Here is a 56,316-nt window from a genome sequence, read left to right on the forward strand (position 1 = left end):
CGGGCACACTTCCAACTCGCCAGCCGTCTCAAGCTTCGGTCTGCTGCTCAGCTTGCTGCTAAGAGGGAGGCATGACTCATGTTTAAGGAACTTCCGGTTCTGACCAGCGGCGAAGCCGTTGACTTCACCAAGTACGAAGCCAAGTTCAAAGCTCTCGCAGATGCGAAGCGGCTGCAAATCATGTACGAACTCACCCAGAAGGGCAACGTGTGCGTGTGCGATCTGCAGGAGATCGTCGAGATGCCGCAGTCCAAACTGTCCTATCATCTGAAAATCTTGCTCGAAGCCGGGCTAATCGCCCGCGAGACGAGAGGGACTTGGAGCTACTACGAGTTGAATCACGAAGAGGTCAATCGTCTGCTGTCGCCTGAGCTGTGCTGCATCTTCCGCCATGATGCTCCCAGCGACTGCTGTTCTTAAGCCCTATTGGCGGGCTTTTGACTACCTAATTAATCAAGATAATTTGATTAATATTAAATCCGGAGGTTTCGCTTCGATGAATCCGTCAGCGTCCTTGCAGCGAATCTTACACGACATTGCGGCGCTAAGCGCCGATCCGTTCGAAGGCCGGTTATCCGGAACAGCCGGCGCCCGCGGAGCAGCCCGTTATCTGGCGGATGCGCTTGCGCACTCCGGAGCGGTCCCGGTTGGGGAAGACGGCTTCTTCACCGCCATTCAAGTGCCGGCGGCAAGGCTTACAGGCGCGGCAAAGCTAAGAGTGGACGGCCAGGAGCTGAAGCATCGGATCGATTATGCCGAATGGTCGCCTCTAAGCGCCGGAGGCAGCGCGATCGGCCAACTTGCGACAGTTCGGTTCGATGAAGAGATCGATCAGGCATCCTTGGCTGGAAGAATCGTGCTGATTCCGAGCCGGCCGGAAGGCTTTGATGTGGCAGGAACGATCCAGTCGGCCGCAGACATAAGAATTGCCGCTCTGCTGATCGAGAGCGGGCATCCGAAGTCGTTCCACAAGACGGTTATCGGGCGCGAGGCCAATCGGATTCCCGTGCTGCGGGTGCAGCGATCGATTGCTGAACGATACGCAGGTCTTGAAGGCATTCACGTCGAGCTCGATCTGCCGCTTGAGACGTCGACGCTCCCTTGCCAGAATGTGCTGGGCTTCCTCCCAGGCAAAGACACAGGCACAACCCTCTTGCTGTCGGCGCACTATGACCATCTCGGGGACGACCCGGCAGGCTTGCGGTTTCCGGGCAGCATCGACAACGCCTCCGGCGCAGCTGTCATACTGGAGGCGGCAAGACTGCTTGCCGGCGAATCCCATCTCCCCTTTAACATCTTGATTGCCTTCCTGTCCGGCGAAGAATCCGGCATGTGGGGAGCGCGTCAGCTGGCGGCAGATCCTCCGGTCCCCATCACGATGGCGATCAACCTGGACTGTCTCGGGTTTGAACCTGAGCTTAACGCGCTCCGAACTGGTCACGCCGAGCCGGGGCATTGGCTGGGCGACCTCGCCGCGAAGGTGATAGAACTAGAGGGGATTGAAGTGAAGCGGATGGCGGGCGGAGATGACTCTGCGGCATTCCTGGCGCAAGGAATTCCAACCATCGGGCTCGGACAGAAGCCCACATTGGACAGTTCGGTAAGAATTCACACGGCGGAAGACAATCCTGAGCATATCCATGCCAAGCCGCTGGAGCAAGGGCTGGACGTCCTGCTGAAGATCATCCGGCAATTAAACAAAACATCATTTTGAGGAGGAATATCGAATGACGAACTTTATGAAGAGAATCGTTGGCGTGAAGACGGAGAACCAAAGCGCATGCTGCGGAGTCGAGATTAAGGAAGTGTCTGAGGGCAATGCCGAAGCGATCTCCAGCTCCTGCTGCGGCACGGAGACGTCCGCAACCGCTGACTCCGCTTGCTGCGGCACGGACACTTCGGCAAGCAGCGCCTCTTCCTGCTGCGGTTAAGAATCTATGATGCTTGAATAATGGGCGTTCAGTTGTGAATGGGCGCTCTCCTGGAGAGAGGTGCCGATCATGTGGCTGGACATCTTGCAAAGCTTCATATCTATCGCGTTGGAACTAACCATCTTATTCATTGCAGTCTCCTTCCTGATCAGCCTGATTCAAGGCCTTATTCCCTATGAGAAAGTGCAAAAGGGTATCTGTCGGAGCGCAATGCGTTCATCGGCACCGCGGCGGCTCTGCTGCTCGCCTTCGTCACGCCGTTCTGCTCCTGCTCGACGATCCCGATCGTGGTGAACCTGCTGAACAAGAAGATTCGGTTCGGCATCGTCATGGTCTTCTTGTTCGCCTCTCCGATCTTAGACCCGACCATCATCACCCTGATGGGAGCGACGCTGGGGATGAAGGCGGCGGCTGCTTATACGGTCATTACAGCTGTTTTCTCCGTTGTCATGGGTTTCCTGCTGGAGAAGCTTAGCTTCGAATCATCGGTCAAAAAGGTGGTCATGACCGGCTACCAAGACAACCAGTCCCTATTCAGCCTCCGCCAAGCCGCTCGAGAGACGCTTGCCTTAATGAAGAGCGTCTATCCGTATCTCCTGATTGGCGCAGCGATCGGCTCGGTTATCCACGGCCTTGTGCCGACGGATTGGATCTCGGGCTATCTCGGCGGCAGCCAGTGGTGGCTCGTGCCTGCGGCGGCGATCATCGGCATCCCGCTGTACATTCGGCTGCAGGCGATGATTCCGCTGTCCCAAATTCTGATCGCGAAGGGGATGGCCATCGCGCCGGTCATGGCGCTCATGATCAGCTCGGCTGGCGCAAGTCTTCCGGAGATGACGCTGCTGAACTCGATTTTCAAGAGACGTCTGGTCGTTGCCTTCATGGTGTCCGTGTTTAGTATGGCGACCGTGTCGGGTTTGCTGTTCTATGCGATCTAAAGGAATAAGCAGGCGCGCTGCCGAATAGGTGAGCTGGAAAGAGAAGGTCATTCTCACTCAAAGGAGCGTGTCGGCTATTCAAACGTTATTCCGCTACAATTGGCTTATTCGGGAGCGTTGGTACGAGTGGTGCAAGGAGGTTCCGCATGAGGAGCTCATTCGCGAACGGACGGGCGGCGTCGGGAGCATCCTGAAGACGCTGTACCATATCGTCGATGTCGAATGGAGCTGGATGCAAGATATGCAGGGCAAATCATTCCCTCATCGGAGCTTCGATAACTTTAACACATTGGCGGCAATCAGGCAGTTGGATCAGGAACTCCATGAGGATGTCGAGACTTTCGTGAATGCATGGGACGATAGCATGAATAGGCGAGCTCTCCGTGACACGGAGCTGGACGGCAGCATCTCTGTCTACGCGTGGGGGGAAGTGATGCGCCACGTGATCGCGCACGAGATTCACCACATTGGGCAGCTCTCCATCTGGTCGCGGGAGCTAGGCAGGCCGCCGGTGTCCGCGAATCTGATCCGCAACGCGCTGATCTTGCCGGAAGAAGCGAAGTAAACGCTTCTGTGCGCAAGCAGCAACAGCATCTGCAACAACAAGGCTCCCTGACAGCGCCAACGCGCTGCCGGGGAGCCTTGTTAGGATATGGAAGTTCTTCTCGTCCTTCGCTCCGGGCGATAGGCCGTTTGAAGCGTTCTATGACTGTTGTGCCGCCGCATCGCCTGCCAGCATGGCTTCCCGCCAAGCGAGATAAGCCGTATACGCCGATCCGTTGTCAAGCAGCGCCTTGCACGTATATAGCCCTTCCTCAATCGAGCCGACGCGTTCGGCGAGGAAGAGGCGGGCGGCGCCGTTCAGCAGCACCTGGTTCGTGAAGGCCATCTCGGCTTCGCCGCGGAGCACCGCTTCGGACACTGAGAGCTGCTCCGCTGGCGTCCACGCCTTCTCCGGCACCGGCGATTCGATGCCATAGCTCTCCGGATCGACGATCTGCAGACGGAATTCCCCGTTCTCGACGAGATAGACGCGCGTAGGGCGATCGATGAACAGATCCTCGGAGCCCTCCGAGCCCTGCACGATCGCTGCCCGGCGATAGCCGAGCTTGAGGAGCAGGCGGGACAGCCGGTCGAACACGGTATTGTGGTAGATGCCGAACGCCAGGTAGGGAGAGCCGCCATAATCGATCAGCTTCTCCGCCGTGTTGAGCACTGTGCGCATGCCGAGCTCTTCGCGAATCGGCCGCAGCCGGCCGAGCGGCGGGCACCATGCTTCGGAGGAGACGTACAGCACACCCGATAGTTCGGCGGCACGCAAGCTTTGATCTCGTGTCAACCCCGCCGGATCGACACCCGCAGACGCAATCAAATCCTGGAGCGTAATGCCCCACTTCGGCGGCAGAGAGGCGGAGCCGTGGAGCGTCACCGGCAGCCCGGCCGCAGCGAGCAGGAACGAGGCAGGGAATGTCGCGTAAAAAGAATTTTTGCGTCCGTCATATGGACCGGCACAGTCGATGCCGCCTCGCGGCTCAGCTCTAACAGCGTTCCTTCGGCATACGTGCACGAACGCCTCCAATTCCTCGACGCTCTCCAGCTTAATGCGCTCAGCGATGAAGAAGGCGCCGATCTGCGCCGGCGTCGCCTCCAGAGACAGAATGGCTTCCGCCGCTTCCAACGCTTCATCGTATGTCAGGTCTCGGGCCCCTCGTTTGCCCCGGGCGACTTCCTTCAGCAGCTTGATCATCGTTTGGAGCCCCCTCTCTTCTGATCCTGAATCAATTGGTAGACGTTCACAATGGAGGTCGCGACGTCGACGATCCGCTTGCGCTCGTTCATCGCTTGCTTGCGCAGCAGATCGTAGGCTTCCGACTCCGATATCTTCTTAATCTCGCACAAGATTCCTTTGGCCATATCGATCCACTTCCGCTCCTCGATCTTCGAGAGCAGCTGCTTGCGCTCCAGATGCCATTGCCGGCGCTCGAAGCATAGCTTCGCTCCGAAGTGCAGCGCCCAATGAAGCTCCTGTTCGCTCATGGAAGGTGTCAGAACGCCGTCTACCATGACGTGATCCTCGCAAGCTTCCACCGAGAGCGTCGCGGTCGAATCGCTACACCACCAGAGCAAGGGCACAATCTTCTTGCGTATCAACTGCCTGCCCCAATCGTGAATATCGGAGACTGGCAGATGGAGAACTGCAGCGTCGGCGCCCATGATGAGCTCGCCCGCTTGCTCTTCGTGCGATGCTATCGTAACGGCATAACCGCAGGAGCGAAGGACGAATTCCGGGAGAAGCGTCTTCGCAGCGGAGTCGGACTCATCTTCCGAAGCCGTAGCCTGATTGTGAATAACCAACAAAGAACGCATAGAGCTTCTCCTCTCAGCTTTATGGTCGTACAGGCCACCGATGAGCGGCAAAACAACACTAATGTTATTTTTTATAACATAAAATACGGCCATATGTCGAGATTCTTTCGCTTGAAAAAATATCGTGTTATGTATATTGACAATAACGTGGCTACTATTATATATTGTCGTTAATAAGTTCGCGAATACAACGGTGTATTCGTTCGAAGCGGCAATGAAGCCTGCTTTCGCTAGTCACGGGTGATGTCTGTTCCTGTGCGGCGATAGCGGGCTTTTTCTGTTACTCAGAGCCGAGGAGCCGCATGCTTATCTTGATTCAAGCTACGACTCATGGAGAGGGGTATACTCGAATGGCAAATCCAAAGAAATTGGTGTTGATCGGCAACGGGATGGCCGGCGTCAGAGCGATCGAGCATCTTCTGAAGCTGGCTCCGGACGCTTATGAGATTACGATTATCGGAGCGGAGCCGCACCCGAACTACAACCGCATCATGCTGTCCTCCGTGCTCGCGGGCGGAGCCGACATGAAGGATATCATCATCAACGACTGGGATTGGTACGAAGAGAATAACATCCGTCTGTTAACGGGCCATCAAGCCGTCCAGATCGATACGAAGCGGCGCAAGGTCGTCTCGCATCTCGGCGCAGAAGCGGAATACGATGCGCTTATTCTGGCCACCGGCTCCAACCCGTTCATGCTGCCCCTCCCCGGCGCAGACAAGGAAGGGGTTATCGCCTTCCGCGATATCAAAGACTGCGAGACGATGCAGGAGGCATCGCAGAAGTACAAGAGAGCGGTCGTCATCGGCGGCGGCTTGCTCGGGCTTGAAGCCGCGAGAGGTCTGCTTCATCTCGGCATGGATGTGTCGGTCGTCCACATTCACCCTTATATTATGGAGAGGCAGCTGGACGAGACGGCTTCGAAGATGCTTCAGCGCGAGCTGGAGTCGCAAGGCATGAAGTTCTTGCTTCGCAAGAACACGGAATCGATCTACGGCAAGAAGCGGGTCAAGGGACTTCGGTTCACCGACGGCACCGAAGCGGAAGCCGATCTGGTCGTCATGGCGGTCGGCATCCGGCCGAACGTGGAGCTGGCGAAGGCGTCCGGCATTGAGGTGAACCGCGGCATCGTGGTGAACGACTTCCTGGAGACGAGCGCGCCCGGCATCTACGCGGTCGGCGAATGTGCGGAGCATCGCGGCATTGCCTACGGCCTCGTCGCTCCGTTGTTCGAGCAAGGGGCCGTGCTGGCGAAGCGGCTCGCGGCCGTCGAGACGGAAGGCTACAGCGGATCGGTCACATCGACGAAGCTGAAGGTGTCCGGTGTCGACGTCTTCTCGGCGGGTGAATACAACGAGCCGCCAGGCACGCGGGCACTGCGTTATCAGGATGAAGTGGACGGCGTGTATAAAAAAATTGTTCTGCAAGACGACAAGCTTGTCGGGGCGGTGCTGTTCGGCGATACGGCCGACGGCTCGTCGCTGTTCTCCCTCATCCGGAAGGGCGAATCGGTCAAGGGGCGAGAGAAGGAACTGCTCCTCGGCTTCCAGCCCGGGGGCTCCGGAGGCGCGGCCAGCTTGGAGAGCCGCTTGGAAGCGATGGCGGCGGACGAGATCATTTGCGGCTGCAACGGCGTCTCCAAGGGAGCGATCGCCGACGCGATCCAGTCCAAAGGGTGCGCAAGCGTCGGCGAGATCAAAGCCTGCACGAAGGCGTCGGCTTCCTGCGGCGGCTGCAAGAACCTCGTCGCCGGCCTCGTGAACCTCTATGCCGGAGATGCGGCGGGGGAGCCGGCCAAGGAAGGCATCTGCGGCTGCACGCCGCTCGGCCGCGACGAGATCGTCGCCGAGATCAAGCGTATGGAGCTGAAGAGCGTCAAGGAAGTGATGAACGTGCTGGAGTGGCGCACCCCAGAAGGCTGCTCCAAGTGCCGCCCGTCTCTCAACTATTATCTAGGCATGCTGTGGCCGGCGGAATACAAGGACGAGAAGGAGTCGCGCTTCACGAACGAACGTTACCACGCGAACATTCAGAAGGACGGCACCTACTCGGTTGTTCCCCGGATCTACGGCGGCGTGACGTCGCCGCAGGAACTGAAGAAGATCGCCGAAGTGGCGGAGAAGTTCGACGTTCCGATGGTGAAGATTACCGGCGGTCAGCGGATTGACTTGCTCGGCGTCAAGAAGGACGATCTGCCGAAGATGTGGGAAGAGCTCGACATGCCTTCGGGCTATGCCTACGGCAAGGCGCTCCGTACGGTGAAGACATGCGTCGGCAGCACGTTCTGCCGGTTCGGCACGCAGGACTCCATCGGCATGGGCATCCGCCTCGAGAAGGAGTTCGAGCGGTTGAACACGCCGGCCAAGGTGAAGCTGGCCGTCTCCGGCTGCCCGCGCAACTGCGCGGAGGCTTCGATCAAGGACTTCGGCGTCGTGGCGATCGACGGCGGCTGGGAGCTGCACGTCGGCGGCAACGGCGGCGTGCATATCCGAGCGACCGACCTGCTGTGCGTCGTGAAGACGGAGGACGAGGTCGTCGAGTGGGCGGGCGCATTCCTTCAGCTCTATCGGGAGAATGCCCAATGGAACGAGCGCACGTCCATCTGGATCGAGAGGGTCGGGCTCGATTATGTGAAGCAGGCGCTGGAGAAGCGCGAGGATCGCCTCGCTCTCTATGAACGCATTCGCGCCGCGCTGGACCATACGGCAGATCCGTGGAAGCAGATTATCGGCAGCAAGGAATTGCGCAGAAATTTCGAATCGTTAGCGCCTGCCGCGGTCCCGAATTAAGCGGCGGAACACATAGAACGAACCAGAGAGAACGAGGGGAGAAAGCTGCCATGAAGAGATTGCAAATTGGCCACATCGCGGACATCGATGTGAAGGGATCCCGCACGATTCAAGTGGAGCAGACGGAGATTGCCGTCTTCCGGCTGAGCGACGGGAAGGTCCGGGCGGTGGAGAACCGCTGCCCGCACAAGAAGGGCAAGCTGTCCGAAGGCATGGTGTGCGGCGAGGTCGTGCATTGTCCCCTTCATGATTGGAAGATCAACCTGAACGACGGCAAGGCGCAAGCTCCCGACGAAGGCTGCATCCCGACCTATGAGACGGAGATCGACGAAGCCGGCATGATCTATATCAAATTATAAATAAAATCAGATTGGATTGGGGAGGAAGAGACGATGGATTACGTAAAGCCGAATCAAGTATTGAACGCGATGGTGGACGCGGGCGCGGCCAAGGCAAGCCTGAGCCCGGGGCAGATGGTCGTGCGGGGCATTCTCGGAGGCGCGATTCTCGCCTGCGCGACGACGCTCGCCTTCACCGCCGTGTCGCAGACGAACATCGGGCTGGCGGGAGCTCTTATTTTCCCCGTCGGATTCGTGATGATCGTGCTGCTCGGCCTGGAGCTGGTGACGGGAAGCTTCGCGCTTATCCCGCTGGCCGCCTTATTTAAGAAGACTTCGGTTGCGCGAATGCTATCGAGCTTCGGCTGGGCGATCGCCGGTCATCTCATCGGGTGCTTCCTCTATGCGGCGTTGTACGATTTGACCATATCGAAAATGGGCTCCGACATGAGCAGTCCGCTCATTCAGACGCTTATTCAGACGGCGGAGGCCAAGACGATCGCGTACAAGAGCATGGGCGGCGACGGGATGCTGCTCGTCATCATCAAGGCGATGCTCTGCAACTGGATGGTGACGCTCGGCGTCGTCATGGCGATGACGTCCAGCTCAACGCTCGGCAAGGTCGTCGCCATGTGGCTGCCGATCCTGACGTTCTTCGCGCAAGGCTTCGAGCATGCCGTCGTCAATATGTTCGTCATTCCGGCCGGCATGATGCTCGGAGCGGACGTGAGCTTCGGCGACTGGTGGCTGTGGAATCAGATTCCGGTGCTCGCCGGCAACTTCATCGGAGGAGCGCTCTTCACGGGCATCATGCTCTACTGGGCGGCGAGAAGCAAGCAGCAGACGCCGTCCGAGAGCCGTCTCCCATCGCCGGGGGCCGCAGCCCCGGCCGCGGAACAAGGAGCATGAGCGCCGGCTTCGCGTCCATTGTCGGCGCGGGTCCCGGAGATCCCGAGCTGATCACGCTGAAGGCGCTGAAGCGAATCCGGGCTGCGGACGTTATTCTATACGACCGGCTGGTGAACGAGGAGCTGCTCGAATACGCGAGGCCGGACGCCGAGCGGATCTACTGCGGCAAAGCGCCTGGCCGCCATTCGATGCCGCAATGGCAGATCAACGAGCTGCTGGTCGCGCTCGTGCGGCAGGGCAAGACGGCGGTGCGTCTCAAGGGAGGCGATCCGTTCGTCTTCGGACGCGGCGGTGAAGAGGCGCTGGCGCTCGCCGAAGCGTGGCTGCCGTACGAGATCGTGCCCGGGATCACGTCGGCCATCGGCTCCGCCGCTTCAAGCGGCATTCCGCTCACGCATCGCGGCGTCGCCGGATCATTCGCCATCGTGACGGGCAGCCTGTGCCACGACAACGAGAAGCCGCCGCGCTGGGACCTGCTCGCGCATAGCGTCGATACACTAGTCGTCTACATGGGCGTCAGCCGGCTGGGGGAGATTCGCGCGGAGCTGCTGCGCCACGGCAAGCCGGAGTCGACGCCGGTTGCGTTAATTGAGCGGGGCACGACGGCGGAGGAGCGGGTCGTCGCGGGCACGCTGGCCGACATTCACAAGCTGGCGGAAGCGATGAAGCTGGAGAATCCGGCGCTGATCGTCGTCGGAGAAGCGGTCAGCGTGAGAGAGTCGCTGCTTCGGCTGGAGGCGGAAGCGAGGCTTCGGATCGGGTGAACGATAGACTCCGGACAAGGATGATTCGCGGCTGCTGAGCCAGACATTCCGATTCGGTCCTTACCCTTCCTCCGCCGTGTACGTCTTCTGGGTACGAAGAACGGGGAAGAGCCAGTACATCCAAAGGACGGCGACGACGAGAGTGCCAATGCCGCCGATGACGGTTGCCGGTACGGCACCGACAAGCCCGGCCATCGTGCCGGACTCGAATTCGCCTAACTGGTTCGAGGTGCCGATGAACAGCGAGTTAACCGCATTGACGCGGCCTTGCATCTCTTGGGGCGTGTTGACCTGGACGAGCGTTGAACGGATGACGACGCTCACGACGTCGGAAGCTCCGGTGAGGAACAGCGCGAATAGCGACAACCAGAGGTTGTCGGAGACGGCGAACAGGATCGTCGCCAAGGCGAACACGATGAGCGAGGCGAACAGCGTCTTGCCGATGGCTCTCTCCAGCGAGACCCGCGTCAGGATGAGCGAGACGACGAGCGCGCCGACCGCCGGCGCGGAGCGCAGCAGGCCGAGACCGAGCGAGCCGGTATGCAGGACATCCTCGGCGAAGATCGGCAGCAGCGCGGTCGCTCCGCCGAATAATACGGCGAACAGGTCGAGCGAGATGGTGCCGATGATGATTTTGCGGGCGAATACGAACTTCAGGCCGCTGAGATAAGTGTCCACGTTGATGGCATCCAGCTTCTTCACGAAATGGATGGTCTTGACGAAGAAGATCAGCACGGCTGACACGAGGAGCGCACCCAGCGATATCAGGTAGGCGCCGGAGATGCCCCAGACGACGAGCACGCCCCCCAGCGCCGGTCCGACGATCATTGCCGTCTGCATCGCCGACGCAGACCAGGCGGCTCCCTGCGGCAGCTGCTCGCGATCGAGGATGTCCGGCACGAGAGCGGCCGAGGCGGGGCCTTCAAAGGTGCGGGCAGCTCCGAGAAGAGCAGCGGCGATCAGCAGGTGAATCGAGCCGATCCAGCCCTGTATGCTGCCAAGCACGAGCAAGACGACCACGGCACTCTCGATCAGTTGGCAGATATAAACGATGGTTCGGCGATCGTAGCGGTCCGCAGCCTGCCCCGCCGGCAGCGTCAGCAGCAGCATAGGCAGGAATTCTGCCAGGCCGACGAGGCCTAGCTGGTAGGCGCTGTCTGTCAACGCGTACATCTGCCAGCCGATGACGACTGACAGCATTTGAAAAGCGGTGGTCGAGAAAATCCGCGCGATCCATAAACGCAGAAACGATCGGTTATGGAGCACTGACATACTGCTCTCATTCAATGCAAGTCATCCTCTCTAGTTGTCAACGATTCGTCCTTCCTGATGGCTAGCTGTCGCAAAAGGGGATGTTGATCCGGACTTCATCCACTATATGAAACTTCCTGAAGCGGATCAATAGGAAACCAAGAAACGATAAGATAATAGCAACAGACTGCCGGCGCGACGGCAGTCTGTTTTGCTAACGGCAGTATAGTTTGGGGGAATTCGTTTTTAAGCTTGACAGCTCCCCTCTGCTATTCCGCCTCCTTTTCCTTCTCCCTCACCGTGCCGTCCTTGCCGACAACCGCGTTGAACGAGATCTTGTTCAGCTTCCCAATGATCGCCTGATTGTACTTGTCGTCCCGCAGCTTCGCCTGGGTGTTGACGATCTGTACCGGCGTGACGCTCGCTCCGACTTGGTCGTCCTCGAAGCTGAGCTTCAGGATCATGGACTGGCTGCTCTTCTCCGACTTCGAGGTGAAAATAAAATTGCCCAGCGAATAGAACACCGGCTTGCCCTTGTACCATTCGATGCCTTGCAGGCTGTGGCTGTGCGCGCCGATCACGGCGTCGACGCCCGCATCGATGAATTCCTTGGCGTACGTTCGGGCGTAATCCTCCGGATAGTCCTTCGTCTCTTTGTTCCAATGAATGAATACGATTGTATAGTCGGACTTGCTGACCGCCTTCTTAATGTAGGTCATCATCGGCTCCATCAGGTAGCCTTGGGCGATGCCGGGCTTGTTCTTGCCCGCGTACCAGCTGCCTTCGGGCAGCACGCGGCTGATGCCGATAATGGCGACCTTCTTGCCGCGAACCTCCTGTACGTACGGCTCGAACGCTTCCTCTTCATTATCCCCTGCCCCCGTGTGGCCAAGCTTGTACTCGTCCAGATTCGCGAGCGTATCCTGAAGCGCCCCCACGCCGTAATCGAGCGTATGGTTGTTGGCGACGGAGACGCCGTCGAAGCCGGCGTTCACTAGACCTTCCAGCGACTCGGGGGTCGAGCGGAAGGTGAACTGCTTATCCGCCGGCTTGCCTCTCGTCGAGACGGACGTCTCCAAGTTGCCGAACGTAATGTCGGCGTCCGCGAGCAGTTCTGCCGTCTCCTCAAACGGGTAATCGGCGCCGTACTTGGCGATGTTGCTGCCGACCGTCGATGCCAATAGAATGTCGCCGACGAGGTTGACGGTGATCGGCGGCTCTGGAAGCTCTGGAGACGGGGACGGGAGGGGAGCCGGATCGGCATCGCCATCCGCCGGAGCAAGCGGCGCAGATGCTCCCGGCGCCGCTTGCTCCGCCCAATTCGCGAGGAAGCCGGTCAGATTCAAGGGGAGGCTGCTAAGCAGGAGCAGCAACAACAGAGCCACCGTTCTCATTCGGATGCCTCCTTCACGCTCACCGCAATCGCATGGTACAAGCTGCGCGCGATCAGCTCGGACATGGACATGACCACATGCAGCCGTGTGCTCTGCAGCACATAGTGATCGAGGAAGCCGCCGACGTTCACGACGCCGCTCATATGGATATCGCCGACTGGCGGCAGCTTCTTGTTCACACCCGCTCCCGGCAGAATCGGGCCTTCGCCGAGCAGGACGCAGCCGACGCTCGAGACCTTGCCAAGGCAAGCATCAATACCGATTATGAACGGATTGGCAGCTGCGTCATGAAGCTTGTTCAGCGTCGCATCCAGATTGAGCGCGTGAACGGGCTCTTCGAGCGTTCCATACAGATCGAACAAGGAGCTGTGATATTTGAGCAGTGTCGTTCCGGCGAGCGGTCCAAGCGCGTCCCCGGTGGAGCGGTCGGTGCCCAGACAGACGACGGCGATGCGCCGGCCGCCCCGAAGCTGGCGGAGATACTCGCCGAGCCGAGTGGACAGCCGCAACGATGCATACGGATCTGTGAAGCTGACTTTTAACATGGAAATATCGAGAGAGGGTCTGATTGCGAATTCTCCTTTACTAAGCGACATCGTTCTTTTTATCCTTTTATCAACATGATACATAACGTATCACAAGAAGGGTGTCGCTTCCTGGCGGCGAATGCAGGTTCTTTTTGCGCAAATCAGCTTTAGTCCGACCGATCTTTGTCGTAAAATAGAACAGGCAATGAATGGAAGCCGGCGGCAACCGGCAAGAGATAAACCTTTGGAGAGGGTGAGGGACGATGAATTACTTGGAGAGAAGGGCGAACGATCTGCGGCAGTATCGGCCGGACACTACGGCGCCTAGCGACTTGGACGCCTTCTGGGAGCGAACGCTGAAGGAAGCATCGGCGAGACCGCTTGCGGCTTCGCGCAAGCAGGTGGACGGCCTGTCTCCGTATACGGCTGTACATAAAGTGACATACCAAGGATTCGACGACACGCCCATTCACGGCTGGTATTTGCTGCCTACGTTCGCGGGAGAACGCAAGCTTCCTTGCGCCGTTATTTTCCACGGGTATTCAGGGGGCAAGGGGAACCCGGAACAGCATGCGCATTGGCTGCTTCAAGGCTATGCGGTGCTGGCGATCGACGTGCGGGGACAAGGCGGAGAGACGGGGAACCTGCTCTCTCAATCGTTCGGCATGACCAAAGGGTGGCTGTCGCAAGGCTTGCTCGATCCGGACTCGCACTATTACCGGGCGATTACCGTCGATGCGCTCAAGGCGGTGGAATGGGCGGCGCAGCAGCCGGAGATTGATCCGCACCGCATCGTCACGGCCGGCGGAAGCCAAGGCGGGGGACTGGCGCTTATGACGGCGGCGCTTAGCGATCTTCCATGGCGGACGGTGGCCGACATTCCGAACATGTGCCATATGGACTTCGGCATCTTGAATTCGACAGGCTCGCTGACGGAAGCGGCGGAGTTCGTCTCGAGATTCCCGGAGCACCAGGAACAGGTGCTGAAGACGCTCAGCTACTTCGATCTGCTCAACTTGTGCGAACGGATTCGGAAGCCGGTGTTCGTCTCGGTCGGTCTGAAGGATACGGTCTGCATGCCGGAGACGATCTTCGCGGTCTACAACCGGATCAGCGCGCCGAAGCGGCTTCAGGTGTATCCGTTCAACGGACATTTCACGAGCGGCGATCATTTCGCCAAGGTGGCGGCATTCCTGCGGGAAGATGACGATTGTGTTATGATGGGATAGTTATGAGACAAGGTCGGACAAGCCCGGCAGCACCACCTTCATCATTAGAGGGAAGAGCGTATCGACTCTTCCGAGACAAAGAGGCGAAGATCAAACTCCATGTTAGATAATTTGTTGTTACTTCTGAAGCTGCTTCTCATTGATATCGTATTGAGCGGCGATAACGCGGTCGTCATCGCCATGGCGAGCCGGAATTTGCCTGACCATCTGCGCAAGCGCGCCATCTGGCTCGGGGCGTTAGGCGCCGTCGGGCTTCGGATCGTTCTCGCGGTAGCCGCGCTGGCGCTGCTGGACATTCCTGCGGTCAAGATCGTCGGGTCGCTCCTGCTTCTCTATATCGCTTACCACCTGCTGGTGGAGGACGGCGACGACAAGGAAGTGAAGGGCGCCGCCTCTCTTGGCAAAGCTGTCGGCATCATCATGGTGTCGGACCTCGTCATGAGTCTTGACAACGTAGTGGCGGTCGCCTCCGTCGCCAACAACAACATCTGGCTGATGGCGCTCGGCATCGCGCTCAGCATTCCGCTGATCATCTGGGGGAGCCAGCTGATCATGAAGCTGCTGACGCGGTTCCCGATCGTGGTATGGATCGGCTCCGCGATTCTCGGCTATACGGCGGGCGAGATGCTGGAAGGCGTCGAAGCCGTGCAGGAGCGGCTGCCCGAGATGGGCGATTGGGGACACGTCTGGCTGCCGGTCGCGACGGCGATTCTTGTCCTGCTGGCTGGTCTCGTCCACCGGATGATCGCATCGCGCGGCAAGGAGAAGCGAGAAGGCGACAGGGCGCGCGCCGAAGGCTCGAATGGATAAGCGCTGGCTGTGAGCCGCGCACAAGGCTCAGAAGGATAACGCTGCGGCGTTATCCTTTTTTTCTAGGGCGGTGGCGGGCGGCCATTGACATTTGTTACTGTAATTATTATTATTACAGTACAGCGAGGCGGCTCTGTCTCGAAGAAGGGCCTGAATAGTCTTACTATTTCGACATGAGGCGGTGGAAGGGCATGAATATTCGGGCAGGCGACTGGGTAACCGGGCATACAGGCAAAGGCGAGCTCGTGCATGGCTATGTGGCATCCATCGATACCTTCCAAGGAACGATAGCGATACAAGTGACGGATTCCGATCATGAAGCGGCGATCGGCAAGGAGATCAGCCTGCCGAACCGAGCGGTTCGCAGACTGCCGGAGGAATCGATCGACCGCGAGGAGGATCTGCTGGCGCTCATCGATCTCGCGCTTGCGACGTACGACGAGCCGTGGTTCACGGAGCTGTCGTCGAAGCTGTCCGCGCTGCGAAGTCAGGCTAGACGCCAGGAGCTGCGCCGCGCCGCGCTGTCCGCGCGCAATCGGCTCGGCAGCCGGTTCGCGAACTGAGGCGGCGGCAGCAGCGGCGACGCAGCGCGAGGGCGGATATAAATAGACGGCATGGTATGTTGAACGCTAGTCATGCATAAATTTTCGACTTGAACGGTTGCTTCTGGCCCGGCGGCGGGGGAGGCGCGTTCAAGTCTTTTTGCGTTCCTGCCAGTACGCAAGGCCATGTTGCCGGACAGGTGCGACCGGTCAGGCGCGAGGGAGCGAGCGGGCGAGGATGCGAGAGTGCTAGGGCGCGAGGGAGCGAAGGTGCGTCGTGGGTGTGAGAGTGCGAAGGTGCGAAGGTGCGTGGGTGCGAAGGTGCGTGGGTGCGAAGGTGCGTGGGTGCGAGAGTGCGAAGGTGCGTGGGTGCGAGAGTGCGAAGGTGCGTGGGTGCGAGAGTGCGAAGGTGCGAATGTGCGAAGGTGCGAGAGATCGATCGCGAGAGTGCGAGGCCGATGCCTAAGTGTATTTGTGCAGTTATTTGTACGAGATCGAGGCGTTCCATGCGCTCTAGTTGTACTGCGTACATTTAGATAGGTCGATTAGACTCGGTTCAGGCTAATTTCAGCCAACTAATTGCACATATGCACTTAGAAGGAGGTAACACCCTGTGCGGATGAGAATAAGTGTACAAATACACTAAGATACTGGATCAAGCCGTGAAGTCAGCGGGTTGGGGCGACATTCGGCGGGGCGAGCGAGTGACGGGGACGGATCAAGGCGCCGGTGGGCTTATAGTTCGCATGCAGCAGCCGGAAGCGGTGCCGGCGCTCGCCTTGCCTGCAGTGCGAGACGCCGGCGCTCGCCTTGCCTGCGCGCGAGACGCCGGCACTCGCCTTGCCTGCGGCGCAAGACGCCGGCGCTCGCCTTGCCTGCAGTGCGAGACGCCGGCGCTCGCCTTGCCTGCGGCGCGAGACGCCGGCGCTCGCCTTGCCTGCGGCGCGAGACGCCGGCGCTCGCCTTGCCTGCGGCGCGAGACGCCGGCACTCGCCTTGCCTGCGCGCGAGACGCCAATGCTCGCTTTGCCTGCGGCGCAAGACGCCGGTCACTCGCCTTGCCTGCGCAGCGTGAACACCGACAGCTCCGGAACGCTGCCGAAGCGGAAGGGCAGCCGCGTCATGCCGATGCCGCGGTTCACATACAGCAGCAGGTGGCTGCGGCCGGACCGCGGCGGTTGATGGGGGAGGCGGTGACATCCGCGCACGTACTTGCGGCCTTCGGAAGTCCGAATGATCGCCCCTACGAAGGGCAGCGCCACCTGGCCGCCATGGCTGTGGCCGGACAGCTGCACATCGATCGGGTAGGCGACATGGCGGCTGGCGGGATCCGGTTCGTGGCAGAGGAGCAGATGGAAGCCGTGCTTGGACAGAACGGACAGCGCCTTGCGCGGCTTCGGCCGTCCCCGCACGTAATCGTCGAGACCGGAGATGGTGATCGCTTCGCCGCCGGCCAGCGCGATGCGCTTCGTCTCGTTGACGAGCACCGTGAAGCCGCCGGCGGACAGCAGCGGGCCGGAGATGCGGGTGATCTTGTCACGGCCGAAGTCGTGATTGCCGTAGACAGCGAACTTGCCAAGCGGAGCATGAATGCGCTTGAGCAGCGGGATGACGGCGGCGTCCCCTTCAGGCTTTGCGCGGCCGTCGAATAGGTCGCCGGTGAAGACAACGATGTCCGGCTGCAGCGCATTCATCTTGCCGACCAATTGCTCGAAGCGGCGCAAGGAGTGGAAGTACCCGAGGTGGGTGTCGCTGAACTGCACGATTCGCTTGCCTTCGAAGCCGCGGGGCAGCTCGGGCGAGGCGATCTCCAGACGCGTCACGGTTAAGCGCCGCGGGGCGATGAAGCAGGCATAGACAGCCAGCAATAACGCAGCGAGGCATAGAATGATCCAGAGCAGTTCGGCAGCCATTCGAACGCCTCCCCTTCCCCATATTCTCCATATCGTAGCAAAAAAACGCTATCTGCACAAAACTCGTTCTCGCAAGGCGACCGTAGCGCTTCACTTCTATAGCGGTTAAGATAGAGATAGATAGGTTGAGAAGGGAGAGAATGCCATGATCAGAGGCGATCGCATTCACCTCAAGCCGTTGACTGCCGATGACGCAGCGGAACTGCTTCGATTGCAGCTCGATAACCGCGAGTTCTTCGAACCGTTCACCTTGACTCGCGACGAAGACTACTATACGCTGGACGCCCAACTGGAGAGAATCCAGAAGCAGATCGAAGCGAGACTCAATGATCAAGCCTACAGCTTCGGCATTTTCCTGAATCATGACAACAGATTGATTGGAGCGATCAGCCTATTCCAAGTGCTGCGGTCAGCGCTTCAGTCCGCGCTGATCGGCTACGACTTAGACCAGCGGCATAATGGCCAAGGCTACATGACAGAAGCTGCGCGTCTCGTTGTCGATTATGCGTTCGGCGAGCTTGGGCTGCATCGGATCGAGGCAGGCGTCATGCCGCATAATGTTGGCTCCATCCGCGTATTGGAGAAGGCCGGATTCCACAAGGAAGGGATCGCCCGCAAGAACGTCCGGATTAACGGCAAGTGGGAGGACCATCAAGTGCTGGCGATTCTAAATCCGAACGACGAGTAGCTGCATCCATCTTGCGACCTATTAATCCAAGATTAAGAGGAGGCCTCGATTCGATATGGCGCTCATTCATTGTCATTTCTTCTCCGAATCGTTGGGCATTAGCACGTCCATGACCGTCATTCTGCCGCAGCAGACGAGCGGACAGATCGGCATGAGCGGCTGGTCTGGCGGCGGCAAGCACCCGGCTTTGTACTTGCTTCACGGCTTCTCGGACGACGATACGATCTGGACGCGTCGAACGTCCATCGAGCGCTATGTCGCGGAGCTCGGCTTAGCCGTCGTCATGCCGAACGTCCACAAGAGTTTCTATGCGGACATGGCGTACGGCGACCGCTACTGGACGTTCCTGTCGGAGGAGCTGCCGGCTGTCGCGCGCTCGTTCTTCCCGCTGTCGGACAAGCGCGAGGACAACTTCGTCGCGGGACTGTCGATGGGCGGCTACGGCGCGTTCAAGTGGGCGCTGCGCCATCCGGACCGGTTCGCGGCGGCGGCCAGCCTGTCGGGCGCGCTCGATCTGGCGGAGCACATGGCCCAGGCGGCGGACACATCGATGAACCGCGTGTTCAAGCTTATTTTCGGAGATCGGGAGATTCGAGGGACGGAGGACGACTTGCTCTGGCTGCTGGAGCAGAGCGGGAAGACGGAAGGCTTGATGCCGGCGTTGTTCCAGAGCTGCGGCACGGAAGATTTTCTATATGAAGACAACGTGGCCTTCCGGGAGAAGCTCGCGAGCGTCGGCTATCCTTCCGCTTATGTATATGAGGAGCATCCGGGCGCCCATACGTGGGAATATTGGGACGAACATATCCAGCGGGCTCTGCGATTCTTCATGGAGCAGCGCGACGGCTGACGAAGGGATAAGTGTACATGTCGAAAATACAAAAGCCGAAGCCGCCGGCGGAACCGCCGCGCTTCGCCGAACCGCTCCCCGGCATCGAATGGCCGGAGGAGCTGACGGATGACGCCATCGTGGAAGGAGGCACGATTAGCGGAGGGGAAGTGGCCGGGCAGACGGCGAACCGCGTCTCGCTGCGGCGCCTCGTGTTCGAGCGGGTGACGTTCACGGACAATGACCTGACCCGGCTGGAGCTGAGCGATGTCATCTTCGACCATTGCGACCTGTCGAATGCGCAGTTCAGCGGCGCGGCGATCCACCGGGCAGTGTTCCGCGATTGCAAGATCATGGGGATCGATCTATCCGATACGCTGCTGCGGGACGTCCGGTTCGAGGAATGCTATGGCGACTACGCTAATCTGCGCTTCGCCGATCTGAAGCATGCGGTGTTCGAGACGTGCTCGCTGAACAACGCCGACTTCTATGGCTCGGCGTTCCAGAAGGTGCACTTCCAGCGGTCGAAGCTCGATCATGCGCAGTTCACGGGCACGAAGCTCGAAGGCATCGACCTGAGCGATTGCGAGTTCGACACGCTGCTGGCGGAGCCGGACAATGTGCGCGGCTGCATCATCTCGCTCGGCCAAGCGACGGCGTTCCTGCCGCTGCTCGGGGTGGTCGTGAAGGAATAAGGGTGTATCGTACAATGAGTAACGGGATTTTTATCGAAAATAAATCTCTTTGAATGTCGAAATCGAAGCTCCCGAATCGACATGATAACGAAACCAAATTCCAATAGGGTTCAATAGGGAGGCGTTATCGAATGAATTACACTTTGATGTTTTACGAGAATCAGGAGGACTTCGCGGCAAGGAAGGATCCTGCCAGACAGCAAGACTACCTGGCGGGCTGGTCGCACTATGTCCATGCTCTGCGCGAGGCCGGGATTGTCGTATTCGGCTCGGGACTTCATGCTCCCGAGACGGCCGCCACGATGAAGCGCCGGGGCGGGGAGATGTCTGTTCAGGACGGACCGTTCCCTGAGACCAAGGAGCAGCTCGGCGGGATCTTCGTCATTGATGTGCCGGACATCGACTCCGCATTAGAGTGGGCTGCCAGAGGGCCTGTCGATACGGTTGAGGTCAGACAGAACATTCCCGCGCTGAAGTAATCGTTCGATGGACACACGTCAGGTCATTGAAGAGACGGCCCGTGATGCGTATAGTAGATTGCTCTCCTACTTGGCCGTCAATTGGCGGGATCTGCAGGCGGTAGAGGATGCCATTGGCGATGCCTTTCTCGCTGCGGTGGAGACTTGGCCGAAGTCCGGCGTTCCGGACAAGCCTGAGGCGTGGCTGGTTACGGCTGCCCGAAGGCGGCTTATCGACCGTGCCCGCCGAACCCGTATATCCGATCGCGCGCTGCCGACACTGCTAGCCATGTCCGAGGATACGCAGCGTCTGACGACTTCGAACGCTGCCTTCCCGGACGAACGGCTGAGGATGATGTTCCTCTGTACGCATCCGGCTATTGATCCAGCAATGCGTACGCCGCTTATGCTGCAGACGGTGCTGGGAATCGATGCCGCTCGAATCGCGTCTGCCTTCATCGTCAAGCCCTCAACCATGAGCCAGCGCCTGACTCGGGCAAAGGCCAAGATCCGATCGGATCGCCTTACTTTCGAGATGCCGGATGCTGAGGAGATTCCGGAACGTCTCGATTCCGTCCTGGAGGCTATCTATGCCGCTTACGGAAGCGGGTGGGACGAAGCGGCCATGCCCGATTCGCCCCGCAGGAAGTTGACGGATGAAGCGATCTATTTAACCAAGCTGCTTCTCCCGTTCGCCCCGCGCGAACCGGAGGTTTACGGCTTGTTGGCGCTCATGCTGCATTGCGAAGCGCGCCGCGAGGCGCGGCACGATGACGAGGGGAACTATGTTCCCCTCTCGGAGCAGCAATGTACGCGATGGGATCAAGGCTTGATGCTGGAGGCGGAACGTTATCTGCATCTGGCCTCGCAAGCAGGCGGAATGGGCCGATATCAACTGATGGCGGCGGTTCAGTCGGTGCATGCGCAGCGCTTGCGGACTGGACGTATCGAGTGGGAGGCGATTGCTCAGTTATACGAGGGCCTCGTTCGCTTACACCCCACGCTAGGCGCATTAGTCGGCCGAGCCGCCGCAGTCGCGGAAGCTTATGGAGCGGAGAGCGGTATTGCCTGCCTGGAAGCTATTCCATCTGCGGAAGTAGTAAGCTATCAGCCGTATTGGGCGCTCGCCGGTCATCTGTACAAGCGGACGCATCGAGAAGAAGACGCCCATTCTGCTTACAGCCGAGCTATCGGACTTAGCACAGATGTCGCGGTTCGGCAATATCTAAGCCGCCAAGCTTCCGAGATTTAACCTGTTCGGATCAACGCTTATGCTCGCGGAGCCGAGCCGGGAACAACCAAACAGCGATGCCAAGGTCGATAGCCTTGCATCGCTGTTTTTGGGTTGGCCCGTTGCAGCGCCCGAAGCGCCTGATACTCGCCAAAGAGGGTAATCAGGTTACCTGCATTAGAGCCTCACCGAGTTGTCGGCTCAACCCTCTCTCACCCGAACCAAGGCACGATCCACGGCGCGACGCACAGCGTCACGAACGCCGTGAAGATCATCGCGATGCTCGCGACCGAGCCGGTGACGGCGTCATACTCCAGCGCCTTGCTGATACCGGCCGAGTGCGCGCTCGTGCCGAACAGCACGCCGCGCGCGACCGGGCTGCGCATCCGCAGGCCGCGGACAATCAATGGTCCCATCACGAGGCCGAGCACGCCCGTGAACAGCGTCGCGACCGCGGTGATGGTCGGGATGCCGCCGATCATGTCCGCGATCGACAGCGCGATCGGCGTCGTGGACGACCTCGGCGCGAGGCTGTCCGTCACGTCCGTCGGCAAGCGGAACAGCTGCGCCAGCTCCACGGACGTGACAATCGCGGCGACAGCGCCGCAGCCCGCGCCGGCTGCGATCGCAAGCGCATGCTTGCGCAGCACGTCCATATGCTTGTAGAGCGTGACCGCCAGCGCGATCGTTGCCGGTTCGACCATGTCGCTAAGCAATTCCGCGCCATGGTCATACGAAGCGAACGACACGCCGAACAGCTTCAGCGCAATGATTAGAATAATCGGCGTGACGAGCAGCGGCGTTAGGTAGATTTTCGGAACTCTCTTATATAGGCGCTTCGCGGCGAAGTACACGGCAACCGTCACGCAGAACCAGAGAACGGCGCTCATGCGCCCACCTTCCCTTCGGACCCCGCCGCTTTAGCGGGGTTTGCTCCATTAGCAGCAATCCGATTAGCAGCAATCGCGCCACTCGCAGCAATTGCTGCATTCGCGGTTCTTGCGTCATTCGCCGCTCCCGATCCAATCGCTGCCCCCGCGCCATCCACGGCCCTCGCGGCAATCCGTTCGCCGATCCAGCCGGCGCATGCCATGACGGCCGCCGTGCTGACGATAATCGTAATCGCGATTTGCCAGCCGCTGCTGGCGACCAAGCTGCCGTAATTGACAATGCCCACCGCGGCCGGGATGAAGAACAGCAGCATCTCGCCGAGCAGCCACTTCGAGCCCCGGTCGATCCAGCTAAGCCGAATCCAGCCCAGCTTCAGCAGCGCGAACAGCATCGCGATGCCAAGAATGCTGCCGGGAATCGGCAGGCGAAGCCAATCCACTAGCGCATCGGCGATCCGGGCGACAACGATATAGAAGACGACCTGGCAGGCCGTTATCCCCCATTTTCTCATGAGCAGGTTCCCCTTCTTTCTCTATTGCAAGTATAGGCCGTTGCACATCATTCGTAAAATGAATATATTGAATATATTACATTCCATATATCTATGATTGGAGCGCGATGAATGGACATCCGCCATCTGCAATGCATCACCGAGATTGTGCGCCTCAGCAGCTTCACCAGAGCCGCCGAATCGATGCACGTCACGCAGCCGACGATCAGCAAGATGATCAAAGGCCTCGAGAACGAGCTGAACGTAGAGATCTTCGTCCGCGACGGCAAGCAGGTGAAGCTGACGGACGCCGGCGAAGCGATCGTGCGGCACGCGGGCCCGATTCTGCAGCTGTTCGACGGCTTGCGAACGGAGCTGAACGACATCACCTACTTGAACAAAGGCTCCATCCGGATCGGCCTGCCGCCGATGGCCGGCTCAAGCTTCTTCCCGCCCGTGTTCAAGCAGTTCCAAGAGCGTTACCCGGGCATCCGCATCCGCATGTTCGAGAACGGCGCTGTCAAGATCGGGGAGGACCTGGCGGCCGGCAGACTGGACGTCGGCGTCGTGCTGCTGCCGATTAATTCCGAGGTGTTCGATTCGTTCCCAATCGTGCAGGATCGGCTGAAGGTTGTCCTTCCGAAGGCGCATCGGCTGGCGGATCGCCGCCGAATCGAGTTGGCGGAGCTGGCGGACGAGCCGTTCATTCTGTTCGACAACGACTTCGCGCTGCACGAGCGGATTCTGGCTGAGTGCCGCGCCATCGGATTCGAGCCGCGCGTCGCGTACGAGAGCTCGCAGTGGGACTTCATCGGCGAGATGGCCGGCGAAGGGCTCGGCGTGGCGATGCTGCCCGATTCGATCTGCCGTTCGCTTAATCCGGACAAGGCGAGGGCCGTGCCGCTGGTGAACCCGATCATCCCTTGGGAGCTGGTCATGGCATGGCGGCGCGAAGGCTATCTATCGCTGGCAGCGAGGGAGTGGATTCGGTTCACGCGGAAGCTGTTCACACAATCTTCCTTATGATTGTGACCCAAGTTATAGTAATATGGGTCATCATACATCAGAGGGGGAGAGGGTATGCCGCAGCTATCGCGCAAACATACAATCCTCTATTTAACGTTTCTTGTCCTTATGTGGGGGGTCAACTGGCCCCTGTCCAAATATGCGCTCGACTTCACCCCGCCGATCCTGTTCGCAGGTCTTCGGACGTTCATCGGCGGCTTGCTGCTCATCGCGATCGCCGTGCCGCGCTGGCGGCAGCTGAGGCTGCGGGAGACGTGGCATATTTATCTTCTGTCAGCGTTTCTAAGCATTGTGTTCTACTACGGCTTCCAGACGATTGGCTTGCAATACCTGCCTGCCGGGCTGTTCTCGGCGATTGTGTTCCTGCAGCCGGTGCTCGTCGGTTTGTTCGCGTGGGTATGGCTGGGCGAGCAGATGTACGGTCGGAAAATGTTCGGTCTCCTCGTCGGCTTCGCCGGCGTCGCGGCGATGAGCCTTGGCGGACTGGAAGGCGGCGTCTCCTGGGCCGGAATCGCGCTTGCGCTCGCTTCGGCGCTTAGCTGGGCGCTCGGGACGATCTTCGTGAAGCGCACCTCCGTCAAGGTCGATTCGCTCTGGATGACCGCCATGCAGATTACGATCGGCGGCATCGTCATGCTCGGCTATGGCTCGGCGACGGAGAATTGGTCCGCGATCCATTGGACGGAGTCGTTCGTGCTGGACACGCTGTTCATCTCGATCTTCGTCATTGCGCTCGGCTGGCTCGTCTACTTCAAGCTGATCGGCTCGGGCGAAGCGTCAACAGTCGCCTCGTTCACGTTTCTCATTCCGGTCGTCTCGATCATCTGCAGCGTTCTGTTCCTGAACGAGCACGTCACGCTTAATCTGGCAGCCGGCTTGTTGCTCATCGTCATCAGCATTCTGCTCGTGAACGTGAAGCCGAAGCGGCTGAAGAGCGCGTCCTGAAGCTTGGGTATGGTAGAATAAGGACATACAGCTCCAGTCAGCGGACAAGAAGGAGATTAAGCGCATGGGGAAATACTACGTGGTATGGGCAGGGGCTAACCCGGGCATCTACGGAACCTGGCCGGAATGCCAGGCGCAGGTGAAGGGCATCGTCGATGCCAAGTACAAGTCCTATCCGACGCGTGAAGAAGCGGAGCGCGCCTTCCGCGAAGGCTGGAAGAAGCATTGGGGACGAGGGAAGAAGCCTTCGGCATCGACGGGTGTCAAGCCGGGAACAGCCGCTTCGGCGGAAGCGATTGACTACGACAGCATCTCGGTGGACGTCGGGACGCGCGGCAACCCCGGTCCGGTCGAATACAAGGGCGTCGATACGCGCACCGGCGAAGTGATCTTCGAGCGCGGGCCGATCCCGAACGGCACCAACAACTTGGGCGAATTCCTCGCTATCGTGCACGCGCTCGCTTACCTGAAGCAGCAGGGCAGCGCGAAGACCGTCTACAGCGATTCGCGGACGGCGCTTAAGTGGGTGCGGACGAAGCAGGTGGCGACGAACCTTCCGCGCAACGACTCGACGAAGGAGATCTGGGCGCTTGTCGATCGGGCGATCAGCTGGCTGCAGGTCAACTCCTACCCGAACAAGGTGCTCAAGTGGGAGACGGATTCGTGGGGCGAGATTAAGGCGGACTACGGCCGCAAATAGATTCTCAATTGCACGAGCAGCGCCGGGACCTTCAGGTCCCGGCGCTGTTTGGCATATGACGAAGTTTTCTCATAACAGATACTCGTCTTCGAAGAGCCTCTCTCTACCCTCGCATGTCATCTATATCGGTTCCTTATAGAACCTATAAATTCATTTTGATTGAAAGTTTCACCTGCTCATGTTAACTTTAACTCCATATACGACAAGAATAGTCGGGATTAACGTCTATTGTATTAGGATAACCGAGCGAGGTGTTGGATTGGTGCTACAAGTGACGAACAGTCCGTTTCAACAAGACCAGGTGGAGCTGCTGAACCGGCTGCTGCCTACGCTGACAGATGGGCAGCGCATATGGCTAAGCGGCTACCTGTCGGCGCTGGCTGGCGCGGCCGGGGCGGGCGCAGCCGTTCAGTTTGCAGGCCAGACAGCGCAGATCTCGTCTGCTGCGCCCAACGCACGGCAAGAAGCGACGGTGGTGTTCGGCTCGCAGACCGGCAACAGCCAGAAGCTGGCCAAGAAGCTGTCCGGGAAGCTTCAGGAGCGGGGACTTGCGGTTACGCTGTCTTCCATGAGCGACTTCAAGCCGAACACGCTGAAGAAGGTCCAGCAGCTGTTCGTCGTCGTCAGCACGCACGGCGAAGGGGATCCGCCCGATAACGCGATCTCCTTCTACGAATTCCTGCACAGCAAGCGCGCGCCGCAATTGGACGGCATGCCGTTCTCCGTGCTCGCGCTTGGCGACACCTCCTATGAATTCTTCTGCAAGACCGGCCAAGACTTCGACAAGCGTCTCGAAGAGCTCGGCGGCCGCCGTCTCGCGCCGCGCGTCGATTGCGATGTCGACTTCGAGGATTCAGCCGAGCAGTGGATTGCCAGCGTGCTGGCTGCGCTTGCGGAGCAGCAGGGCACAGCCGCGCCAACCGGCGCGAGCATCGACTCAGCCGCACAGGGATCAATCCAAAGCGCAACCGAATCCGTATCTGAATATTCCCGGTCCAACCCGTTCCAAGCGACGGTGCTCGAGAATCTTAACCTGAACGGCCGCGGCGCAGACAAAGAGACGCGTCATGTGGAGCTGTCTCTGGAGGGCTCCGGTCTGAAGTATGAACCGGGCGACAGCCTGGGCATCTACCCCGAGAATCATCCGCGTCTGGTAGACGAGCTGATCGCCGCGCTTGGCTTGCAGCCGGAGGAGCCGGTCACGCTGCCGAAGAACGGCGAGGTTCGTTCGCTTCGCGAAGCGCTCTCTTATTATTACGAGATTACCGTGCTGACGAAGCCGCTCATCGAGCAGGCCGCGAAGCTGTTCCCCAGCACCAGTCTGCAGGAGCTGGCGGCCGCTGAACATGCGCAGCAGCTGCGCGAGTATATCAAAGGCCGGGATCTGCTCGATCTCGTGCAGGATTACAGTTTGAAGGACGTCTCCGCGCAATCGTTCGTCTCGCTCCTTCGCCGTATGCCGCCTCGGCTCTACTCGATCTCGAGCAGTCCGAGCGCTTATCCGGAAGAGGTGCATCTGACGGTTCGCAAGGTGGAATACGAGTCGTACGGCCGCCAGCGTTACGGCGTCTGCTCGACGCAGCTGTCCGAGCGGCTGGAGCCTGGGCAGACGCTGCCGGTATTCGTGCAGGACAACCCGAACTTCAAGCTGCCGGCGAATCCGGATACGCCGATCATCATGATCGGTCCGGGCACAGGCGTCGCGCCATTCCGTGCGTTCCTGGGCGAGCGCGAAGAGACGGGCGCGCCGGGCAAGACATGGCTGTTCTACGGGGATCAGCACTTCTCCTCGGACTTCCTGTACCAGATCGAATGGCAGCGCTGGCTGAAGGACGGCATGCTGACGCGGATGGACGTCGCCTTCTCCCGCGATACGGAGCAGAAGGTGTACGTGCAGCATCGGATGCTGGAGAAGAGCAAGGAGCTCTATCAATGGCTGCAGGAAGGCGCGGCTGTCTACGTCTGCGGCGACGAGAAGAGGATGGCCCACGACGTGCAGGAGACGCTGCTCGCGATTGTTCGGCAAGAAGGCGGCTTGAGCGAGGAAGAGGCCGCTGATTATCTGGCCCGTATGCAGCAGGAGAAGCGTTATCAGCGTGACGTGTACTAAGCCGCAGGCTAAGACAACGAGGAGGCAGAACGATGTCCGACAATAATTTGTTGTCGCGCAACAGCGCGCCGCATAGCGACGTGGAGGATATTAAGCGCCGCAGCGATTACTTGCGGGGGACGCTGAGAGAGTCGCTCGAGGATCGAATCACCGGATCGATCTCGGAGGACGACAATCGGCTCATGAAGTTCCACGGCAGCTATATGCAGGACGACCGGGACGTCCGCAACGAACGGCAGAAGTCGAAGCTGGAGCCGGCGTACCAGTTCATGGTGCGCGTCCGTGCGCCGGGCGGCGTCGTGACAGCGAAGCAGTGGCTCATGATGGACCGAATCGCTAAGAAGTACGCGAACGGCACGATCCGTCTGACGACGCGGCAGTCGTTCCAACTGCACGGCGTGCTGAAGTGGAACATGAAGAGCGTCATCCAAGAGGTTCACGAGGAGCTGCTCACCACGCTCGCCGCCTGCGGCGACGTTAACCGCAACGTGATGGCGAACCCGAACCCGTATCAGTCGGAGCTGCACGAGCAGGTGTACGAGTGGGCGGAGAAGCTAAGCCGTCACCTCGAGCCGCAGACGCGAGCTTATCATGAGATCTGGCTGGACGAGGAGAAGGTCGCGGACAGCCGGGAAGGCGAAGAGCAAGAGCCGATCTACGGCAAGGTGTACCTGCCTCGGAAGTTCAAGATCGGCATCGCGGTGCCGCCGGCGAACGAAGTGGATGTCTTCTCGCAGGATCTGGGCCTCATTGCGATCGAGGAGAACGGCAAGCTCGTCGGCTTCAACGTCGCCGTCGGCGGCGGCATGGGCATGACGCACGGCGATCCGAAGACGTATCCTCAGCTTGGCCGGATCGTTGGCTTCGCGACGCCGGACCAAGTGGTTGACGTGGCGGAGAAGACCGTGACGATCCAGCGGGATTACGGCGATCGGTCGGTGCGCAAGCATGCGCGCTTCAAGTACACGATCGACGACCGCGGACTGGAGTGGTTCAAGGACGAGCTGCACCGCCGGTTAGGCTGGGAGCTGCAGCCGGCTCGCCCGTTCCAGTTCGAACACAACGGCGACCGTTACGGCTGGGTGAAGGGCAGCAACGGCAAATGGCACTATACGCTGTTCATTCAGAACGGCCGGGTGAAGGACGAGGACGGCTATCGCCTGATGACCGGTCTGCGGGAGATCGCGCAGGCGCATAGCGGCGACTTCCGTCTGACACCGAACCAGAACCTTATCATTGGCAACGTATCGTCGCAGAAGAAGCGCAAGATCGAGCAATTGATCGAAGAGTACGGCTTGACGGACGGTGCGGCTTACTCCGCGCTGCGGAGGAACTCGATGGCTTGCGTCGCGTTGCCGACGTGCGGTCTGGCGATGGCGGAATCGGAGCGGTACCTGCCGACGCTTCTGGAGAAGATTGAGACGATTCTCGAAGAAGCGGGACTGCGGGAAGAAGAGATCGTCATCCGCATGACCGGATGTCCGAACGGCTGCGCGCGGCCGGCGCTGGCGGAACTCGCCTTCATCGGCAAGGCGCCGGGCAAGTACAACATGTACTTGGGCGGCGGCTTCGCCGGCGAGCGGCTGAACAAGCTGTACCGCGAGAATATCGGAGAAGCCGAGATCTTAAGCGAGCTGCGGCCGATTCTGAACCGCTACGCGCAGGAACGCCGGGACGGCGAACACTTCGGCGACTTCTGCATCAGGGCAGGCTATGTGAAGGAAGTCCACTCGGGACTCGATTTTCACGCATAAGTTGGGAGAAGAGGCCAAGGAGCTGCGGGACAGCTTCTTGGCTTTTTTTGCGATTGGGACTTTCCGAATGGATTGGAAATATTTATGATGGATAGGGCGGTAATAAAGTACCTGAGGCGGTCGTGATGAACATCGTCTATCGAGAAGCCGTACATTCTGACAGCCCCGAAATCGCGAGACTCTCGCACCAATTAGGCTATCCGGCGGCGGATGAGATCGAGCAGCGCTTAGTGTTCAACAAGGAACTGAACTGATCATATGGACGATACGATAAGTACGGAGGAACATGAACGTCATGAACGGGCAATTTCTAGCCAGTGTCATCCTGATTTTTCTGGGGCTATGCTTCATAGCTGTATCCGCTATGCTTCTCACGAAGGACAAGAAGAAGCCGGGATATGGCTTTCTAACTCTCGGCGTATTGCTCGCTTGCGCATCGATTATTCTGATTCTTGCGATTGATACAGGCCATGCCTAGACATCGACATTCCGGCAAGTCCTATGATCGTTACACGGCTTGAGCCTTCTTATAGTCGCTGTTCATCATGCTCTTGATCAAAGACGGCCATTTGGAATTAGGCGGACAATATTTCTTGCCGATTTTCTCAATCGTCGTATAGCCCTTGCCTATGTAGTTGTCGGAGATCAGCTGTCCGAACTTCTCGACGCTGTCGACCTTGGTCTCGAATCGGAGATATCCTTTGCTGGAGTTGAGCCCGAACAGGTTGTTGCGCTTCTTGGAGATGCCGCTGCTTCCGTTGCCGCTCTCCAGCCGCATGACAGCGACGGTGAAGTAGGCGTTGATCCCGTATTTGGATTCCACGTCCAGGATAGCCTTCTCAAGGCCATGTCCCGCGAGGTCGGTGCCTTTGAACATAGCTTGAAGGTCGCTCTCGGACAAGCCCGAGACGGATTTGACGTCATATTTGCTGCTTTGCGACACTTTTGCGGTTTTCTTCGCTGCCTTGTTGGCAGAGGATCTGACGGAGGCGATCTTCACCTCATTTGATTTCTTAGGGGCTGCCGATAGCGTCTTGGCGGGAGCCGGGACGGCGTAGCCGCCGTGCACGTAGCCTTTGCCGTCCAGCTTCAGCCATCCGTTGCTTAGCTTCTCGACGACGGTTAACTGGGTGCCCTTCTCGACGACATCGATAATCTTGGAATCGGCGGACGAAGCGGAGCGAACGTTCAGATAATAGGCGGTCGTTACATATGGCACAGGTTCGGGTATCTTAAGATCGGCTGCATACAGGGCGCCGGCCGATGCGCGATCGGCAAAGGCGTTGCCGAGGAAGAAGACAATGCCGAAGAAGATGACGGCATACAGAACGTTGACATATGGTCTTTGGACACGAATTCTTAACATAAGGCCACTCCTCCTTCAGGTATGGTGGAGACAGGTTACCCTGATTGTACGGTGAAGCCGCCGAGAAGCGTGTCAAAGCCTCTGAGCGGTTCTCAGATTTATTTGTCGCAATTGGCTATTTTTCAAGCCAATTCAGTCGATGGATGGGAGCAGGATGTTAAGAATATTTTAATGTTTGGCGATTAACCGCCCCATATGAACCCGACAGGCAAGCGTGGATCCGCCCGATCGCAAGGGCTGACAGTTACGGTAAAATTGGCTATGATAGGTCAGGGCATACCCCGTTTCGCCATTGCAATTGGGGTTCGCAGATGAATGCGGAAGCTAGAACGAACGGGTGCAAAAGTGTATAATTACGCTTAGTCATTGTGTAAATGGAGGAAAATTTCGATGTCTCAATTGTTAACGGGCAAGACAATCGTGGTCATGGGCGTGGCCAACGAGCGGAGCATTGCTTGGGGAATTACCCAATCCTTGCATGGACAAGGCGCCAAGCTGATCTTTACTTACCGGAAGGACCGATCGCTCGAGAAGCTGAAGAAGCTGCTCGAGGAGAACCGGATCGAGCCGAAGCTGGTCGTGCAGTGCGACGTGTCCGACGACGCGAGCATTCAAGCCGCCTTCGATAAGATCGGAACGGAAGCCGGCGTCATTCACGGCGTGGTGCATTCGCTGGCGTACGCGGATAAGGAAGGCCTGTCGGGCGAATTCTCCGACATCTCGCGCGCGGGCTACATGACGGCGCAAGACGCGAGCTCCTACTCGCTGATCGCGGTGGCCAGGGAAGCGAAGAAGTGGATGACCGAGGGCGGCAGCATCGTCACCCAGTCGTACATAGGGGCAGAACGCGTCGTCAAAAATTACAACGTCATGGGCGTCGCCAAGGCCGCCCTTGAAGCGAGCATGCGCTATCTGGCCGAAGACCTCGGCAAGCATGGCATCCGCGTCAACGCGGTGTCCGCCGGCGCGGTCCGGACGCTGTCCGCGAAGGGCGTGGCCGGCTTCAACGAGATTCTGTCCACGACCGAGGAGCGGGCTCCTCTTCGCCGCAACATCGACAGCGCGGAAGTCGGGGACGCCACCATGTTCCTGCTGAGCGACCTGTCGCGCGGCGTGACGGGCGAAGTGCTGCACGTAGACGCGGGCATGCATATTCTCGGACTGTAAGTTCGGATGTCTCGACGACAATAAGGAAAGACCGCATCTGCGCTGTAAGCGCGGGATGCGGTCTTTTGTTGGTATGCGCCGGGCGGCGCAAGCGAGGCCGAGTCTGTGATCAGTGATTCGCCTTGGCATCTTCGTTGTCGTTGGACAGACGCGATACCTCGAACAGCTTGAACAGCAGGCTCATCACGATGCCGACGACGGTGGCGAGCGCCATGCCGGACAGGGAGAAGTCGTGGAACGTGATCTTGGCGCCGGACAGACCGGTAATGAGTACGACCGTCGTCAAGTACAGGTTCGTCGGCTTGCTGTAGTCGACCTTGGCTTCCACGAGCATGCGAAGGCCCGAAGCGGCGATGGAGCCGAACAGCAGCAGGGAGATACCGCCCATGACGGCGGGAGGGATGCCGGCGATCAGCTGCGAGAGCTGGCCAAGGAACGACAGCACAATGGCGATCACGGCCGCTCCGCCGATGACGAAGGTGGAGTACACGCGCGTAATGGCGAGCACGCCGATGTTCTCGCCGTACGTCGTGTTCGGCGTCGCGCCGGTGAAGCCGGAGAGGATCGTCGAGACGCCGTTACTGAGCATCGACCGGCCCAGGCCCGGATCCTTCGTCAGATCCTTGCCGACGATGTTGCCGGTGACGATCAAGTGGCCCGTATGCTCGACGACAACGACGAGCGCGGCCGGCACGATGGTCGCGATCGCCGACCATTCGAACGAAGGCGCCGTGAACGCCGGCAGCGCGAAGAAGGAGGCATTCTCGACGCCGGAGAAGTCGGTGAGGCCGGCGGCCCAAGCGATCAAGTAGCCCGCGACGATGCCGAACAGGATCGGAATGATCCGCATGAAGCCGCGGAACAGGATAGAGCCGAGCACCGTGATAAGCAACGTGGCGATCGATACCGTGACGGTGGTGGCGTCAAGCTTCCAGCCTTCCGACCCGTCGGAGATCCAGCCGGCCATCTTCGCGGCGGTCGGAATGAGCTCCAGGCCGATGACGGCGACGATCGGGCCCATGGCCGCTGGCGGGAACACGACGTGAACCCAGTCGGTGCCGGCCCATTGAATGATGAGGGCGACGATGACGAAGATGACGCCCGAAGCGATGAAGCCGCCGAGCGCGGCGGAATAGCCGTCGCCCGGATTCGCGTAATTGGCGATGACGGCGCCGGCCGGCGCGATGAACGCGAAGCTCGATCCGAGGTAAGCTGGAATTTTGCCTTTGCAGATCAGAATGTACAGAAGAGTGCCGATGCCGTTCATGAGCAGGCAGATGGCCGGATCGACGCCAAGCAGGTTCGGAACGAGCACCGTCGAGCCGAACATGGCGAAGAGGTGCTGCAGGCTGAGCAGAACGCTTTGGCCGAACGGGGGTCTTTCGAGAACGCCGATCTCACGTCTCATTGCAGTTGAATTCCTCCATTTATATAGGTTCAATTCCGAATTTCCTTTGTAGATTCTACATAGACCGACACGCGTTGACAAGCATTTCCTTGAAAGTTTTCGATTCTTGCCGAATATTTATTCTATCTGCGAGCATAACCGCTTTAAGCCGCCGCTATAACGCAAGCAAGGCCCCGCTCGGAAGCGGGGCCTTGCTTAATAGAGGAGAATGCGCGAGTTTACACGCCCGAATACGAGAGGAACCCGCCGTCGACCGGCACGACGGTGCCGGTGACGAAGCCGCTCGTTGCGTTGTCGACCAGCCACAGCAGTGCGCCGAGGAGATCCTCCGGCTCGCCGAAGCGGCGCATCGGCGTGTGCGAGATGATCTTATGCGAGCGGGGGGTCAGCGATCCGTCCTCGTTGGTGAGCAGATTGCGATTCTGCTCGGTCAGGAAGAAGCCCGGCGCGATCGCGTTCACGCGGATGCCGGATTCGGCTAGATGAACGGCAAGCCACTGCGTGAAGTTCTCGATCGCCGCCTTGGCTGCGCTGTACGCCGGCACCTTCGTCATCGGCGATGGTGCGCTCATCGAGGAGACGTTCAGCACGACGCCGCCTTCTCGGCCGATCATATCCTTCGTGAATTCTTGCGTCGGAATGAGTGTGCCGATGAAGTTCAGGTCGAACACGTTGCGGAAGCCCGGAATGCTGAGCCCGAAGAACGTCGTGACGTTCGGCTGCTCCAGATCCTCCGGCCGGAACGTCTCGTTCGTCGTGTTAGCGCTCGGATGGTTGCCGCCGGCTCCGTTCAACAGAATGTCGCACGGGCCTAGCTTCGCGCGCACGACATCCGCCGCCGCCTTGACGCTGGCTTCGTCTGTCACGTCGCAAGCGACAGCGATGGCCGTTCCGCCAGCCGCTTCGATCTCTTCGACGACCTTCAAGCCTTTCGCTTCAGTGCGGTTCAGAATCGCTACCTTCACGCCCTGACGGGCGAGTTCAATGGCCATGACGCGGCACAGAACGCCGGATCCGCCGGTGATGACGGCAACTTTGCCCGCGAGCGCGGGATGGTCGGGAAGCTGCGGTCTTAAGCTCATGCCTCGTTCCCCCTCTCAATAGATGCGCCTCGTTGATAGGCGTCCCACAATCCCCATAGATACATAATACCGAGCGCGCGGTCGTACAACCCGTAGCCGGGACGGCACTGCTCGCCCCACAGATGCCTGCCGTGGTCCGGACGCGCGTAGCCGGTGAAGCCGATGTCATGGTACGCCTTCACGATGCCCGCAATGTCGACGGAGCCATCCTGCGTGCGGTGCGATGTCTCGACGAAGTCGCCGTTCTCATACACCCGCACGTTGCGAATGTGCGCGAACGGAATGCGATCCGCGAATTCGTGAATCATGGCGACGATGTCGTTGGCCGGATTGGCGCCGAGTGAACCGCTGCACAGCGTGATGCCGTTGTACGGGCTGTCATACAGCTTCAGGAACCGGCGCAGATTGTCTTGGCCGGTGATGATGCGCGGCAGTCCGAAGAGCGGCCACGGCGGATCGTCCGGATGAATCGCCATTCGGATGCCGTTCGCCGCCGCGACGGGGATGATCTCGCTGAGGAAGCAGCTTAGATTCTGCCACAGATGCTCTTCGGTGACGCTCTTGTAAGCTTCGAACAGCTTCGTCAGATGCGCGAGACGCTCCGGCTCCCAGCCGGGCATCGTCAACGCCGAATTCTCGTTAATTCGCCGCACCAGCTCGAACGGATCGAGGTCGGCCATTTTGCTTTTCTCATAGAAGAGCGCCGTTGAACCGTCCTCGAGCTCCTTGTGAAGATCGGTCCGCAGCCAGTCGAACACGGGCATGAAGTTATAGCAGATCACCTTGACGCCGACTTGTCCAAGCTTCTGGATCGTTCGTTTGTAATTCTCGATGTACTTGTCGCGCGTCGGCAAGCCGAGCTTGATATCCTCGTGCACGTTAACGCTCTCGACGACATCGATGGCAAGGCCTGCCTTCGCCGCTTGGTCGCGGACCTCCAGGATCTTGTCCATCGGCCATTCCTCGCCTGCGGGCACGTCGTGCAGCGACCAGACGATGTCGGTTACGCCGGGAATTTGCTTAATCTGATCCAGCGTCACGGTGTCGTTGCCTTCGCCGAACCACCGAAATCCCATTCGCATCTTCGATTCCTCCTCGGACATGTGTTCTCTCTTATTTAAAATAATGCGGGAATCTCTCCCTCAGCACCGCTTGGTCGCGAATGCTTAAGGAGAGATGCTCTTGCATGACCCGGTCGGCCAAGCCGGCGTCGCCGTCCCGAATGGCAGAGACCATCTGCTCGTGCTGCGAGTAGAGGTGGTTCCACTCATGGTCGCTGACAAGCCTGAGCAGACGGCTGCGGTTCAAGTGCGCGTTCATCTGCTGGATGACCGCCCATGTGTTCCTCTTGCTGCAGCCTTCGAAGATCGTCCGGTGAAAGGCTTCGTCCAGCTCGAACATCCGTTTGTCGTTCGATTCAGCCATGCTCTCGCGCTGCAGCCGAAGATTCGTCTCGAGCTGCTTCATCGTATCGGCAGGGAAGGAGGCACAAGCGAGCCGAATGACAGCTCTCTCCAATTGCTCGCGCATGAAGCGCGCCTCTTCTACCAGCTCCGGATCGATGAGCGAGACGAACGTGCCGCGCTGAGGCAGCACCTGCACGAGACCTTCCTGACCGAGCCGGACGAAGCTCTCGCGAACAGGCGTCCGGCTGACGCCGAATGCCAGCGAGCTCTCCTTCTCCGATAACGCTGTGCCCGGCGGCAGCTCCAGATTGAGAATCTGCTCTCTAAGCTTCGCATATACTTCACTTCGGGCGGATGGGGCTCTATTCGAATCCATCTCTCGTCCTCCTATCTATTCCATTCTACCAGACTTGTATGGTAGTATGGAAGTGCTTAATCCATAGTAGATTTGATAAGGCAAGTTGGATAAGAGGAGTTGACGATGCCGCGATATGAAGCTGACGATTCGGAAAGTGTTGAAGCGGCTTCAAGAGCCGATAACGGCGGAGATGCCGGATTCGACGGTCGATAAGCTGATCACGGGCGAACCGGATACGATTGTCACCGGCATCGCTACGGCGTTCATGCCTTCGCAGTCTGTCATTGAGCAAGCGATCGCCATGGGCGCGAATTTATTGATTGCGCATGAAGGGCTGGATTACAGCCACGCCGGTTCGGCAGCCGATCTGGCAGCCGATTCGGTGTATCTAGCGAAGCGGCGTCTGATCGAACAATCGGGGCTTGCGATCTATCGATTCCATGACGGCATTCACCGGTATCGCATCGACGGCATCACGTTGGGACTGATTCGGACGCTTGGTTGGGAAGCTTATGTGAGCGAGCATCGGGCAGCCGCCTCGCTGTTGACCTTGCCGCGCTGGACCGTCCGCAATATAGCGAAGCATCTGAAGCAGAGGCTGCACGTTCCGTTCGTCCGCGTCGTCGGGGACTTGGATACGCTGTGCGAATGCGTCGGCATCGCGGTCGGCTATCGCGGCGGCGGGGCGACGGCCATTCCGCTCTTCGGCGCAGATGGCGCAGACTTGGTCATCGCGGGCGAAGGTCCCGAGTGGGAGACGCCGGAGTATGTTCGGGACGCCGTACGCCAAGGCAAACACCAAGCGCTGATCCTTCTCGGGCATGCGGCAAGCGAAGAGCCCGGAATGGCGGAATTGGCCTTAACGCTGCAGGCATGCTGGCCAGGCGTTCCGGTACGTTTTCTAAAGGATGCCCCGTTATTCCAGTGGGTTTAAGACAGCAGGCGTTGACAAGCCGGACCCCTCCCACGATAATAGGTAAGCCAACGAATGGCTTACTTTAATCAACGAAGAGGGGCTTCTTCCGCGTGACCAGACCAACGAATTTAAATTGGATTGTAATAGGTTTGCTGCTAGCGTTATTCATCGGGGCGCTTGATGTGACAATCGTCAGCACGGCGATGCCGAACATTACCGAAGAGCTGCGAGGCGGCCATCTGTTCAGCTGGGTGTTCACCATATATACGCTGACGACGTGCGTAGCGACGCCGATCTTCGGCAAGCTGACCGATCTGTTCGGAAGGAAGCTCGTATTCGGCATCGGTGTCTTCCTGTTCATCGCCAGCTCGGTATTGTGCGGCTTGGCCAACTCCATGACCGCGCTTATCTGGTTCCGGGCGTTGCAGGGGATCGGAGCGGGAGCGTTGAACCCCGTCTGCTTCACGATTGTCGGCGATCTCTTCACCGGCGAGAAGCGCGGCAAGATGATGGGCGTATTCGCCTCCGTCTGGTCGATCGCCGGTCTGCTGGGACCGCTTGTCGGCGGATACTTCGTCGACCAGGTCGACTGGCGGTGGATCTTCTTCATTAACGTGCCGATCGGCCTCGTCTCGCTAGTTCTCGTGCTGGCATTCTTGAAGGAAAGCTTCGATAAGCAGAAGAAGAGAATCGATTATCTCGGCGCGGCGACGTTCACCGTTGCCGTCTCTGCACTGATGTACGCGCTGCTTAGCGGGGGGAACGAGTATGCGTGGGATTCCCCTGTCATCGTCTTGCTGCTTGCCGTCAGCGCGGCGTTCTTCTTGCTCTTCCTCTGGGTTGAGAAGCGGGCACGGGAGCCGATGATTCCGCTTAAGCTGTTCCGAAGCCGTGTGATGTACATCTCGAATCTGAGCAACTTCCTGGCGTTCACGATCTCGTCCGGCGTGACGATCTATGCGCCGATCTGGATACAATCCGTGCTTGGCCATTCAGCGACAAGCTCCGGCCTCATGGTGATGCCGATGACGATCGCATGGCCGCTCGCGTCGAACGTGGTCGGCCGCTTGATGTACAAGATCGGCGTCAAAGCAAGCGTCGTTACCGGCGCCTTCATCGTCGCTGCCGGAGCCGCCTGGCTTACTGCGCTGCAGATCGGTTCGCCGTATGCCTACTGGGTTTGTATCTTGAGCTTGATCGGCTTCGGTATGGGCTTCATCGCGACGCCGACGACCGTGATCGTCCAGTCGTCGGTTGGATGGGAGCTTCGCGGCGTGGCGACGTCAACCATCTCGCTGGTGCGTTCGTTCGGCCAGACGGTGGGCGTCGCCGTGTTCGGCACGATCTACAATCATTACGCCGTCGGCGAGAACCCTCCGCCGTCCGCGATGGCAAGCGGCATGCACGGCATCTTCGTGCTGATGATCGCCATCGCATTGGCGCATGTATTCTCGGTGTTGTTCCTGCCTTCCAACCGCCGAGCGGATGCGGAGCAGCCATCCTAAAGCTCACGGCTTGATAATCGTTCAAGGAAGCGTTTCTTGCCGAGAGGCAGGCAGCGCTTCTTTGTATTCAAGGGGGCGCATATCGACTCTTGACTTGGAAGAGGATAATTGTATACATTTGTATACGATATGGTAATAACATGAATTCCACATCGATTAAGACAAAGGAAGGGAGCGAACGCTAGGATGGCAAGGGATATGGCGCGAGGCGGTTCGTCTGAAGGCGGCCGGGGCAGAAGAGGCATGCACGGCGATCTCAATGGCCGCCGCGGCGGAAGAAGGAAGCACGACGATCCGGACGGCCGCCCGGAACGCGGAGCGAATTGCGCGCAGACGTTCCGACGGGGGCGAGCCATCGCGTTTCTCGAGCGGCTTGAAGGCATGCGGAATACGCTGGCCAAGCAGCTTCGCGAGCCGGAGTTCGATTCGATACGTCCTGTGATCTGCGGCGAGCTTAAAGCGATCGACACCGTCATCCAAGCGTTCGTCCAGACATTCGAGCTTCAGGAGCCGTCCGAAGCCCGGCAAGAGCCGAAGCTGGATGAGGGCGAAGGAATGCAATCCGAGACTTAATACTAGAAGATGAAGGAGCAATCGGAGCCATGAACACATTGGAAGCGATTCAGACCCGCCGTAATATTAAAGCATTCAAACCGGAAGCGGTAGACAAGGAGCGGATCATTGGCTGGTTGGAAGCGGCCAGCTTCGCTCCGAACCATCGGATGACGGAGCCGTGGGAGATTCGCTTCGTCGGACCCGAGACGAGAGCGCTGTTGAACCATAAGACAGACTTCGGCGGAGCGCCTGCCGTTATCGTCATAACATCCAAGGGAGGCGCGTCCGAGCCGGAGCGTGAAGAGAACTTAATGGCTGCCGCCTGCTTCGCCCAGAACTTCCTGCTCGCCGCTCATGCGGAAGGAGCGGGTGCCTTCTGGTCTTCGCTCGCGGCTTCGCCGCGCAGCCGCGACATTCTCGGCATTCCGGAAGGGCACGACGTCGTCGGCATCTTCGGCGTTGGAATCCCAGCCGAGATCCCGCCGTTGAAGGATCGGACGCCGATCGCGCTGAAGATCGCCGCCGAGCTGGCTTAAGGAGGCGGCAAGGTGAGCGGGAATGCGATACCGGCGGGGCTTCAAGCGCCGGCTCCTAATCGTTGGATCATCTTAGCGAACGTCTCTCTAGGTACCTTCATGTCCACGCTGGACAGCAGCATAGCTAACGTAGCGCTTCCGACGATGTCGGCCGAGCTTGCCGCTCCGGTACATCTCATCCAGTGGGTGCTGACCGCCTATTTGCTCACGATCTGCGCGACGCTGCCGATCATGGGCAAGCTGTCGGACATGTGGGGGCGAACCCGCGTCTATCAATTCGGCTTCCTGCTGTTCGCCTTCGGGTCCGCTTGGTGCGGATTATCCCATTCGCTCAGCATGCTCATCGGCTCCCGCATCATCCAAGCGCTCGGCGCGGCTTGCCTGATGTCGAACAGTCAGGCGATCGTCGCGCAGACGTTCGCGAATGGCGATCGGGGACGCGCGCTCGGAATCATCGGCACGGTCGTGTCGCTCGGTTCCCTGACCGGGCCGGGCATCGGCGGCATCCTTGTCCATCACTTCGGCTGGCCGACGATCTTCTGGATCAACGTGCCGATCGGAGTCATGGCGTTCATCGCCGGCATGTTCATTCTGCCCAAGGACTCGGCGGCGCGCAGGGAGCCATTCGATTATACGGGCTCCGGCTTGTTCATCGTTGGCATGACGGCCTTCCTCTACTCGCTGTCCAACGCACAGGATTGGGGCTGGTCGTCTGCATCGGCGATCGGAGGGCTTGTGGGCGCGGTCTTAGTACTCGTCGTCTTCTTCCTGTGGGAGAAGCGCACCCGGTTCCCGATGGTGGACTTCAGCTTGTACCGAATTCCAGCGTTCGCGGTAGGCAACTTGACGGCGCTGCTCGTGTTCACGGCCAACTTCTTCACGACGGTGCTGATGCCCTTCTTCATGCAGAATGTGCTCTCCCTCTCCGTTGAGCATACCGGCTACATGATGATGGTGTATCCGATCACGATGGCCGTCGTCGCGCCAATGTCCGGCTACCTATCCGACCGGATGGGCTCCAAGCTGCTGACAACGGCTGGGCTCTTCGTGATGCTGGCGGGCTTCGCCTGCTTGCTGACGCTGTCTGCGCATGCCAGCTTGGTCTTGCTCGCGGTGTTCCTCGCCATGTTCGGCATGGGCAGCGGCTTGTTCCAATCCCCGAACAATGCGAGCATCATGGGCGCGGTGCCGGCGAAGAAGCTCGGCTCGGCCGGCGGCTTGAACGCGCTGGCTCGCAATGTCGGCATGGTGCTCGGCACGTCCGTCTCCGTCTCGATCTACGCCACGGGCCTGCAGCACTTCGGCGGCGGCGTGGCGACTCCGGACCCGCACGCGATGATGAACGCGCTGCGGATCTCGTTCGCAGCCGGCGGCGCGGTCTGCGTACTGGCGCTTGCCGTCTCGGCTAGACGCCTTAAACTGTGACCAGAATGTCGAGGTTATCGAATGTCCTTCCAATCGCTCCAGCAAAATTTATATTATATCTTGCTCGCCATCAACCTCATGCTGGCGATCAGCGTCATCTTCCTCGAACGCCGCAATATCGGCGCGACTTGGGCTTGGCTGATGGTGTTCCTCTTCCTGCCGGTCATCGGCTTCGTGCTGTATTTGGTGTTCGGCCAGAATTTGAGCCGCATGAAGATCTACAAGGTCCGCAAGGAGAGCAAGGAGAGGATCGACCGCTTGATCCAGCGGCAGCGGAATGACTTCAAGGAACGCAGGCTCGTGTACAACGACCCGGCCGCGGCGGAATACGAGGACCTGATCTATATGAATCTATCGAGTGCCATGGCCTTGTACAGCCAAGACAATTCGGTCGATCTCTATACGGACGGCCCCTCCAAGTTCGAAGCCTTGCTCCGGGATCTGGAGCAAGCGAAGGAGCATATCCACCTCGTCTACTATATCGTGAACAACGACGGCATTGGCCGGAAGCTGCTCGAATGCTTGACACGCAAAGCACTGGAAGGCGTGAAGGTGCGCTTCTTGTACGATCCCGTCGGCAGCCACCGGCTGCCTGCCGGGTTCTTCTCGCCGCTTGAGCGCGCGGGCGGAGAGACATCCGCCTTTTTCCCATCGAGAATCCCTTATTTGAACTTCCGCGTCAATTACCGCAATCATCGCAAGCTCGTCATCGTCGACGGCCGGATCGGCTATATCGGCGGCTTCAACGTCGGCGACGAATATATGGGGCTCGACCGGCGATTCGGCTATTGGCGGGATACGCACCTGCGGATTATGGGCAGCGCGGTGCAGCAGATGCAAGCGCGGTTCATATTGGATTGGCGGCTGGCGTCCAAGCGAGAGCTTGAAGAGGTCGCCGGGTTGTTCCCTCCGCCGGAGAACAATGGCCGAATCGGGATGCAGATTGTCGCGAGCGGGCCGGATCAAGCGCAGGAGCAAATCCGCAATGCCTACATCCGCATGATTCACCATGCCAAGGAGAGCGTCTGGATCGAGACGCCTTACTTCATTCCCGACGAGAGCCTGCTGAACGCCCTCCAGATGGCCGCTCTGTCCGGCGTTGACGTTCGCATCATCATCCCAGGCATACCGGACCATCAGATGGTCTACTGGGCGACGCATTCTTATCTAGGAGATCTGTTGCCGCTTGGCGTGAAGTGTTATCTATATCAGAATGGGTTCCTGCACGCCAAATCGATGGTTGTCGACGGCAAGGCCGCGACGGTCGGCACCGCCAACTTCGATATCCGCAGCTTTAAGCTTAACTTCGAGGTGAATGCCATCCTGTACGATCAATCCGTCGCGCGTCAACTGCAGGCGATCTTCCAGAAGGATATGGCGCACAGCCAGATATGGACGCTGGACGATTATATGAAGCGCCCGCGAAGCCATAAGTTTCGGGAGTCGGTTACCCGCTTGCTGTCCCCGATCCTGTAGCCATTAAATAAACCAACCGACAGAGGAAGCCTCAAAGAGCCGTTGCATCGGCTCTTTGAGGCTTCCTTTGTTCTTCTTGCCCGCAAGGGTGAATGGCGCATCCTCAGACACGGGCGGCGAATTGGCTCCGTTCCTGCATGCGCTGCTTGATCAGTTGCTGCTTGCGCTTCGATACGGGCAGGCACTTCGAGGTGCTGCTCCGGTCTCCGAAGATGAGCTGATCGCTTGCGATCTCGGTTATTTTGTCCACGTTCACATAGCAATCGGAAGCGAGGCGGAAGAAGGCGGGATCCTCAGTCAGCAGCGCTCGCTGTTCGGCGGACAGTCTCTTCTTTATATTATAATTGCGCCCATGAAAGCTAATTAATCCGTGCGCTCCGACCTTGAAGAACAGAATGTCCCGATGAGGCTCGAAATGCTCGTAAAGATTTACGGCTACGTCCACCTTTCCAATACCCCCTATAGAAAGCGTATTTGGTAGCGCTTACAGTATAACGTATTTTCGAATGGTTTTTAAGTCCTGTTTTAAAAGTTTTTGGCTGGATCAGCCTAGGCTTTTCCTTCTGGATTGACATAGCGCGATGTGAAAGTTATGTTTAACACAACTAATGATTGCGCTTGCAAAGAAGGAGGCAGACAAGCTATGTCCGCAGCGGCGGAGAGTATTATTCGGGCGAGCGGTCTGAAGAGAACGTTCGGGAAGGGCGCAGGAGAGGTCGCTGTGCTTAAGGGCGTGGACCTGGACGTTCCGGCGGGCCGGCTCATTGCGTTCAAAGGACGTTCCGGCTCGGGCAAAACGACGCTGATCAACCTGCTCGGCGGCCTTGATCGCCCGACGGGAGGCAGCTTGACGTTCGACGGGTTGAATCTGACCGGACTGTCAGACCGCGAACGCGACGAAGTGAGGCGGACGAAGATGGGGCTTGTCTTCCAATCGTTCGCCTTGTTCCCGTTAATGTCCGCTTATGAGAATGTGGAATTCCTGCTTCGGATCAGCGGCCATCCGTCCAAAGGCCGCAAGGAAGCGGCTGAGCTCGCTCTCGAGCAGGTCGGACTCAAAGCCCGTATGCACCATCGCCCGTTCGAGCTGTCCGGCGGGGAGCAGCAGCGAACGGCTATCGCACGGGCGATCGCCCACAAGCCGAAGCTGCTGCTCGCGGATGAGCCGACGGCCGAATTGGACAGCAAGACGGGCCTTCATATTATTAAGCTCTTCCGGGATCTGGTTACGCAGAGCGGAATCTCCGTCATTCTGACGACGCACGATCCTGCCATTATGGAGATCGTCGATCAAGTTTACGAATTGGAGGATGGGCAAATTGTCGTTCAAAATTAAACGGGCTGCCGAATGGTGCGCAGCGTTCGCGCTGGCCTTCGCGTTGGCCGGATGCTCGCTGCTGCCGAAGGAAGAAGAAGCGCTCGCGCCGCCTCTAGTGAAGCCGGCTAACGAGAACTATCAGACTGAGACGGCAGTGAAGGGGACGATCAGCATCGAAGTGAACGGCAGCGGGTACTTCGAATCGGATCATACCGATATGGCTCAGTTCACGGGCCAGGGAGGGCGCGTTCAGGAGGTGCTGGTCCATTCCGGAGATACCGTGAAGAAGGGTGATGTGCTCGTACAGCTTGTGATGGAGGATCTGGACTTGCAAGTGAAGCAGCAGGAATTGACGCTTGAGCAGGCCAAGTACAACCTGCGCAAGGAGCGAGCCGTTCAAGGCAACGACGAAGAAGTGATTCGAATGGCCGCGCTTCAGGTTGAGATCGAGCAGTTGAAATTCGACCGGCTGACCGCCCAGTACAACAGCAAGCAGCTGAAGGCGAACATGGACGGGCAGGTCATCTTCGTGGAGGACCTGCATCCAGGCGATTACGTCGACACGTATCAGACGCTTGTCATCGTGGCCGATACGAAGAAGCTGAGATTGACGTTGAACACGGATGGAATGCTTGCGGCCAGAGAGGTCAACGTCGGTTTTCCGGCAGAGATCAGCTTGAAAGTGGACGGGGAGAAGAAGACGATCGAAGGCAAAGTCGTACAGACGCCGTCGTCGGCTCCGCAGACGCTCAATAAGGAATTGGCGGAGAGATACGCCAAGACGCTCTATATTCAAGTAGACGATGTGCCAAAGGGCGTCGAGATCGGCGCGATGGCGGATGTGAAGATAACGACCCAGATGAAGGAGAACGTCGTCAAGATTCCGCGAAGCGGGCTCCGCAATTCGCTCGGCCGCACCTTCGTCCGGACGCTGGAAGAAGGCAGCAAGGTGCGCGAACTCGATGTCGAAGCGGGCCTTACGTCCTCCACGGAAGTGGAGATCGTCCACGGATTGGACGAAGGAGACGTTGTCATTCTGCAATAATATCATGGATCTTCGTGCCGCCATTCTGGAACGGGAGGCTATCGCGTGGCCTTATTCGTAATGATTATTCGGAAGATGATGAACAACAAATGGCTGTCCGCCAGCCTGCTGCTCGGCATGACGATCAGCGTCGCGCTCGTGAGCACGATGCCGATCTACTCCGAGGCGATCTTGTCGCGGATGCTGGTGAAGGAATTGCAGACGATCCAGCAGGAGAGAGGCTACTATCCGGGGGCCTACTTCGCGAGGGTGTCGTTCGCGGAGGAGACGCCGGAGCAGCGCGAGTCTCTTCTGAAGGATATGGATGCATATATGCAGGGAACCGGTGCTCATGGATTCACGCTCCCGGTTCTCGAGACCGTTATTCAGCGCAGCACCCGATCGATTCAAGCGACTCCAGTGACCGGAACGGAGGAGGATCTGAAGGAGAAGCGCTCGGTCCGATTCACGTCGTTGTCCGGACTTAACGAACATATCCAGTTGACCGACGGCCGGATGCCGAGCGGGCAGAGCGAAGACGGCGTGTATGAAGTGCTGGTCACTTCGAACGGGCTGTTCAAGCTAAAGACGGTATTGGGAACTGAGTTCGAGGCTATATCCGAGGACACGGGCGAGAAGATTCGGTTTAAGCCGGTCGGCGTCTTCGAGAAGAAGAGAGACGACGATCCGTACTTTAGCAACCCGTCCTTATCCGGCTTTGATAGTGCCATCGTCGTCGACCAGAGCGTTATGGACCGCGACTTCTTGGGAGCGAATAAAGTCTCGGTTATCAACAACAGCTGGAATATCGTGCTGGACTATTCCAAGATGGAGCTGCGCCAGGTCGATGATTTCCTGCAGACGGATCAAGAGATTCGGAACTTCATGAAGCAGCGGATCAGCGTATTCCAGACGGCCTATACTGTGCCTGTGCTTGATACGTTGGACCAGTACGATGAGCGGACATCCCGTCTGAAGACGTTGATGTGGTCGCTTAATGTGCCGGTGCTGATCATGCTGGCGTTCTATATGTTCATGGTCGCCAATCTGATTGCCGACCGCCAGAAGAACGAGATTGCGGTGCTGCGCAGCCGAGGCGCCGCCAGGTGGCAGATCGCGGCAGCATTCTTCGTCGAGGGTCTCATTCTGAGCGCCGCCGCTTGGGCTGTGGGCCCATTCATCGGGCTGTTCCTGACGAAGGTGCTGGGCGCATCGAACGGCTTCTTGTCCTTCGTATCCCGTGCTGCGCTGCCCGTACGAGTCTCGTCGCAAGCATATCTGTACGGTCTCGCAGCTGCGGGTGTCTCGCTCGTGATGTTGCTGATCCCCGTTCTTCTTGCTACCCGCGCGTCAATCGTCGGCCGTAAGCAAGAGCTGGCGCGTCAGCTGCGGACGCCGCTGTGGCACAAGCTATTTCTGGATGTCATCTTCGTGGCAATTGCCATTTATGGCTTATATACGTTCCGGACGCGTCTGGCTAATTTGAAGAACCTTGGACTGGGTTCCTCCGACCTGAACATCGATCCGCTGCAATTCCTCGTGCCGGCGCTGTTCATCGTAGGAGCGGGCTTGCTGCTGCTCCGCTTGTACCCGTATCTGCTCCGGATTATCTATTGGATCGGACGGAAGTGGTGGCGTCCCGGAACATATGCGACGCTCATCCAAGTCGGCCGATCGAGCAGCCAATATCAGTTCCTGATGGTCTTTCTGCTTCTGACGATCGCAACCGGCGTGTTCAGCGCCAGCGCAGCTAGAACGATTAACAACAACACGGAGGACCGGATTCGCTATGCCAGCGGCGCAGATATTGCGATCACCTCCGTTTGGGTCAACGATAAGCCTGCTCCTGCGATGGGGGGCGGGCCTCCCGGAGCAGGCGCTTCCGGCGATACGGCTGCGGGGATATCTTCCGAACCGGTTCATTACCTGGAGCCGGCGTTCGAGCCTTACGAGAAGCTGCCGGGAGTCGAGCATGCGGCCAAGGTGTTCGTGAAGCAGAATGCTAACTTCTCCGTCGGGGACGAGGCCGGATCGGCGACTTTGATGGGGATCGATACGTACGATTTCGGCATGACGGCTTGGTTCCCGAGCGGACTGCTGGACCATTCGCTTAACGACTACTTGAATCTAATGGCTTCCGATACGCGAGCGGTGCTCATCTCCCGTACGCTGGCAGAACAGAAGCAAGCGAAGGCCGGAGACACGATCTGGATCGGGTGGGCCAACTCCCAGTCGCAGCCGTTCGTCGTGTACGGCATCATCGACTACTTCCCGACGTTTAACCCGAACCCGCCGCTCGGATCGGTGGTGGCAAGCGACGAGAGAACGAAGCGCAACGCGCCTATGCTGATCGTCGGACATCTCTCGCGCATCCAGTTCCAACTGGGACTCGAGCCGTATGAGGTCTGGCTGAAGATGAAGCCTGGATTCTCATCTGCCGCATTGTATGAGGCTGTGGAGGAGAATCGGTTGCCTGTCACGGAGCTGGTCAATACGGAGCTTGAATGGAATCTGGAGAAGAACGATCCGTTCCTGATGGCGCTGAACGGCATTCTGACACTGGGCTTCCTGATCTCCATCATCGTCAGCTTCTTCGGATTTCTGTTATACTGGGTATTGTCATTAAAAGGAAGAACGCTGCAGAACGGCGTGATGCGTGCGCTTGGCCTGTCGCTGCGGCAGATGATCGGCATGCTGGTGCTTGAGCAGGCGCTTACCTCAGGCATCGCGGTGGTAATTGGCATCTTCGTCGGCAACCTGGCGAGCAGCCTGTATGTGCCTAATTTCCAGATTGCGTTTAATCCATCGGCGCTCGTTCCTCCTTTCCATGTCATATTCGACTCGTTCGACTACATTCGGCTGTATGCCGTCGTCTGCACCATGCTCGTGCTGGGACTGGCGATCTTGGGCGGCATGATGGCGCGGACCCGCATTCATCAAGCGCTTAAGCTGGGGGAGGACTGACCGATGATCCACTGCGACGGGCTGGTGAAAATCTACAAGGCAGCCGATCTGGAAGTGTTCGCGCTGCAAGGGCTTGACCTGCAGGTAGAGAGCGGGGAGCTCATGGCGATTATCGGGAACAGCGGGAGCGGCAAGTCGACGCTGCTGAACATGCTCGGCGGATTGGATCGCCCGACTGCCGGCAGCCTGCTCATCGACGGCAAGGATATGCTGAAGATGTCCGAACGGGATCTGGTGCGCTACAAGCGGGAGAGCGTCGGCTTCGTCTGGCAGAACAACGCTCGCAATCTCATTCCCTATCTGACCGCGCTCGAGAATGTAGAGCTCCCGATTCTGCTCTCCGGAAGGCGCAAGCGGATGCGTGCGCTGGAGCTGCTGGATGCGGTCGGCCTGCTGCACCGCGCGCAGAACAAGCTGCATCAATTGTCCGGCGGCGAGCAGCAGCGGGTGGCGATTGCGATCGCGCTGGCGAACCATCCGCGGCTTCTGCTCGCAGATGAGCCGACCGGCTCGGTCGACTCGCGAATGGCGGACCAGATCCTCGATTTGTTCCGGGAGCTGAACCGCACGCTCGGCATCACGATCGTCATCGTGACGCACGACCCGCAGCTCGCGAGGAAGGTGGACCGCGTCGTCTCCATTCGCGACGGCAAGATCTCGTCGGAGATGCTGCGCAAGAAATCTTACGCAGAAGAGCTAATGGAGCTGGAGCTTGGCAGCGAGCAGGCCGCGGTCGATGAAGAGACGCATGTCGAATATGCGGTGCTGGACAAGGCGGGAAGGCTGCAAGTGCCGGCTGCCTATCTGGAGTCGATCGGCCTGCAGGACAGCAACAAGGTGAAGGTGGAGCTTGCCGATGGCAGGATCGTGCTGACGCCGCCTGAGGCAGTCTCATCTAAAAAATAAAGGGAGCAGGAGAGTGGCTTCATATGGACGAGAGATATCCGATTGGCAAGTTCGAGTTTGAAGGGCCGATTACGGTCGAGAAGCGTGCGGAATGGATCGAAGACATCCGTGCGCTGCCGGCGCGGGTGGCAGCCGCTGTCAGCGGGCTTAGCGAGGAGCAGCTCGACACGCCTTATCGGGACGGAGGCTGGACGATTCGCCAAGTTGTGCATCATATCGCGGACAGCCATTCGAACTGTCTGACGCGATTCAAGCTGGCGCTGACGGAGGACAATCCAACGATCAAGCCGTACGAGGAGCAGCTATGGGCGGAGCTGGCGGATAGCAAGACATACCCAATCGGTCCTTCGCTGGCATTGATCGAAGCGGTGCACAGCCGCTGGACGGCGTTGCTGGAGTCGATGAGCGAGGAAGATTATGCCCGCACCTTCTATCATCCCGGCTATCAAGTGACGAATACGCTCGCTCGCGCCTTGGGCAATTATTCATGGCACGGCAGGCATCATACGGCACATATCACTTCGCTTCGAGAGCGCAAGGGCTGGTAAACGGATCAGGCAGACCGATCTATTCGGTCTATCTAGAATAGCCGCAAACCCAAAAGCAAAAGCTGTCCCGTCTCACACTGTCTAGACGAATCTAGGCGTGAGAAGGGGCAGCTCTCTTGATGTTCCGGTCTGTAGGATCAGACGGCCGGTACGCCTATCTCTGCTATTCGGAGCAGGAACTCCTCACGCAGCGCGGCTTTCTCGGCTTCATCCAAGAATGCGGCTTCGACTGCGTTCTCCATCAGCCGGACGATATCGGCCATCCCGAACCCAAGATGCTCGGCAAGCCGCCGGCATTCCTCGGTCATACTCGTGCCCGAGACGGTCGGATTGTCTGTGTTGATTGTGACGACGATGCCGCTCCGCATGTAGTCGCGGATCGGGTAATCCTCCCAACCGTCCACTGCCTTGGTCTGGATGTTGCTGGTAGGGCAGAGCTCCAGCGGAATGCCGCACTCTCGAATGCGTTCCAGCACGGCGGGATTCTCGCGCGCCCGTACGCCGTGGCCGATGCGCACCGCGCCAAGCCTGTCGATCGCTTCCAACACGTTGTCGGCGCCGCCCGCTTCGCCGGCATGGATCGTCACCGGGATGCCAAGCTCTTGCGCCAGTTCGAACACTTCGCGGAATAGCTGCGGCGGGAAGCCAGCCTCGTCTCCGGCGAGATCAACGGCAACCAGCCCGCGTCCGAGGTAACGAGAAGCGGTGCGGACGACCTCCAGATTATCCTTCGGCGAATGGTGCCTCATGCAGATGGCGATCGCCCGGGCACGAATCTCGTAGCGTTCTTCGCCGCGGCGCAGGCCGCGAATGACGGCCGCGAGCGCGTCATCGGCCGTTAGGCCGCGTTCCGTATGCAAGAGAGGCGCGAACCGAACCTCGATATAGATGCAATTATCTTCAGCTGCGCGTTCGACCGCTTCATAGGCGCTGCGCTCCAAAGCCTGTTCATTCTGAAGGAAGGGGAGCACGAACCGGAACTTCGCCAAATAATCGACTAAGCTGGCGCAGTCGTCCGAGACGGTCATATAGGGCAGCAAGCCGGCGGCGTCATTCGCCGGCAGCTCCGATCCTTGCTCAGCAGCCCATTCGAGCATCGTCTCTGGCTTCACGCAGCCGTCCAGGTGCAGGTGCAAATCCACTTTCGGCATTCGCTTAAGCCAATTCATCCAATCTCATCCCCTCTCGCGCGTTAGTCGTCCGAGAGCAGCTTCTTCTCGATCTGCTCCCGGTATTGCTCGAAGACGGCCGTCTGATGCCATCCCCTCTGCTCCATCATCGACCGGTATTGAAGCTGTACCTCATTCAGCTTCTCCCGAAGCCGGCCGCGTTCGCCATCGTCCGTACAGCAGCGGAGCAGATCCTCAATCGTGACCATCTCTTTGCGAAGCTCAAGCTCGGGAGGAATCGCTCCGGCGTTCTTGAGCAGCCGATACCCGATGCGGAGCGCATCCGGCACTGATGCGAGTTCGTCAGGCGGAAGCGGCTTGCCGCGTCCGGGGAGGTGGTCGAAGTCGCCGCGGGCCTGGGCTTCGCGAATTCGCTCTTCCACGATGGATGAGATCCAATCCATGACGGCATCACCCTCTGTATCGCTTAATATTGATATCGATTGTAGCATGCCGCAAGCCAGGTTGAAATGGCTAGGGAAAGTAATTTTCGAACCATGTCACTTTAATTTACATGCAAACACGGAATGCCAAAATATAAATCGATTATTGCTTCGCCGCAGGCGTTCCGCAATATAGTGTAGTTGGATAATCAGAGAGGAAGCGTGACGATACGATGGCCATTATCCTTTGGTTATGTGGACTTGCTTTGTCGTATACATTTGATCCATTTCAAAGATGGAGATCAGATTATGTCTTCGCCGCATCGATGCTCGGTGCCATACACCAGCCCTCGGCCTATATGAGCGGATTATCGCCTCAACACAAACCAACAAGAGCGCTTCGCTCCAGAACAGGCCGGCGGCCGATTCGCGGAACGAAGCGCTCTTGCTGCGACAAGCTGTCGTATCTGGCTGTTGTGCGAGGCCCGCACGCGACACGCAGCCGCTACTAAGCGGCACGCGTACGCCTGCTCTTCCCGCTTGCCTCCCGCCGCTTGCATCAAGCATTCTTAGCGGCCTGCGGCTTAGGCGCAGCGTTGCGATGCAATAGCGCGAAATAGACAATGGCGGCAAGCGCAACGATGGCGGCGGCCGCCAGATACATCGTGCGGTTGCTCGTGGCCGAAGCGACGCTGCCAAGCAGCACCGAGCCGATGCCGACGCCGCTGTCGAAGAAGATGAAGAACGTGCTCGTCGCGAGGCCGACGCGTTCACGCGGCACGGATTGGACGGCGATCGCCTGCAGGCAAGGGAACAAGCTTCCATAGCCAAGGCCGATGATCCCAGCCGAGAGCAGGAACGTGAATGCCGAATTAGCTGATGCCAGTACGACCAATCCGCCGGCATAGAGGAGCAAGGTCGGATAGACCAGCATATTGCGCGGCAGCTTGTCGAACATGCGGCCGGTGAACGGCCGAGCCAATACCATGATGATCGCGTACACGACGAAGTAGTAGCTGGAGATGGAGCTGAGGCCGATCTCCTTCGCATAGGTCGGCACGTACGACAGGATGCCGCTGTATGCAATCGCGAGCAGCAGAGCCGTAATGGAGATCGGAATGGCGCCTACTTCGAACAAAGACTTGAAGGTGAGCTTCTCTTGCTTGTGGACCGAACCCTCTTCCGTACTCGGCTTTGGAATTCGGGCGGTCGACCAGCCGAGTGCGAGGCCGAGAACGCCGCACGCGATCAGAATGTAGAACAACACGTTAAAATTCGCGTTCTGAATGACGAGCAGGCCGACGAACGGACCGAGCACCATCGCCAAATTAAATGACAGCGTGTAATAGCCGAGCCCTTCGCCTTTGCGCTGGGTCGGCACAATCTCCGCGACGATCGTGCCGTTGCCCGTTGTCGCCGCGCCGAAGCTAACGCCTTGCAAGGCGCGAAGGACGAGCAAGAAGCCGAATGACGAGACGAGCGGGTAGAACAGCGACACCGCCATGAAGCCGATCAGCGAGAGGATAAGGACTTTCGAACGATGCGGACCGACCATCCATCTTCCGGCGAACGGGCGCATGAGGACGCCGGCGATGACATAAACTGTCAGCACCCAACCGGCAAGCGATTGGCTCTCGCCTAGGTTGTCGGTGACGAAAGTAGGGAGCGTTGCCGTTTGGCAATAAAATGTAATGAAAATAAAAAAGCTGCTCAAACAAATGCTAATAAAAGATTTCGTCCATAAACGTTGCGATTCCAATCTCATTACTCCTTCTGTATTCATCTTAGTTGAAGTACCTATATCGCCGATTCAAGCCAACATTCATTCGACTATAGCTGCCGCGCCGCATTATTCGCGATTCGCTGCAGCAGCTCCTTCAGTTTGGCGACTTCCTTCTCATCCAGCCCTTGAATCGCCAGCGCGATCACTTGCTCTTCAAGCGGAGCCATTCGTTCGTACATCTGTCTGCCTTCCGGCGTTACCGAGGGCAGGAAGGAACGGCGATCCTCGGGGTTCGTCATGCGCACGATCAGCCCTTTGCGCTGCAACTGATCGAGAATGCGGGTGACATTCGTCTGGTCCTTGCTGACGCGGGCGGCCAATTCCTTCTGGCTGATTCCATCTTCTTCGCACAGGCGCGCCAGCACCGACCATTGCTCGCTGGTCATCTCGTGGGCAGCGAAGTAGTGATTCACGACCTGCGATAATTTCCGGCCGGTCTGGTTAATGAGGAAACCGATGGAATCGTCAAGCTTCATCCTTCGCTCAACCTCCGTCAAAATAGTTGCTATAGCAATTATATTGGAAACAACTATTTTCGTCAAATCGCAAGCTTGATCTCACGTCCCGCAATTGTTACGCTGTACTCTGACGATGCAAATCATTCTGGAGAGTGGCGGTAATATATGATAACTCGCAAGATCACCGCGTCGGAGAGCGGCAAACGGCTGCATCGCTATTTGCGCAACCTGATGCCGAATATCCCGCTCGGTCAAATTTATAAAATGATCGATCAAGGCAAAGCGAAAGTGAACGGCAAACGTAAAAATCAAAATTACGAGCTGGCGGCTGGCGACGAGCTGATGCTCTACGTCGATGAGACCCAGTACGCCGAAGCTTCCAAGGGTCAGAAAAAAACGAAGTACGTCGGCGTTAACGCCAACATCGACGTCATCTACGAAGACGATCAGCTGCTGGTCGTCTACAAGCCGACCGGCGTGCTGACTCATCCTGATCGTACCGATCAGAAGGACACGCTCATCAACCGGGTACACGCTTATCTGTATCGCAAAGGCGACTTGGACAGCCCGCTCTTCATGCCGGCGACCGCGAACCGCCTGGACCGGAACACGAGCGGACTCGTGCTCGTCGGCAAGACGGCAGGGATGCTGCATCAGCTGAACCAGTGGATCCAGAAGCACGAACTGCAGAAGTATTACGTGACGATCGTGGAAGGGAAGCTGGAAGGGGAAGGAACGCTGGCTGAAAATCTGGTTCGCGACGAGCGCGGCAATCGCACGCGCGTGGCGAGCGACGCGGCGGCCGCTTCCGCGCAGAAGCGCGGCGGAGGGGCCGAGCCGCAGGAGAAGACGGCCGTCACCCATTATCGCTCGCTGCAGAGCGGGCGCGGCTACTCGCTGATCGAGGTCGAGCTGGTCAGCGGCCGGACACACCAGATCCGCGCGCACTTCCAGAGCATCGGCCATTCGCTGCTCGGCGACGTCAAATACGGCGGCAAGCCGTATGCCGGCGTCAACCACCAGATGCTTCACGCTTGGCGTATCGTGCTGCCGGACGGCCGCGAATTCCGAGCTCCGCTGCCGGAGCAGATGAGGGAGATCATCGAACGCGCCGGCCTGTCGGCGAATGCGCTGGCGAACCTGTAACGGGTATGTCAACAGATAAACGATTGCGATTGAATCCAAAGGTCTAAGTCCTTTGGATTTTTTTGTATATTCTATTGTGATAAGTGTATTGAGTGATATAATACACTTAATTCAAGTGACATACTGAAGGAGGTGCCCTCTTGAATGAGGTTACTGTCGGGGGCATGAGATTCGCGCTCGATTTGAGCCAACCGTTATACGAGCAAGTGCTCAAGCAGATCCGCAGTTCGATTGCGAAAGGTGAGATCGCATTGGGAGAGAAGATTCCTTCCGTTAGAGAGATGGCGCAGGCGTTAATGATTAATCCGAACACCGTCATGCGGGCGTATCAGGAACTCGATCGCGAACAATTGACGGGGACGAGACGGGGGCAAGGGACGTTCATTACGACCGACGCTGATAAGGTGAAGGCAATCCGTTACCGGCTGGCGGAGGAAGCCGTGGACGAATTCTTCGCCAAGCTGAGCAGTTTGGGCTTCACGGCGTCCGAGATCGCGGCGATTCTTAGAAGCAGAGGCGGTGCGGAGCAGTGAACCGGACGGCGATTCAAGGAACGGGACTCGAGAAGCGTTATGGCAAGAGGCAAGTTCTCCGCGGCATGGACATTGCGATTCCTGAGGGTGCGATCACCGCGATACTCGGTCCGAACGTCGACTTGCCTGCGGATTCTTGGCGAAGCGCCTTCCTGGCGGCTTAGCGGGAAAATCACTTATTTGCCGGATAGGGGCCGTCTGTTGGATTCGCTGGGGCTCGAAGCCGACATGGACGTACATGGGATGTCCAGAGGCCAGGAAGCGCATTTGATGCTCGCGCTTTGTCTGGCGCGTGATGTGCCGCTGCTGGTGCTCGACGAGCCGTTCTCCGGCATCGACATGCTCTCGCGGGAGCGGATCGTCTCCGCCTTGATCGACGCGTTGAACGGTCGGCGTGGCCAAGAAGCAATTGGTTCTATAAGATCAGGCAAGATCGGGAGAGGGGAATGCACGTGCAAACCGCCATAACCATTGAATCCTTGGCTAAATCCTATGCGGGGAAGCCCGCGTTAAAGGCAATCGGCTTCGAGGTGCGAGAAGGAAGCTGCTTCGGTCTGCTTGGGCCGAACGGTGCCGGGAAGTCGACGACGATGAAAATATTATGCGGCCTGTTAGACCCGGATCATGGCCGAGTGGCCGTATTCGGCAAGGACGCCTCCTCGTCCGGCGAAGAGATCCGCCGGCAGGTCGGCTATGTGCCGCAGTCCATTACGCTGTATGAGAAGCTGAGCGCTGCGGACAATCTCAAGTTCTTCGGCGAGATGTACGGCGTCCGCGGACCGGTGTTGAAGGAGCGCATCGCGGATGTGCTGGAGCAGGTCGGACTTGCGGATCGGGCGAAGGATGCGGTCGATTCCTTCTCCGGCGGCATGAAGCGCCGGGTGAACATTGCGGCCGCGCTGCTGCATAAGCCGCGGCTTCTGATCATGGACGAACCGACGGTAGGCATCGATCCTCAGTCGCGCAATCATATTTTCGAGATGATACGCTCCTTGCAGCATGAAGGGGTGACGGTGCTATACTCCACGCACTACATGGAAGAAGTCGAGGCGCTTTGCGACTCGCTGGCGATCATCGACCATGGCGAAGTCATGGCCCAGGGCGAACTGAGCGAAGTGCTGGACCGCTTCGGCACGCAAGCCGTCTATCTGGAGCTGGACGGGCAACAGGAGCCTCCGGAGATCGCTGGATTCGGCAAGCCCGTATCCAAGGACAGGGGATGGATTCTGGAGACCTCGTCTCCTCTGGAAGCGATCGCGTCGTGGGCGGCCACCTGCCAGGCGCAGGCTCTTCGCGTGAAGCAGCTGGAGATCGTACGGCCTTCGCTCGAGACGGTCTTCCTGTCGCTGACTGGCACGACGCTAAG

Annotated in this window: 59 protein-coding genes and 1 pseudogene (1 of these 60 cut by a window edge); 41 read left to right on the top strand and 19 right to left on the bottom strand. The window is 58.7% G+C overall.

Going from position 1 to position 56,316, the window contains the following annotated elements:
* Positions 1–78: 78 nt before the first annotated feature.
* From H4Q31_RS06175 to H4Q31_RS06195, 5 genes and pseudogenes are all read left to right on the top strand, one after another.
* Positions 79–420: an ArsR/SmtB family transcription factor gene (locus tag H4Q31_RS06175; RefSeq protein ID WP_185178201.1), complete on the top strand. Its 342-nt coding sequence runs from the start codon at positions 79–81 to the stop codon at positions 418–420.
* A gap of 76 nt (positions 421–496) precedes the next feature.
* Positions 497–1,714, top strand: coding sequence for a M28 family metallopeptidase (locus tag H4Q31_RS06180; RefSeq protein WP_185178202.1), 1,218 nt, complete (start codon positions 497–499; stop codon positions 1,712–1,714).
* 13 nt (positions 1,715–1,727) lie between these two features.
* Positions 1,728–1,931: a hypothetical protein gene (locus H4Q31_RS06185; RefSeq protein WP_185178203.1), complete on the top strand. Its 204-nt coding sequence runs from the start codon at positions 1,728–1,730 to the stop codon at positions 1,929–1,931.
* A 69-nt stretch (positions 1,932–2,000) separates the two neighbouring features.
* Positions 2,001–2,869 (top strand): annotated as a pseudogene (locus H4Q31_RS06190) (permease).
* A 76-nt stretch (positions 2,870–2,945) separates the two neighbouring features.
* On the top strand, positions 2,946–3,434 hold the full coding sequence (locus tag H4Q31_RS06195) for a DinB family protein (RefSeq protein ID WP_185178271.1): 489 nt from the start codon (positions 2,946–2,948) through the stop codon (positions 3,432–3,434).
* Positions 3,435–3,572: 138 nt separating this feature from the next.
* On the opposite strand, the gene H4Q31_RS06200 is transcribed toward H4Q31_RS06195, so the two are convergent.
* Together H4Q31_RS06200 and H4Q31_RS06205 are read right to left on the bottom strand one after the other, a co-directional pair.
* On the bottom strand, positions 3,573–4,616 hold the full coding sequence (locus tag H4Q31_RS06200; RefSeq protein WP_185178204.1) for an anthranilate phosphoribosyltransferase: 1,044 nt from the start codon (positions 4,614–4,616) through the stop codon (positions 3,573–3,575).
* A complete protein-coding gene (locus H4Q31_RS06205; protein WP_185178205.1) occupies positions 4,613–5,236 on the bottom strand; it encodes an ANTAR domain-containing response regulator in 624 nt (207 codons plus the stop codon). Before H4Q31_RS06205 ends, H4Q31_RS06200 begins: the two co-directional genes overlap by 4 nt.
* 350 nt (positions 5,237–5,586) lie before the next feature.
* On the opposite strand from H4Q31_RS06205, the gene nirB reads away from it, so the two are divergent.
* From nirB to cobA, 4 genes are read left to right on the top strand one after another with little or no spacing between them, the layout of a single operon-like run.
* The gene (gene nirB, locus H4Q31_RS06210; protein WP_185178206.1) at positions 5,587–8,025 is read left to right on the top strand and encodes a nitrite reductase large subunit NirB; all 2,439 of its coding nucleotides are present in this window, start codon (positions 5,587–5,589) and stop codon (positions 8,023–8,025) included.
* 50 nt (positions 8,026–8,075) lie between these two features.
* Positions 8,076–8,384, top strand: a complete 309-nt coding sequence (gene nirD / locus H4Q31_RS06215) for a nitrite reductase small subunit NirD (protein WP_185178207.1) — start codon at positions 8,076–8,078, stop codon at positions 8,382–8,384.
* A 33-nt stretch (positions 8,385–8,417) separates the two neighbouring features.
* Complete coding sequence (locus tag H4Q31_RS06220) at positions 8,418–9,272, top strand: formate/nitrite transporter family protein (RefSeq protein WP_185178208.1); 855 nt, start codon at positions 8,418–8,420, stop codon at positions 9,270–9,272.
* On the top strand, positions 9,269–10,036 hold the full coding sequence (gene cobA, locus H4Q31_RS06225) for a uroporphyrinogen-III C-methyltransferase (RefSeq protein WP_185178209.1): 768 nt from the start codon (positions 9,269–9,271) through the stop codon (positions 10,034–10,036). The genes H4Q31_RS06220 and cobA overlap by 4 nt, the downstream gene beginning before the upstream one ends.
* Positions 10,037–10,096: 60 nt before the next feature.
* On the opposite strand, the gene H4Q31_RS06230 is transcribed toward cobA, so the two are convergent.
* The 3 genes from H4Q31_RS06230 to yyaC form a co-directional block, all read right to left on the bottom strand.
* Complete coding sequence (locus tag H4Q31_RS06230) at positions 10,097–11,323, bottom strand: MFS transporter (protein ID WP_209703565.1); 1,227 nt, start codon at positions 11,321–11,323, stop codon at positions 10,097–10,099.
* Positions 11,324–11,556: 233 nt separating this feature from the next.
* Entirely contained in the window at positions 11,557–12,681 is a 1,125-nt protein-coding gene (locus tag H4Q31_RS06235; protein ID WP_185178210.1) for a CapA family protein, read from the bottom strand.
* Positions 12,678–13,277, bottom strand: coding sequence for a spore protease YyaC (gene yyaC / locus H4Q31_RS06240; RefSeq protein WP_185178211.1), 600 nt, complete (start codon positions 13,275–13,277; stop codon positions 12,678–12,680). Before yyaC ends, H4Q31_RS06235 begins: the two co-directional genes overlap by 4 nt.
* Before the next feature lie 194 nt (positions 13,278–13,471).
* On the opposite strand from yyaC, the gene H4Q31_RS06245 reads away from it, so the two are divergent.
* The 3 genes from H4Q31_RS06245 to H4Q31_RS06255 all read left to right on the top strand — a co-directional run bounded on the left by H4Q31_RS06245 (position 13,472) and on the right by H4Q31_RS06255 (position 15,810).
* On the top strand, positions 13,472–14,437 hold the full coding sequence (locus H4Q31_RS06245; protein ID WP_185178212.1) for an acetylxylan esterase: 966 nt from the start codon (positions 13,472–13,474) through the stop codon (positions 14,435–14,437).
* Between the two features lie 99 nt (positions 14,438–14,536).
* Positions 14,537–15,247 carry a TerC family protein gene (locus tag H4Q31_RS06250; RefSeq protein WP_185178213.1) on the top strand — a complete coding sequence of 237 codons (711 nt, stop codon included), beginning with the start codon at positions 14,537–14,539 and terminating at the stop codon, positions 15,245–15,247.
* A 191-nt stretch (positions 15,248–15,438) separates the two neighbouring features.
* Complete coding sequence (locus H4Q31_RS06255) at positions 15,439–15,810, top strand: IDEAL domain-containing protein (RefSeq protein WP_185178214.1); 372 nt, start codon at positions 15,439–15,441, stop codon at positions 15,808–15,810.
* Between the two features lie 647 nt (positions 15,811–16,457).
* On the opposite strand, the gene H4Q31_RS06260 is transcribed toward H4Q31_RS06255, so the two are convergent.
* Complete coding sequence (locus H4Q31_RS06260; RefSeq protein WP_185178215.1) at positions 16,458–16,841, bottom strand: hypothetical protein; 384 nt, start codon at positions 16,839–16,841, stop codon at positions 16,458–16,460.
* A complete protein-coding gene (locus tag H4Q31_RS06265) occupies positions 16,838–17,701 on the bottom strand; it encodes a metallophosphoesterase (protein ID WP_185178216.1) in 864 nt (287 codons plus the stop codon). Before H4Q31_RS06265 ends, H4Q31_RS06260 begins: the two co-directional genes overlap by 4 nt.
* Positions 17,702–17,846: 145 nt before the next feature.
* Between H4Q31_RS06265 and H4Q31_RS06270 the strand changes: the two genes are divergently transcribed.
* From H4Q31_RS06270 to H4Q31_RS06290, 5 genes are all read left to right on the top strand, one after another.
* Entirely contained in the window at positions 17,847–18,389 is a 543-nt protein-coding gene (locus H4Q31_RS06270; protein WP_185178217.1) for a GNAT family N-acetyltransferase, read from the top strand.
* Positions 18,390–18,444: 55 nt separating this feature from the next.
* A complete protein-coding gene (locus H4Q31_RS06275; protein WP_185178218.1) occupies positions 18,445–19,239 on the top strand; it encodes an alpha/beta hydrolase in 795 nt (264 codons plus the stop codon).
* 17 nt (positions 19,240–19,256) lie between these two features.
* Entirely contained in the window at positions 19,257–19,913 is a 657-nt protein-coding gene (locus H4Q31_RS06280; RefSeq protein WP_185178219.1) for a pentapeptide repeat-containing protein, read from the top strand.
* Positions 19,914–20,044: 131 nt separating this feature from the next.
* Positions 20,045–20,392: a YciI family protein gene (locus H4Q31_RS06285; RefSeq protein WP_185178220.1), complete on the top strand. Its 348-nt coding sequence runs from the start codon at positions 20,045–20,047 to the stop codon at positions 20,390–20,392.
* Positions 20,393–20,399: 7 nt separating this feature from the next.
* Positions 20,400–21,623, top strand: a complete 1,224-nt coding sequence (locus tag H4Q31_RS06290; RefSeq protein ID WP_185178221.1) for an RNA polymerase sigma factor — start codon at positions 20,400–20,402, stop codon at positions 21,621–21,623.
* A 191-nt stretch (positions 21,624–21,814) separates the two neighbouring features.
* Here H4Q31_RS06290 and H4Q31_RS06295 read toward each other — a convergent pair whose 3' ends face one another.
* Positions 21,815–22,492, bottom strand: a complete 678-nt coding sequence (locus H4Q31_RS06295) for an LrgB family protein (RefSeq protein WP_185178222.1) — start codon at positions 22,490–22,492, stop codon at positions 21,815–21,817.
* Positions 22,489–23,004, bottom strand: coding sequence for a CidA/LrgA family protein (locus tag H4Q31_RS06300; RefSeq protein WP_185178223.1), 516 nt, complete (start codon positions 23,002–23,004; stop codon positions 22,489–22,491). The genes H4Q31_RS06295 and H4Q31_RS06300 overlap by 4 nt, the downstream gene beginning before the upstream one ends.
* Before the next feature lie 111 nt (positions 23,005–23,115).
* Here H4Q31_RS06300 and H4Q31_RS06305 point away from each other — a divergent pair, with 111 nt between their 5' ends.
* From H4Q31_RS06305 to H4Q31_RS06335, 7 genes are all read left to right on the top strand, one after another.
* On the top strand, positions 23,116–24,009 hold the full coding sequence (locus tag H4Q31_RS06305; protein ID WP_185178224.1) for a LysR family transcriptional regulator: 894 nt from the start codon (positions 23,116–23,118) through the stop codon (positions 24,007–24,009).
* A 54-nt stretch (positions 24,010–24,063) separates the two neighbouring features.
* Positions 24,064–24,954: a DMT family transporter gene (locus tag H4Q31_RS06310; protein WP_185178225.1), complete on the top strand. Its 891-nt coding sequence runs from the start codon at positions 24,064–24,066 to the stop codon at positions 24,952–24,954.
* 64 nt (positions 24,955–25,018) lie between these two features.
* Positions 25,019–25,654, top strand: coding sequence for a ribonuclease H (gene rnhA / locus H4Q31_RS06315; protein ID WP_185178226.1), 636 nt, complete (start codon positions 25,019–25,021; stop codon positions 25,652–25,654).
* Between the two features lie 259 nt (positions 25,655–25,913).
* Positions 25,914–27,764, top strand: coding sequence for an assimilatory sulfite reductase (NADPH) flavoprotein subunit (locus H4Q31_RS06320; protein WP_185178227.1), 1,851 nt, complete (start codon positions 25,914–25,916; stop codon positions 27,762–27,764).
* A 32-nt stretch (positions 27,765–27,796) separates the two neighbouring features.
* Positions 27,797–29,518 (top strand): assimilatory sulfite reductase (NADPH) hemoprotein subunit, encoded by a 1,722-nt coding sequence (gene cysI / locus H4Q31_RS06325; protein ID WP_185178228.1) that lies wholly within the window; start codon positions 27,797–27,799, stop codon positions 29,516–29,518.
* 125 nt (positions 29,519–29,643) lie between these two features.
* Positions 29,644–29,772 carry a hypothetical protein gene (locus H4Q31_RS21565; RefSeq protein ID WP_260440110.1) on the top strand — a complete coding sequence of 43 codons (129 nt, stop codon included), beginning with the start codon at positions 29,644–29,646 and terminating at the stop codon, positions 29,770–29,772.
* Between the two features lie 41 nt (positions 29,773–29,813).
* Positions 29,814–29,996, top strand: a complete 183-nt coding sequence (locus tag H4Q31_RS06335) for a hypothetical protein (RefSeq protein WP_185178229.1) — start codon at positions 29,814–29,816, stop codon at positions 29,994–29,996.
* A 30-nt stretch (positions 29,997–30,026) separates the two neighbouring features.
* Here H4Q31_RS06335 and H4Q31_RS06340 read toward each other — a convergent pair whose 3' ends face one another.
* Positions 30,027–30,884: an SH3 domain-containing protein gene (locus H4Q31_RS06340; RefSeq protein WP_185178230.1), complete on the bottom strand. Its 858-nt coding sequence runs from the start codon at positions 30,882–30,884 to the stop codon at positions 30,027–30,029.
* Between the two features lie 390 nt (positions 30,885–31,274).
* On the opposite strand from H4Q31_RS06340, the gene fabI reads away from it, so the two are divergent.
* Positions 31,275–32,051, top strand: coding sequence for an enoyl-ACP reductase FabI (fabI, locus tag H4Q31_RS06345; RefSeq protein WP_185178231.1), 777 nt, complete (start codon positions 31,275–31,277; stop codon positions 32,049–32,051).
* 109 nt (positions 32,052–32,160) lie between these two features.
* Here the strand turns inward: fabI and uraA are convergent, their stop codons facing one another.
* From uraA to H4Q31_RS06365, 4 genes are all read right to left on the bottom strand, one after another.
* Complete coding sequence (uraA, locus tag H4Q31_RS06350) at positions 32,161–33,459, bottom strand: uracil permease (RefSeq protein ID WP_185178232.1); 1,299 nt, start codon at positions 33,457–33,459, stop codon at positions 32,161–32,163.
* Between the two features lie 218 nt (positions 33,460–33,677).
* Positions 33,678–34,541 (bottom strand): SDR family oxidoreductase, encoded by an 864-nt coding sequence (locus tag H4Q31_RS06355; protein WP_185178233.1) that lies wholly within the window; start codon positions 34,539–34,541, stop codon positions 33,678–33,680.
* Positions 34,538–35,623, bottom strand: coding sequence for a mannonate dehydratase (uxuA, locus tag H4Q31_RS06360; RefSeq protein ID WP_185178234.1), 1,086 nt, complete (start codon positions 35,621–35,623; stop codon positions 34,538–34,540). The genes H4Q31_RS06355 and uxuA overlap by 4 nt, the downstream gene beginning before the upstream one ends.
* A 31-nt stretch (positions 35,624–35,654) precedes the next feature.
* Positions 35,655–36,323, bottom strand: a complete 669-nt coding sequence (locus H4Q31_RS06365) for a GntR family transcriptional regulator (RefSeq protein WP_185178235.1) — start codon at positions 36,321–36,323, stop codon at positions 35,655–35,657.
* A gap of 115 nt (positions 36,324–36,438) precedes the next feature.
* Here H4Q31_RS06365 and H4Q31_RS06370 point away from each other — a divergent pair, with 115 nt between their 5' ends.
* The 6 genes from H4Q31_RS06370 to cls all read left to right on the top strand — a co-directional run bounded on the left by H4Q31_RS06370 (position 36,439) and on the right by cls (position 42,718).
* Positions 36,439–37,239 (top strand): Nif3-like dinuclear metal center hexameric protein, encoded by an 801-nt coding sequence (locus tag H4Q31_RS06370; protein WP_185178236.1) that lies wholly within the window; start codon positions 36,439–36,441, stop codon positions 37,237–37,239.
* A gap of 131 nt (positions 37,240–37,370) precedes the next feature.
* Positions 37,371–38,726 carry an MDR family MFS transporter gene (locus tag H4Q31_RS06375; protein WP_221626750.1) on the top strand — a complete coding sequence of 452 codons (1,356 nt, stop codon included), beginning with the start codon at positions 37,371–37,373 and terminating at the stop codon, positions 38,724–38,726.
* 186 nt (positions 38,727–38,912) lie between these two features.
* Positions 38,913–39,299 carry a hypothetical protein gene (locus H4Q31_RS06380; protein ID WP_185178238.1) on the top strand — a complete coding sequence of 129 codons (387 nt, stop codon included), beginning with the start codon at positions 38,913–38,915 and terminating at the stop codon, positions 39,297–39,299.
* 29 nt (positions 39,300–39,328) lie between these two features.
* Positions 39,329–39,817 (top strand): nitroreductase family protein, encoded by a 489-nt coding sequence (locus H4Q31_RS06385; RefSeq protein ID WP_185178239.1) that lies wholly within the window; start codon positions 39,329–39,331, stop codon positions 39,815–39,817.
* Positions 39,818–39,829: 12 nt separating this feature from the next.
* On the top strand, positions 39,830–41,242 hold the full coding sequence (locus H4Q31_RS06390) for an MFS transporter (protein ID WP_311771694.1): 1,413 nt from the start codon (positions 39,830–39,832) through the stop codon (positions 41,240–41,242).
* A gap of 21 nt (positions 41,243–41,263) precedes the next feature.
* Positions 41,264–42,718, top strand: coding sequence for a cardiolipin synthase (cls, locus tag H4Q31_RS06395; RefSeq protein WP_185178240.1), 1,455 nt, complete (start codon positions 41,264–41,266; stop codon positions 42,716–42,718).
* A 103-nt stretch (positions 42,719–42,821) separates the two neighbouring features.
* On the opposite strand, the gene H4Q31_RS06400 is transcribed toward cls, so the two are convergent.
* Positions 42,822–43,163: a LytTR family transcriptional regulator DNA-binding domain-containing protein gene (locus tag H4Q31_RS06400; RefSeq protein WP_185178241.1), complete on the bottom strand. Its 342-nt coding sequence runs from the start codon at positions 43,161–43,163 to the stop codon at positions 42,822–42,824.
* 198 nt (positions 43,164–43,361) lie between these two features.
* Here H4Q31_RS06400 and H4Q31_RS06405 point away from each other — a divergent pair, with 198 nt between their 5' ends.
* The 5 genes from H4Q31_RS06405 to H4Q31_RS06425 are packed head-to-tail and all read left to right on the top strand — an operon-like array spanning position 43,362 to position 49,478.
* Positions 43,362–44,054: an ABC transporter ATP-binding protein gene (locus H4Q31_RS06405; protein ID WP_185178242.1), complete on the top strand. Its 693-nt coding sequence runs from the start codon at positions 43,362–43,364 to the stop codon at positions 44,052–44,054.
* Positions 44,038–45,081, top strand: a complete 1,044-nt coding sequence (locus tag H4Q31_RS06410) for an efflux RND transporter periplasmic adaptor subunit (RefSeq protein WP_185178243.1) — start codon at positions 44,038–44,040, stop codon at positions 45,079–45,081. The genes H4Q31_RS06405 and H4Q31_RS06410 overlap by 17 nt, the downstream gene beginning before the upstream one ends.
* Before the next feature lie 45 nt (positions 45,082–45,126).
* Positions 45,127–48,024, top strand: a complete 2,898-nt coding sequence (locus tag H4Q31_RS06415; RefSeq protein WP_185178244.1) for an ABC transporter permease — start codon at positions 45,127–45,129, stop codon at positions 48,022–48,024.
* A 3-nt stretch (positions 48,025–48,027) separates the two neighbouring features.
* Complete coding sequence (locus tag H4Q31_RS06420; protein WP_185178245.1) at positions 48,028–48,930, top strand: ABC transporter ATP-binding protein; 903 nt, start codon at positions 48,028–48,030, stop codon at positions 48,928–48,930.
* Positions 48,931–48,953: 23 nt separating this feature from the next.
* Positions 48,954–49,478: a YfiT family bacillithiol transferase gene (locus tag H4Q31_RS06425; protein ID WP_185178246.1), complete on the top strand. Its 525-nt coding sequence runs from the start codon at positions 48,954–48,956 to the stop codon at positions 49,476–49,478.
* Positions 49,479–49,615: 137 nt separating this feature from the next.
* Here H4Q31_RS06425 and add read toward each other — a convergent pair whose 3' ends face one another.
* The 4 genes from add to H4Q31_RS06445 all read right to left on the bottom strand — a co-directional run bounded on the left by add (position 49,616) and on the right by H4Q31_RS06445 (position 53,289).
* Positions 49,616–50,647 (bottom strand): adenosine deaminase, encoded by a 1,032-nt coding sequence (gene add / locus H4Q31_RS06430; RefSeq protein WP_185178247.1) that lies wholly within the window; start codon positions 50,645–50,647, stop codon positions 49,616–49,618.
* Between the two features lie 23 nt (positions 50,648–50,670).
* A complete protein-coding gene (locus tag H4Q31_RS06435) occupies positions 50,671–51,051 on the bottom strand; it encodes a DnaJ family domain-containing protein (RefSeq protein ID WP_185178248.1) in 381 nt (126 codons plus the stop codon).
* A 538-nt stretch (positions 51,052–51,589) separates the two neighbouring features.
* On the bottom strand, positions 51,590–52,789 hold the full coding sequence (locus H4Q31_RS06440; protein WP_245347316.1) for an MFS transporter: 1,200 nt from the start codon (positions 52,787–52,789) through the stop codon (positions 51,590–51,592).
* A 71-nt stretch (positions 52,790–52,860) separates the two neighbouring features.
* Positions 52,861–53,289, bottom strand: a complete 429-nt coding sequence (locus H4Q31_RS06445; RefSeq protein WP_185178250.1) for a MarR family winged helix-turn-helix transcriptional regulator — start codon at positions 53,287–53,289, stop codon at positions 52,861–52,863.
* A gap of 147 nt (positions 53,290–53,436) precedes the next feature.
* Between H4Q31_RS06445 and H4Q31_RS06450 the strand changes: the two genes are divergently transcribed.
* The 5 genes from H4Q31_RS06450 to H4Q31_RS06470 form a co-directional block, all read left to right on the top strand.
* On the top strand, positions 53,437–54,417 hold the full coding sequence (locus tag H4Q31_RS06450; RefSeq protein WP_185178251.1) for an RluA family pseudouridine synthase: 981 nt from the start codon (positions 53,437–53,439) through the stop codon (positions 54,415–54,417).
* Positions 54,418–54,557: 140 nt separating this feature from the next.
* The gene (locus H4Q31_RS06455) at positions 54,558–54,950 is read left to right on the top strand and encodes a GntR family transcriptional regulator (RefSeq protein ID WP_185178252.1); all 393 of its coding nucleotides are present in this window, start codon (positions 54,558–54,560) and stop codon (positions 54,948–54,950) included.
* Entirely contained in the window at positions 54,947–55,114 is a 168-nt protein-coding gene (locus H4Q31_RS06460; protein ID WP_185178253.1) for a hypothetical protein, read from the top strand. Before H4Q31_RS06455 ends, H4Q31_RS06460 begins: the two co-directional genes overlap by 4 nt.
* 16 nt (positions 55,115–55,130) lie before the next feature.
* Positions 55,131–55,418 (top strand): ATP-binding cassette domain-containing protein, encoded by a 288-nt coding sequence (locus H4Q31_RS06465; RefSeq protein ID WP_185178254.1) that lies wholly within the window; start codon positions 55,131–55,133, stop codon positions 55,416–55,418.
* On the top strand, positions 55,397–56,316 hold the 5' portion of the coding sequence (locus H4Q31_RS06470; RefSeq protein WP_221626751.1) for an ABC transporter ATP-binding protein. It continues 10 nt past the right edge of the window; only the first 920 of its 930 coding nucleotides appear in the window; it begins with the start codon at positions 55,397–55,399; its stop codon lies beyond the right edge, outside the window. Before H4Q31_RS06465 ends, H4Q31_RS06470 begins: the two co-directional genes overlap by 22 nt.

The sequence above is a fragment of the Cohnella lubricantis genome, assembly GCF_014212015.1.
GTDB lineage: Bacteria > Bacillota > Bacilli > Paenibacillales > Paenibacillaceae > Cohnella > Cohnella lubricantis.

Bases quoted from the DNA above. Each gene is read 5' to 3' on its own strand.
- add (WP_185178247.1), bottom strand. From the start codon at position 50,647: ATGAATTGGCTTAAGCGAATGCCGAAAGTGGATTTGCACCTGCACCTG.
- H4Q31_RS06200 (WP_185178204.1), bottom strand. From the start codon at position 4,616: ATGATCAAGCTGCTGAAGGAAGTCGCCCGGGGCAAACGAGGGGCCCGA.
- H4Q31_RS06380 (WP_185178238.1), top strand. From the start codon at position 38,913: ATGGCAAGGGATATGGCGCGAGGCGGTTCGTCTGAAGGCGGCCGGGGC.
- H4Q31_RS06205 (WP_185178205.1), bottom strand. From the start codon at position 5,236: ATGCGTTCTTTGTTGGTTATTCACAATCAGGCTACGGCTTCGGAAGAT.
- H4Q31_RS06255 (WP_185178214.1), top strand. From the start codon at position 15,439: ATGAATATTCGGGCAGGCGACTGGGTAACCGGGCATACAGGCAAAGGC.
- H4Q31_RS06385 (WP_185178239.1), top strand. From the start codon at position 39,329: ATGAACACATTGGAAGCGATTCAGACCCGCCGTAATATTAAAGCATTC.
- H4Q31_RS06220 (WP_185178208.1), top strand. From the start codon at position 8,418: ATGGATTACGTAAAGCCGAATCAAGTATTGAACGCGATGGTGGACGCG.
- nirD (WP_185178207.1), top strand. From the start codon at position 8,076: ATGAAGAGATTGCAAATTGGCCACATCGCGGACATCGATGTGAAGGGA.
- H4Q31_RS21565 (WP_260440110.1), top strand. From the start codon at position 29,644: ATGAACATCGTCTATCGAGAAGCCGTACATTCTGACAGCCCCGAAATC.
- H4Q31_RS06250 (WP_185178213.1), top strand. From the start codon at position 14,537: ATGTTAGATAATTTGTTGTTACTTCTGAAGCTGCTTCTCATTGATATC.
- H4Q31_RS06310 (WP_185178225.1), top strand. From the start codon at position 24,064: ATGCCGCAGCTATCGCGCAAACATACAATCCTCTATTTAACGTTTCTT.
- H4Q31_RS06295 (WP_185178222.1), bottom strand. From the start codon at position 22,492: ATGAGCGCCGTTCTCTGGTTCTGCGTGACGGTTGCCGTGTACTTCGCC.
- H4Q31_RS06340 (WP_185178230.1), bottom strand. From the start codon at position 30,884: ATGTTAAGAATTCGTGTCCAAAGACCATATGTCAACGTTCTGTATGCC.
- H4Q31_RS06435 (WP_185178248.1), bottom strand. From the start codon at position 51,051: ATGGATTGGATCTCATCCATCGTGGAAGAGCGAATTCGCGAAGCCCAG.
- yyaC (WP_185178211.1), bottom strand. From the start codon at position 13,277: ATGTCGCTTAGTAAAGGAGAATTCGCAATCAGACCCTCTCTCGATATT.
- H4Q31_RS06245 (WP_185178212.1), top strand. From the start codon at position 13,472: ATGAATTACTTGGAGAGAAGGGCGAACGATCTGCGGCAGTATCGGCCG.
- fabI (WP_185178231.1), top strand. From the start codon at position 31,275: ATGTCTCAATTGTTAACGGGCAAGACAATCGTGGTCATGGGCGTGGCC.
- H4Q31_RS06180 (WP_185178202.1), top strand. From the start codon at position 497: ATGAATCCGTCAGCGTCCTTGCAGCGAATCTTACACGACATTGCGGCG.
- H4Q31_RS06275 (WP_185178218.1), top strand. From the start codon at position 18,445: ATGGCGCTCATTCATTGTCATTTCTTCTCCGAATCGTTGGGCATTAGC.
- uraA (WP_185178232.1), bottom strand. From the start codon at position 33,459: ATGAGACGTGAGATCGGCGTTCTCGAAAGACCCCCGTTCGGCCAAAGC.
- H4Q31_RS06365 (WP_185178235.1), bottom strand. From the start codon at position 36,323: ATGGATTCGAATAGAGCCCCATCCGCCCGAAGTGAAGTATATGCGAAG.
- H4Q31_RS06175 (WP_185178201.1), top strand. From the start codon at position 79: ATGTTTAAGGAACTTCCGGTTCTGACCAGCGGCGAAGCCGTTGACTTC.
- H4Q31_RS06450 (WP_185178251.1), top strand. From the start codon at position 53,437: ATGATAACTCGCAAGATCACCGCGTCGGAGAGCGGCAAACGGCTGCAT.
- H4Q31_RS06235 (WP_185178210.1), bottom strand. From the start codon at position 12,681: ATGAGAACGGTGGCTCTGTTGTTGCTGCTCCTGCTTAGCAGCCTCCCC.
- H4Q31_RS06335 (WP_185178229.1), top strand. From the start codon at position 29,814: ATGAACGGGCAATTTCTAGCCAGTGTCATCCTGATTTTTCTGGGGCTA.
- H4Q31_RS06185 (WP_185178203.1), top strand. From the start codon at position 1,728: ATGACGAACTTTATGAAGAGAATCGTTGGCGTGAAGACGGAGAACCAA.
- H4Q31_RS06285 (WP_185178220.1), top strand. From the start codon at position 20,045: ATGAATTACACTTTGATGTTTTACGAGAATCAGGAGGACTTCGCGGCA.
- H4Q31_RS06445 (WP_185178250.1), bottom strand. From the start codon at position 53,289: ATGAAGCTTGACGATTCCATCGGTTTCCTCATTAACCAGACCGGCCGG.
- H4Q31_RS06420 (WP_185178245.1), top strand. From the start codon at position 48,028: ATGATCCACTGCGACGGGCTGGTGAAAATCTACAAGGCAGCCGATCTG.
- H4Q31_RS06290 (WP_185178221.1), top strand. From the start codon at position 20,400: ATGGACACACGTCAGGTCATTGAAGAGACGGCCCGTGATGCGTATAGT.
- nirB (WP_185178206.1), top strand. From the start codon at position 5,587: ATGGCAAATCCAAAGAAATTGGTGTTGATCGGCAACGGGATGGCCGGC.
- H4Q31_RS06425 (WP_185178246.1), top strand. From the start codon at position 48,954: ATGGACGAGAGATATCCGATTGGCAAGTTCGAGTTTGAAGGGCCGATT.
- H4Q31_RS06355 (WP_185178233.1), bottom strand. From the start codon at position 34,541: ATGAGCTTAAGACCGCAGCTTCCCGACCATCCCGCGCTCGCGGGCAAA.
- uxuA (WP_185178234.1), bottom strand. From the start codon at position 35,623: ATGCGAATGGGATTTCGGTGGTTCGGCGAAGGCAACGACACCGTGACG.
- H4Q31_RS06280 (WP_185178219.1), top strand. From the start codon at position 19,257: ATGTCGAAAATACAAAAGCCGAAGCCGCCGGCGGAACCGCCGCGCTTC.
- cobA (WP_185178209.1), top strand. From the start codon at position 9,269: ATGAGCGCCGGCTTCGCGTCCATTGTCGGCGCGGGTCCCGGAGATCCC.
- H4Q31_RS06270 (WP_185178217.1), top strand. From the start codon at position 17,847: ATGATCAGAGGCGATCGCATTCACCTCAAGCCGTTGACTGCCGATGAC.
- cysI (WP_185178228.1), top strand. From the start codon at position 27,797: ATGTCCGACAATAATTTGTTGTCGCGCAACAGCGCGCCGCATAGCGAC.
- H4Q31_RS06405 (WP_185178242.1), top strand. From the start codon at position 43,362: ATGTCCGCAGCGGCGGAGAGTATTATTCGGGCGAGCGGTCTGAAGAGA.
- rnhA (WP_185178226.1), top strand. From the start codon at position 25,019: ATGGGGAAATACTACGTGGTATGGGCAGGGGCTAACCCGGGCATCTAC.
- cls (WP_185178240.1), top strand. From the start codon at position 41,264: ATGTCCTTCCAATCGCTCCAGCAAAATTTATATTATATCTTGCTCGCC.
- H4Q31_RS06265 (WP_185178216.1), bottom strand. From the start codon at position 17,701: ATGGCTGCCGAACTGCTCTGGATCATTCTATGCCTCGCTGCGTTATTG.
- H4Q31_RS06300 (WP_185178223.1), bottom strand. From the start codon at position 23,004: ATGAGAAAATGGGGGATAACGGCCTGCCAGGTCGTCTTCTATATCGTT.
- H4Q31_RS06370 (WP_185178236.1), top strand. From the start codon at position 36,439: ATGAAGCTGACGATTCGGAAAGTGTTGAAGCGGCTTCAAGAGCCGATA.
- H4Q31_RS06305 (WP_185178224.1), top strand. From the start codon at position 23,116: ATGGACATCCGCCATCTGCAATGCATCACCGAGATTGTGCGCCTCAGC.